The 57,671-nt window shown below is 71.8% G+C and carries 45 protein-coding genes (1 of these 45 cut by a window edge); 29 read left to right on the top strand and 16 right to left on the bottom strand.

Annotated features, from left to right (window positions below; all coding sequences use genetic code 11):
• On the bottom strand, positions 1-1,287 hold the 5' portion of the coding sequence (locus tag OG867_RS23560; protein WP_406288193.1) for an MFS transporter. It extends 24 nt beyond the left edge of the window; only the first 1,287 of its 1,311 coding nucleotides appear in the window; the start codon lies at positions 1,285-1,287; its stop codon lies off the left edge, out of view.
• A 100-nt stretch (positions 1,288-1,387) separates the two neighbouring features.
• On the bottom strand, positions 1,388-1,993 hold the full coding sequence (locus tag OG867_RS23565; protein ID WP_330311793.1) for a hypothetical protein: 606 nt from the start codon (positions 1,991-1,993) through the stop codon (positions 1,388-1,390).
• Between the two features lie 120 nt (positions 1,994-2,113).
• Between OG867_RS23565 and npdG the strand changes: the two genes are divergently transcribed.
• The gene (gene npdG, locus OG867_RS23570; RefSeq protein ID WP_406288196.1) at positions 2,114-2,824 is read left to right on the top strand and encodes an NADPH-dependent F420 reductase; all 711 of its coding nucleotides are present in this window, start codon (positions 2,114-2,116) and stop codon (positions 2,822-2,824) included.
• Positions 2,825-2,898: 74 nt separating this feature from the next.
• Positions 2,899-3,081, top strand: coding sequence for a hypothetical protein (locus OG867_RS23575; protein WP_406288198.1), 183 nt, complete (start codon positions 2,899-2,901; stop codon positions 3,079-3,081).
• 15 nt (positions 3,082-3,096) lie between these two features.
• On the opposite strand, the gene OG867_RS23580 is transcribed toward OG867_RS23575, so the two are convergent.
• Together OG867_RS23580 and OG867_RS23585 are read right to left on the bottom strand one after the other, a co-directional pair.
• The gene (locus OG867_RS23580; RefSeq protein ID WP_406288200.1) at positions 3,097-3,681 is read right to left on the bottom strand and encodes a GNAT family N-acetyltransferase; all 585 of its coding nucleotides are present in this window, start codon (positions 3,679-3,681) and stop codon (positions 3,097-3,099) included.
• A gap of 58 nt (positions 3,682-3,739) precedes the next feature.
• Entirely contained in the window at positions 3,740-4,528 is a 789-nt protein-coding gene (locus OG867_RS23585) for a site-2 protease family protein (RefSeq protein ID WP_328899912.1), read from the bottom strand.
• A 57-nt stretch (positions 4,529-4,585) separates the two neighbouring features.
• On the opposite strand from OG867_RS23585, the gene OG867_RS23590 reads away from it, so the two are divergent.
• Together OG867_RS23590 and OG867_RS23595 are read left to right on the top strand one after the other, a co-directional pair.
• Entirely contained in the window at positions 4,586-4,975 is a 390-nt protein-coding gene (locus OG867_RS23590; RefSeq protein WP_328899911.1) for a signal peptidase I, read from the top strand.
• 116 nt (positions 4,976-5,091) lie between these two features.
• Positions 5,092-8,412 carry a BTAD domain-containing putative transcriptional regulator gene (locus tag OG867_RS23595; protein ID WP_406288203.1) on the top strand — a complete coding sequence of 1,107 codons (3,321 nt, stop codon included), beginning with the start codon at positions 5,092-5,094 and terminating at the stop codon, positions 8,410-8,412.
• A gap of 2 nt (positions 8,413-8,414) precedes the next feature.
• On the opposite strand, the gene OG867_RS23600 is transcribed toward OG867_RS23595, so the two are convergent.
• From OG867_RS23600 to panB, 3 genes are all read right to left on the bottom strand, one after another.
• A complete protein-coding gene (locus OG867_RS23600) occupies positions 8,415-9,272 on the bottom strand; it encodes an ABC transporter permease (RefSeq protein ID WP_406288205.1) in 858 nt (285 codons plus the stop codon).
• Positions 9,269-10,279 (bottom strand): ATP-binding cassette domain-containing protein, encoded by a 1,011-nt coding sequence (locus OG867_RS23605; protein ID WP_406288207.1) that lies wholly within the window; start codon positions 10,277-10,279, stop codon positions 9,269-9,271. Before OG867_RS23605 ends, OG867_RS23600 begins: the two co-directional genes overlap by 4 nt.
• Positions 10,280-10,596: 317 nt before the next feature.
• Positions 10,597-11,481 (bottom strand): 3-methyl-2-oxobutanoate hydroxymethyltransferase, encoded by an 885-nt coding sequence (gene panB, locus OG867_RS23610; protein WP_328899907.1) that lies wholly within the window; start codon positions 11,479-11,481, stop codon positions 10,597-10,599.
• Positions 11,482-11,649: 168 nt separating this feature from the next.
• On the opposite strand from panB, the gene OG867_RS23615 reads away from it, so the two are divergent.
• The 4 genes from OG867_RS23615 (at position 11,650) to OG867_RS23630 (ending at position 16,704) form a co-directional block, all read left to right on the top strand.
• Positions 11,650-13,254, top strand: coding sequence for an MFS transporter (locus tag OG867_RS23615; RefSeq protein WP_406288209.1), 1,605 nt, complete (start codon positions 11,650-11,652; stop codon positions 13,252-13,254).
• A 114-nt stretch (positions 13,255-13,368) separates the two neighbouring features.
• Positions 13,369-14,031: a TetR/AcrR family transcriptional regulator gene (locus OG867_RS23620; protein ID WP_328899905.1), complete on the top strand. Its 663-nt coding sequence runs from the start codon at positions 13,369-13,371 to the stop codon at positions 14,029-14,031.
• 166 nt (positions 14,032-14,197) lie between these two features.
• Positions 14,198-15,226 (top strand): endonuclease/exonuclease/phosphatase family protein, encoded by a 1,029-nt coding sequence (locus OG867_RS23625; RefSeq protein WP_406288211.1) that lies wholly within the window; start codon positions 14,198-14,200, stop codon positions 15,224-15,226.
• 230 nt (positions 15,227-15,456) lie between these two features.
• On the top strand, positions 15,457-16,704 hold the full coding sequence (locus OG867_RS23630; protein ID WP_406288213.1) for an MFS transporter: 1,248 nt from the start codon (positions 15,457-15,459) through the stop codon (positions 16,702-16,704).
• Between the two features lie 165 nt (positions 16,705-16,869).
• On the opposite strand, the gene OG867_RS23635 is transcribed toward OG867_RS23630, so the two are convergent.
• Positions 16,870-18,624, bottom strand: coding sequence for an NAD+ synthase (locus OG867_RS23635; protein ID WP_406288215.1), 1,755 nt, complete (start codon positions 18,622-18,624; stop codon positions 16,870-16,872).
• A 130-nt stretch (positions 18,625-18,754) separates the two neighbouring features.
• Between OG867_RS23635 and OG867_RS23640 the strand changes: the two genes are divergently transcribed.
• The 3 genes from OG867_RS23640 (at position 18,755) to OG867_RS23650 (ending at position 21,710) form a co-directional block, all read left to right on the top strand.
• Entirely contained in the window at positions 18,755-19,198 is a 444-nt protein-coding gene (locus OG867_RS23640) for an ATP-binding protein (protein WP_406288217.1), read from the top strand.
• Between the two features lie 135 nt (positions 19,199-19,333).
• Positions 19,334-19,687 (top strand): PRC-barrel domain-containing protein, encoded by a 354-nt coding sequence (locus OG867_RS23645; RefSeq protein ID WP_406288219.1) that lies wholly within the window; start codon positions 19,334-19,336, stop codon positions 19,685-19,687.
• Between the two features lie 127 nt (positions 19,688-19,814).
• Entirely contained in the window at positions 19,815-21,710 is a 1,896-nt protein-coding gene (locus OG867_RS23650) for a hypothetical protein (RefSeq protein ID WP_406288221.1), read from the top strand.
• Positions 21,711-21,713: 3 nt separating this feature from the next.
• Here OG867_RS23650 and OG867_RS23655 read toward each other — a convergent pair whose 3' ends face one another.
• Both OG867_RS23655 and OG867_RS23660 read right to left on the bottom strand, forming a co-directional pair.
• Entirely contained in the window at positions 21,714-22,142 is a 429-nt protein-coding gene (locus OG867_RS23655) for an ATP-binding protein (RefSeq protein ID WP_328899898.1), read from the bottom strand.
• A 133-nt stretch (positions 22,143-22,275) separates the two neighbouring features.
• On the bottom strand, positions 22,276-22,959 hold the full coding sequence (locus OG867_RS23660) for a DUF3105 domain-containing protein (protein ID WP_406288224.1): 684 nt from the start codon (positions 22,957-22,959) through the stop codon (positions 22,276-22,278).
• 226 nt (positions 22,960-23,185) lie between these two features.
• Between OG867_RS23660 and glnA the strand changes: the two genes are divergently transcribed.
• A complete protein-coding gene (gene glnA / locus OG867_RS23665) occupies positions 23,186-24,547 on the top strand; it encodes a type I glutamate--ammonia ligase (protein WP_328899896.1) in 1,362 nt (453 codons plus the stop codon).
• A 94-nt stretch (positions 24,548-24,641) separates the two neighbouring features.
• On the top strand, positions 24,642-25,631 hold the full coding sequence (locus OG867_RS23670) for a CehA/McbA family metallohydrolase (RefSeq protein WP_406288226.1): 990 nt from the start codon (positions 24,642-24,644) through the stop codon (positions 25,629-25,631).
• A gap of 21 nt (positions 25,632-25,652) precedes the next feature.
• On the opposite strand, the gene OG867_RS23675 is transcribed toward OG867_RS23670, so the two are convergent.
• Complete coding sequence (locus tag OG867_RS23675; RefSeq protein WP_406288228.1) at positions 25,653-26,018, bottom strand: contact-dependent growth inhibition system immunity protein; 366 nt, start codon at positions 26,016-26,018, stop codon at positions 25,653-25,655.
• A 642-nt stretch (positions 26,019-26,660) separates the two neighbouring features.
• Positions 26,661-27,440, bottom strand: coding sequence for a GntR family transcriptional regulator (locus tag OG867_RS23680; protein WP_406288230.1), 780 nt, complete (start codon positions 27,438-27,440; stop codon positions 26,661-26,663).
• Between the two features lie 18 nt (positions 27,441-27,458).
• Here OG867_RS23680 and OG867_RS23685 point away from each other — a divergent pair, with 18 nt between their 5' ends.
• From OG867_RS23685 to OG867_RS23695, 3 genes are all read left to right on the top strand, one after another.
• On the top strand, positions 27,459-27,947 hold the full coding sequence (locus OG867_RS23685) for an NUDIX domain-containing protein (protein ID WP_406291142.1): 489 nt from the start codon (positions 27,459-27,461) through the stop codon (positions 27,945-27,947).
• 2 nt (positions 27,948-27,949) lie between these two features.
• On the top strand, positions 27,950-28,312 hold the full coding sequence (locus tag OG867_RS23690; RefSeq protein ID WP_406288232.1) for a hypothetical protein: 363 nt from the start codon (positions 27,950-27,952) through the stop codon (positions 28,310-28,312).
• Positions 28,313-28,523: 211 nt separating this feature from the next.
• Complete coding sequence (locus OG867_RS23695; protein WP_406288234.1) at positions 28,524-29,267, top strand: alpha/beta hydrolase; 744 nt, start codon at positions 28,524-28,526, stop codon at positions 29,265-29,267.
• A 16-nt stretch (positions 29,268-29,283) separates the two neighbouring features.
• Here OG867_RS23695 and OG867_RS23700 read toward each other — a convergent pair whose 3' ends face one another.
• Positions 29,284-29,709, bottom strand: a complete 426-nt coding sequence (locus OG867_RS23700; protein WP_406288236.1) for a contact-dependent growth inhibition system immunity protein — start codon at positions 29,707-29,709, stop codon at positions 29,284-29,286.
• Between the two features lie 170 nt (positions 29,710-29,879).
• On the opposite strand from OG867_RS23700, the gene OG867_RS23705 reads away from it, so the two are divergent.
• From OG867_RS23705 to OG867_RS23725, 5 genes are all read left to right on the top strand, one after another.
• Positions 29,880-33,422 carry a protein kinase domain-containing protein gene (locus OG867_RS23705; protein WP_406288238.1) on the top strand — a complete coding sequence of 1,181 codons (3,543 nt, stop codon included), beginning with the start codon at positions 29,880-29,882 and terminating at the stop codon, positions 33,420-33,422.
• Positions 33,423-33,432: 10 nt separating this feature from the next.
• Complete coding sequence (locus OG867_RS23710; protein WP_406288240.1) at positions 33,433-33,786, top strand: hypothetical protein; 354 nt, start codon at positions 33,433-33,435, stop codon at positions 33,784-33,786.
• Positions 33,787-33,839: 53 nt separating this feature from the next.
• Entirely contained in the window at positions 33,840-34,076 is a 237-nt protein-coding gene (locus OG867_RS23715; RefSeq protein WP_406288242.1) for a hypothetical protein, read from the top strand.
• A 153-nt stretch (positions 34,077-34,229) separates the two neighbouring features.
• Entirely contained in the window at positions 34,230-35,015 is a 786-nt protein-coding gene (locus OG867_RS23720) for a putative protein N(5)-glutamine methyltransferase (RefSeq protein WP_406288244.1), read from the top strand.
• A gap of 100 nt (positions 35,016-35,115) precedes the next feature.
• Complete coding sequence (locus OG867_RS23725) at positions 35,116-38,106, top strand: bifunctional [glutamine synthetase] adenylyltransferase/[glutamine synthetase]-adenylyl-L-tyrosine phosphorylase (RefSeq protein WP_406288247.1); 2,991 nt, start codon at positions 35,116-35,118, stop codon at positions 38,104-38,106.
• A 91-nt stretch (positions 38,107-38,197) separates the two neighbouring features.
• On the opposite strand, the gene OG867_RS23730 is transcribed toward OG867_RS23725, so the two are convergent.
• Entirely contained in the window at positions 38,198-39,106 is a 909-nt protein-coding gene (locus OG867_RS23730; RefSeq protein WP_406291144.1) for a phosphatase PAP2 family protein, read from the bottom strand.
• Between the two features lie 163 nt (positions 39,107-39,269).
• Positions 39,270-40,340, bottom strand: coding sequence for a LacI family DNA-binding transcriptional regulator (locus OG867_RS23735; protein WP_406288250.1), 1,071 nt, complete (start codon positions 40,338-40,340; stop codon positions 39,270-39,272).
• A 371-nt stretch (positions 40,341-40,711) separates the two neighbouring features.
• On the opposite strand from OG867_RS23735, the gene OG867_RS23740 reads away from it, so the two are divergent.
• From OG867_RS23740 to OG867_RS23760, 5 genes are all read left to right on the top strand, one after another.
• The gene (locus OG867_RS23740; protein ID WP_328899882.1) at positions 40,712-41,986 is read left to right on the top strand and encodes an extracellular solute-binding protein; all 1,275 of its coding nucleotides are present in this window, start codon (positions 40,712-40,714) and stop codon (positions 41,984-41,986) included.
• A 21-nt stretch (positions 41,987-42,007) separates the two neighbouring features.
• Positions 42,008-43,024, top strand: coding sequence for a sugar ABC transporter permease (locus OG867_RS23745; RefSeq protein WP_328899881.1), 1,017 nt, complete (start codon positions 42,008-42,010; stop codon positions 43,022-43,024).
• Positions 43,018-43,908 carry a sugar ABC transporter permease gene (locus OG867_RS23750; RefSeq protein WP_406291146.1) on the top strand — a complete coding sequence of 297 codons (891 nt, stop codon included), beginning with the start codon at positions 43,018-43,020 and terminating at the stop codon, positions 43,906-43,908. Before OG867_RS23745 ends, OG867_RS23750 begins: the two co-directional genes overlap by 7 nt.
• Positions 43,909-44,008: 100 nt before the next feature.
• Positions 44,009-45,736: a glycoside hydrolase family 13 protein gene (locus tag OG867_RS23755; RefSeq protein ID WP_328899879.1), complete on the top strand. Its 1,728-nt coding sequence runs from the start codon at positions 44,009-44,011 to the stop codon at positions 45,734-45,736.
• Positions 45,721-46,791, top strand: coding sequence for a LacI family DNA-binding transcriptional regulator (locus OG867_RS23760; RefSeq protein ID WP_020207440.1), 1,071 nt, complete (start codon positions 45,721-45,723; stop codon positions 46,789-46,791). Before OG867_RS23755 ends, OG867_RS23760 begins: the two co-directional genes overlap by 16 nt.
• 64 nt (positions 46,792-46,855) lie before the next feature.
• On the opposite strand, the gene OG867_RS23765 is transcribed toward OG867_RS23760, so the two are convergent.
• On the bottom strand, positions 46,856-47,680 hold the full coding sequence (locus tag OG867_RS23765; protein WP_406291148.1) for a hypothetical protein: 825 nt from the start codon (positions 47,678-47,680) through the stop codon (positions 46,856-46,858).
• Between the two features lie 544 nt (positions 47,681-48,224).
• Here OG867_RS23765 and OG867_RS23770 point away from each other — a divergent pair.
• From OG867_RS23770 to OG867_RS23780, 3 genes are all read left to right on the top strand, one after another.
• Positions 48,225-49,940, top strand: a complete 1,716-nt coding sequence (locus OG867_RS23770; RefSeq protein ID WP_406288254.1) for a carbohydrate-binding module family 20 domain-containing protein — start codon at positions 48,225-48,227, stop codon at positions 49,938-49,940.
• 85 nt (positions 49,941-50,025) lie between these two features.
• Positions 50,026-55,350, top strand: a complete 5,325-nt coding sequence (pulA, locus tag OG867_RS23775) for a pullulanase-type alpha-1,6-glucosidase (RefSeq protein WP_406288257.1) — start codon at positions 50,026-50,028, stop codon at positions 55,348-55,350.
• Positions 55,351-55,607: 257 nt separating this feature from the next.
• The gene (locus OG867_RS23780) at positions 55,608-57,644 is read left to right on the top strand and encodes an ATP-binding protein (protein WP_406288259.1); all 2,037 of its coding nucleotides are present in this window, start codon (positions 55,608-55,610) and stop codon (positions 57,642-57,644) included.
• Positions 57,645-57,671: the final 27 nt, after the last annotated feature.

The following is a 57,671-nucleotide window of genomic DNA, read 5'->3' on the forward strand; positions in this document are numbered from 1 at the left end:
CCCCTCCGCGCGCCGGGCACGCCTGAGCAGCGCGTCCTCGTCCGTCTCCGAGTCGTACGTGAGGAGCTTCGGGAGCGCCGCCGCGAGTAGCGCCACCGACGCGACGCAGGCCACGCCGCCGGTCCAGATCGCCGGCCGGGTCCCGGTCCACCCCGCCATGCCGCCCGCCCGGACCTGGCCGAGCTGCGGTCCGACGCTGTACGAGAGCACCTCGATGCCCGCGAGCCGGCCGCGCAGCTCCTCCGGGATCGTCTGGTTCCAGATGGTCGACCGGCCGAGCCCGCTGAGCATGTCGCCCGCCCCGGCGAACCCGAGGCACACCAGCACCAGCCACACGTTGCCGAACCAGCCGGCCGCCGCGATCGAGAGCCCCCAGACGGCGGCACCGCACACGACGAACAGCCCGTGCCGGCGCACCCGCGAGGTCCACCCGCTGGTCAGCCCGAGCACCAGCGAGCCGACTGAGCCCGCCGCGTACATCAGGCCCAGCGACCAGTCGGCGTCCAGCTCGTCCGCGAGGAACGGGAAGATCGTGTTGGGGAACGCGAAGAACATCGCGGCCATGTCGATCGCGTACGTCCCGAGCAGCACGGGCCGGCTCCAGGCGTACCGGGCGCCCTCCACGATGCCGCCCAGCGACGGCTTCCGCCCCTTCTCGGCGGGCGGCGCGGGGGAGAGCCTGCGGCACATCAGCACGGAGACGGCGAAGGTGACCACGGTGATGGAATAGGCGGTGGCGTGCCCCGCGTAGGCCACCACCAGACCGGCCAGCGACGGGCCCATGATCGCCCCGGCCTGCCAGCGCAGCGAGTTCAGCGCGGCGGCCGCCGGGAGCTGGTCGTGCGGCACGATCCGGGCCATCAGCGAGTCCAGCGCGGGCCGCTGGAGCCCGGCGAGCGCGGAGACCCCGCCCGCCACCACATAGAGCGGCCACAGCATCGGGTCGGGCAGCGCCGCGTTCACCAGCAGGATCACCGCGAGCAGCCCGAGCCCGGCCTCGGTGGCCAGGATGATCTTCCGCCGGTCGGCGGCGTCGGCGAGGGCGCCCCCGTACAGCCCGCATATGACGAGCGGCACCAGCTCCACCGCGCCCATCGCGCCGACGGCGAGCGGGGAGCCGGTGAGGTCCTTGATCTGGAGCGGCAGCGCGATGAGCGCCATGGAGCTGCCGAAGAAGGTGACGATGCCCTGAACCCACAGCAACCGGAAGTCGGCCGATGACCGCCAGGGCGAGAGGTCGGGAAGCAGTGCGGCCAGCCTGGCGGCGGGGGAGGTGCGAGAGGTCACGAGGAGACATGGTCTGTCGTGATACGTGGGGGATGCAAATGGATTACGCGGGGCCAGGGCCCGGTCGTGGGCGACGCCCCGGACCCGCGCGTGCGCGCCGTTACCAGCGCGGCGGCGGGGGAGCCGTCAACTGGTCGGCCAGCCGGGACAGGCGGTCCCGGAACGTCCGCCGACCGCCGCGCGGCACCGGCGCGCCGTTCTCCCCGGCGGCGGCGCTGACCAGGTGCTGGACGGTGTCCAGGTCCACGTCGTCGCCGTCCGTCACGGACAGCGCCTCATGGGCGAGCCCGCGCACCTGGGGGTCGCCGTTGTCCAGCGAGAGCACCGTCGCCCCGGCCCGCCGGGCGTCGTGCACCCGCTCCAGCAGCCCCTCGCCGGGCCGGTCCGGTGTCACCACGAGCAGCGTCTCGCCGCGCCCGGCCGCCTCGATCCGGCCGAGGCCGACCGCGAGGTGCGCCGGGTCGCCGGGCTCCACCCGGTGGCGCACCAGGGTGGGGCGGAGTTCGGGCAGCCCGGACCAGGTGGACTCGTCCACCAGATGGGCGGCGAGGTGCCAGGGCTCGTACACCTCGGTCCCCACCAGCAGCAGCCCGCCGCCGTGCGGGACCACGGAGGAGCGGAGCGCGCCGGCGAACCGCCGGGCGGCGGCGGGCCACTGGGTCCTGGCGAGCACTTCACGCAGCAGCGCCACTCGTACGGCATCCATGGCCCGGCATCCTGCACCATGTGGGGGCCCGGGCACCGGCGAAAGGCCGGAGCGCCATCCGTACGGGTGGCGGCCCGGACCCGCGGGCTCCGCCCGGTACCTGGCAGTAGTGTCGGGGCCATGACTACGAATGACAGCGGCAGCGCGCCCAAGCCCCCCGCCAAGGACCCCTGGGACCTGCCGGACGTGTCCGGCCTGACCGTCGGCGTGCTCGGCGGCACCGGACCGCAGGGACGCGGCCTCGCGTACCGCTTCGCGCGTGCGGGCCAGAAGGTGGTCATCGGCTCCCGCGCCGCGGACCGCGCGGAGGCGGCGGCCGTGGAGCTGGGGAACGGTGTGCGGGGCGCGGACAACGCGACGTGCGCGCGGGAGAGCGACGTGGTGATCGTGGCGGTGCCGTGGGACGGGCACGCCAAGACGCTGGAGTCGCTGCGCGAGGAGCTGGCCGGGAAGATCGTCATCGACTGCGTCAACCCGCTCGGCTTCGACAAGAAGGGCGCCTACGCGCTGAAGCCGGAGGAGGGCAGCGCCGCCGAACAGGCCGCCGCCCTGCTGCCGGACTCCCGCGTCACGGCCGCCTTCCACCACCTCTCGGCGGTCCTCCTCCAGGACGAGTCCATCGAGGAGATCGACACCGACGTCCTCGTGCTGGGCGAGGCGCGCGCCGACACGGACATCGTCCAGGCGCTGGCCGGCCGCATCGCGGGCATGCGCGGCATCTTCGCGGGCCGCCTGCGCAACGCCCACCAGGTCGAGTCGCTGGTCGCCAACCTGATCTCGGTCAACCGCCGCTACAAGGCGCACGCCGGACTCCGTACGACGGACGTCTGAGCCGGGCCCGGGACGGCCGGGGGGATGAGGGACACTGGACGGGACCGCGCATCACCCCCGACAGGAGCCACCCCATGCCCCGCCTCGCCCTCTACGCCCTCGTCGTCTGCGTCCTGGCCCTCGCCGCGGCCGTGACGGCCTTCGTCAAGGGCAGCGTGCTCATCGGCGTCGTCTGGGTCCTGCTGGTCGGCCTCTCCTCGAACATGGCCTGGTACTACCTGCGCCGCCGCCGCGCGGAGGCCGCGTCCGCGGAGTAGCCCGACGCGCCGGGCTCACCGGTCCCGGACCAGGGCGTGCAGATGCATGTCGTGGCGTCCGTCGTCGTGCACGGCGGCGCTGCGCTTGACGCCCTCCAGGGCGTAGCCGCACTTCGTGGCGACCGCGCAGGAGGCGGCGTTCCGCGTCGAATGGTCCAGCTCAAGGCGCCAGAAGCCGACTACCTCCAGCGCCCAGGCGCTGAGCCGCGCGAGCGCCCCGGAGGCCACCCCGGCCCCGCGTGCGGCGGGCAGCACCCAGTAGGCGGCCTCGGCGGTTCCCTCGTCCAGGTCCATGCCGCGCAGGGCGATCCGCCCGAGCACCTCACCGCCGCCCCCGGCGACGGCCCAGTGACCGCCCCTCTCCCGCCGCCAGTCCTCCCCGTAGGCGTCGAACCACTCCAGGACCTGATCCTCGGACGCGGGCCGGCGCGTGTGCCAGCGCCGGATCTCACCGTCCCGGTAGGCGTCGAAGAACACCGAAGCGTCGGCGCGCTCCCAGGGCCGCAGCGACAGCCCGCCGGGGGCGCGCAGCACCGGCTGCGCCGACCCGGCGAGCGAACCGGGGACGATGGTGGGAGGCGTCGACAGGGCACGATGCATGCCCCATGGTCGCCCGCGGACGACGCCCCGCGTCAAGGCCGCCGGAAGCCCCGCCGCCTCACCCGACCACCGCGCACCGCGGGTCCGCCTCCTGCCAGAACCGGTACGCGTCCAGACCGCAGTCGCTCCACCAGCCGTGGACGCCGAGGCCGCGCAGCAGCGCGTACACCGCGTCGAAGAAGGCCCGGTTCAGCTCGGGGACCCACAGCAGTGCGAAGACCGCGATCAGACCGAAGGGGGCGAACGGCTCGACCGCGCGACGGGCCGAGGGGGAGAGCCACGGCTCGATCACCCCGTAGCCGTCGAGGCCCGGCACGGGCAGGAAGTTCAGGATGGCGGCCGTCACCTGGAGCAGCGCCAGGAACGCCAGCGCGTTGCGGAAGGCGGGCGGCACCCCGTCCAGGGCGTCCAGCCAGAACGGCGCGGTGCACACGACCGCGAACAGGACGTTGGTCAACGGCCCGGCCGCCGAGATCAGGCTGTGCCGCCACCGGCCGCGAATCCGGCCCCGCTCGATGAACACCGCACCGCCGGGCAGCCCGATCCCGCCCATGATCACGAACAGCACCGGCAGCACGATGCTCAGCAGCGCGTGCGTGTACTTCAGCGGGTTCAGCGTCAGATACCCCTTGGACCCGATCGAGATGTCCCCGCTGTGCAGCGCCGTCCTCGCGTGCGCGTACTCGTGCAGACACAGCGACACGACCCACGCCCCGGTCACGAACAGGAACGTCGCGAACCCCGGCTGCGCCGCGAAGTCCGCCCACACCCCCCACCCGGCCACGGCCGTCACGGCGGCGATCCCGAGGAAGACCGGACTGATCCGCTGCTGCGCTGCGCTTGCCATGGGACCCGAGCGTAGCCGTCCCCGTCGGGCCGGAACCCCCTGCTAGCGTCCCCCCACGTGAACGACAACGTATACGTGGGCAACGCCGGCAAGGATGCCGCGCTCGACCGGGGATGGATCCTCGGGCACTTCAAGGACGCGGGCGATCCCCGGCACAGCGAGGACGTCGAGATCAAGTGGGGCGTCCACCCGGTGGGCGACGAGCGGGCGCAGTGGGTGCGGGGGGAGCACCGGACCGCGTTGCTCGTGCTCATCAGCGGGCGGTTCCGGGTGGAGCTGCCCGGGCGCAGCGTGCTCCTGGAGGAGCAGGGCGACTACGTGGTGTGGGGCGTCGGCGTCGACCACTCCTGGATCGCCGAGGAGGAGTCCGTGGTGCTCACCGTCCGCTGGCCGTCCGTACCGGGTTACGCGGTCGAGCCGAAGGCATCCGCGACGCCGGAGGGCTGACGGCGACACGGCGGAAACGGTTCGCTTCCCGTCCCCGGACCGGAAAGGGTGGGGCCATGACGAGCAGGGGCGGGGCGGCTGTGCGGACACCGGGGCGGGTCGCGGAGAATGGGCGCGTGCGCTACGGCATCCTCGGTACGACCCAGGCACTCCGCGACGACGGCACGGCCCTCTCCGTCGGCGGGGCGCGGCTGCGCGCGCTGCTCACCGTGCTGGCGCTGCGGCCCGGCCGGACGGTCCCGGTCGCCGTGCTCGTGGACGAGGTGTGGGACGGCGAACCGCCCGCCGACGCGGCCGGCGCCCTCCAGGCCCTGGTCGGCCGGCTGCGGCGGGCCATCGGGCACGACGCCGTCACCTCGGCGGAGAGCGGCTACCGGCTGGCCGTCGAGCCGGAGGCCGTCGACCTCTTCCGCTTCGAACGGCTCGCCGGCGAAGGCGCGCGGGCCCTCGCGGAGGGCGACCCGGCCCGGGCCGCGGCCCTCCTGGGCGACGCCCTCGCCCTCTGGCGGGGCCCCGCCCTCGCCGACCTCCCCGACCGGCACGCCGCCGCCGCGCGCTGGACCGCCCGCCGGCTCGACGCCCGCCGGGACCGGCTCGCCGCGGAGCTGGCGCTCGGCCGGGCCACCGAGGTGCTGCCGGAGCTGACCGCGCTCTGCGGCGAACACCCCCTGGACGAACCCCTCCAGGCGCTCCGCCTGCGCGCCCTGCGCGACGCCGGGCGCACCGCCCAGGCCCTGGCCGCGTACGACGAGGTCCGCACCCTCCTCGCCGACCGCCTCGGCACCGACCCGGGTCCCGAGCTGACCGGCCTGTACGGGGAGTTGCTGCGGCAGGAGCCCCCGGCCCCCGCGAAGGCCCCCGCCCCCCTGGGCAACCTCCGGGCCCGGCTCACCAGCTTCGTCGGCCGGGAGCACGAGATGGAGGCCCTGCGCGGCGACCTCTCCCGGGGCCGGCTCGTCACCCTGCTCGGCCCCGGCGGCGCCGGCAAGACCCGGCTCTCGCAGGAGGTCGCGGACACCGTCGACGCCGGCACCTGGCCGGACGGCATCTGGCTCGCCGAACTGGCCCCCGTGGACGACCCGGAGGCCGTGCCGGAGGCGGTGCTCGCCGCGCTCGGGGCCCGGGAGACCGTGCTGAGCGGGGCCGGCTCCGGGGAGCTCCGGGCCGCCGAACGGGCCTCCGGCGACGAGCGCGCGGCCGGTGAGTCGCTGGCCCGGCTCACCGAGTACTGCTCCCGCCGCCGCATGCTGCTCCTCCTCGACAACTGCGAGCACGTCATCGAGGCCGCCGCCGCCCTCGCCGACCATCTGCTGGCCCGCTGCCCCCGGCTCACCGTCCTCGCGACCAGCCGGGAACCCCTCGGCGTGCCCGGCGAGGCGGTCCGGCCGGTCGACCCGCTGCCGGACCCGACCGCGCTGCGGCTGCTGGCGGAGCGCGGCGCCGCCGCCCGCCCCGGCTTCCGGGTGGACGCGGACGAGGCGACGGCGGCGGCCACCGCCGAGATCTGCCGCCGCCTGGACGGCCTGCCGCTCGCCATCGAGCTCGCCGCGGCCCGGCTGCGGATGCTCACGCCGCAGCAGATCGCGGACCGGCTGGACGACCGCTTCCGCCTGCTGACCAGCGGCAGCCGGACCGTGCTGCCCCGCCAGCAGACCCTCCGCGCCGTCGTGGACTGGTCCTGGGAGCTGCTGGACGACGACGAGCGCGTCGCCCTGCGCCGCCTGTCCGTCTTCGCCGGCGGCTGCACCCTGGAGGCCGCCGAGGCCGTCTGCGCGGACGGGACCGGCGGGGCGGACGACGCCGCCCGCCTCCTGGGCTCCCTCGTCGACAAGTCCCTCGTGGTGGCCGCCCCCGCGGAGGACGGCCAGATGCGCTACCGGCTCCTGGAGACCGTCGGCGAGTACGCGGCGGAGCGGCTTGAGGAGTCGGGCGAGCGGGATGCCGTCGAACACCGGCACCTCGTGTTCTACCGCGAGCTGGCCCGTACGACCGACCCCTTGCTGCGCGGCTCCGGACAGCTCGCCGCCATCCGGCTCCTCCAGCGCGAGTACGAGAACCTGCGCACCGCCCTGCGCCACGCCGTCGCCGCCCGCGACGAGCAGGAGGCGCTGTGCATGGTGCTGTCGCTCTCCTGGTACTGGCAGATCCGCAATCTGCGCGGCGACGCCCTGCACTGGGCCGACGCGGCCGCGTCCCTCGGCCCCGACCCGTTCGCGGAGCCCGTACAGCCCGCTCCGTCCATCCACGACCGCTGCACCGACGCGCCCCCGCCCATGCGCCAGGAGCTGCTGGAGGAGGCGCGGCGGCAGGTCACCCTGGTGCAGCTGGTCAGCATGGACCACGCCATGGACGAGTGGACGAACGAGGCCAGCATGGCCCGGCTGCGCGCCATCGTCGCCACCTACCGGGCCGGCCAGCCGCAGACCTGCCGCAGCCCCGCCTCGCTCTGGTTCTACGCCGTGATGCTCACCGGCGGCGTCTCCGACCTGCGCCACCTGCTGGACGAAACGGTGCGCGGCGCGCGGGAGTTCGGTTACGAGTGGGAGCTGGCCGCCGCCCTCCAGATGCGGGCCAATGTGCTGGCCAACCGCCCGGACTGGGCCGGTGAGGCCCATCGGGACGCGGACGAGAGCCTGGCGGTCTTCAGCCGGCTCGGCGACGACTGGGGGATGGCCGAGGCGCTCTCCTCGCGCGGCGAGGCCAACGAGAAGCAGGGCGACTACGTGCGAGCGGCCGAGGACTTCCAGGCCGCCATCCGCTCGGCCGAGAGGCTGGGCGCCCTGGCCCAGGTCGCCGTGCTCCGCATCCGCCACGCCTCCGTGCTCACCGAGCTCGGCCGGGGCGAGGAGGGCGAGGCGGTCATGCGCGAGGTGCTGGCCGACGAGCAGCAGACCGGCCACGAGGCCAGGCCGGCGGCCCGGCTCTTCCTCGCGATGTGGCTGGGCCGGGACGGCCGGACCGCCGAGGCGCGCGAGCAGTTCACCCGCCTCCAGGAGGAGTTCGCGTCCGAGACCATGGCGGTGTTCGAGGGCTTCGTCCTCGGCGGCCTGGCCTGGCTGGACAACCAGGACGGCGAGTACGCCCGCGCCCTGGAGCGGAGCCGGCGGTCCCTCAAGGGCGTACGGGACCCGCTGACGCAGATGGTCGCGCCGCAGATGGCGGTGATCAATCTGGTCATCGTGGCCTGGGCGCTCGGCGGGCTCGGGGGCGAGGAGCGGGCCGGAATCGCGGCCCGGCTGCTGGGCGCCGGCCGGGCGCACCTGCCCAAGGGCCACTTCATGAACGCGATGGAACGCGAGAACGTCGCCCGCGCCGAGGCGCTGGTCCGGGGCCGGCTCGGGGACGCCGCCTACGAGGCCGCGTACGCCGAGGGCGGCGGCCTCTCCCTGGAGGAGGCCGCCGCCCTAGTGGACGCGGATCTCGGGCAGAACCCGTAACGTCAGGACTTCTTGCGGAACTTGGAGACCGCGAGCGGAGCCACGGCCCCCGTGATGACCACGGCCCAGCCGAGCGTCAGCCAGACCGAGTGGCCGAGCGGGGTGCCCGCCATGAGGCCGCGCGCCGCGTCCGCCAGATTCGACAGCGGGTTGTAGTCGGTGAAGGTCTGGAGCCAGCCCGGCATCGTCGTCGGCGGGGCGAAGATCGAGGAACCGAACTGGAGCGGCATCATGACCAGCATCCCCATTCCCTGAACCGCCTGGGACGTCTTCATGGACAGGCCGAGCAGGATGAAGATCCACATGATCGCGGCGCCGAACGCGGCCGACAGGGCGATCGCCGCGATCAGGCCGAGCACGGAGCCGTGGAGCTGCATGCCGAGGGCGAAGCCCATGGCCAGCAGGATGAGCGTGGCGACCATCATCCGGCCGAGCTCGACCACGATCTTGGCGACGAGCACCGAGGAGCGCGCGATCGGCATCGTACGGAAGCGGTCCATGACCCCCTTGCGGAAGTCGTCGTTGACACCCATGCCCACGGCCATGGCGATGTTCATGCCCATCATCGCCATCAGGCCCGGGATCAGGTAGTTCAGGTACTCCTGCCGGCCGCCGCCCATGCTGCCGCCGACCGAGCCGCCGAAGACGTACACGAACAGCAGCACGAAGATGACGGGCATCAGCAGCGCGTCGAACATCGACTCCGGATCCTTCTTGATCTGGAGCAGGTTGCGCCGCACCAGGGCCCCGATGTGGCGCAGGTTGTTCCGCAGTCCGATGCCGCCCTCGTCGTGGAGCTTGGCGGTCGGCGCGGAGACGGGCGTGTCGGTGGGGGTGGGCGTCAGAGTCGTCGTGCTCATGCCGCGACCTCCTCGGGAGTCGTGTCGGTGACGGTGGCCTTGTCGCCGGTGATGGCGAGGAACACCTCGTCCAGGCTGGGCAGCGCGGTGGCGACGTGGGCCAGCGAGAAGCCCCGGGTGCCGAGCAGCCCGATGACGGCGGTCAGCTGCTCGTCGCTGAGGATCGGTACGTAGAGCAGGCCCTCGTCCGGGACCGCCTGCGCGCCCGCGACACCGTCGAGACCGGTCTCCCGCAGCGCCTGGGCCATCGGGGCCAGCTCGGCCGGGTCCGAGGGGCGGATCTGCAGGGTGCGGCCGCCGACCTTGGCCTTGAGCTCGTTCACACCGCCGCGGGCGATGATCCGCCCCTTGTCGATGACCGTCAGCTCGTTGGCCAGCTGCTCGGCCTCTTCCATGTACTGGGTGGTGAGGAGCACGGTCGCCCCCTCCGCGACCATGCGCTGCACCTCGTCCCAGACCTCGTTGCGGGTCCGGGGGTCGAGCCCCGTCGTGGGCTCGTCCAGGTAGAGGACGGCCGGGCTGCCGATCATGGAGGCGGCCAGGTCGAGCCGGCGGCGCATCCCGCCGGAGTACTCCATCGCGGCCTTCTTCGCCGCGTCGGTGAGCGAGAAGCGCTCCAGCAGCTCGTCGGCCCGGTCCCGCGCCTTCTTGCGGGGCAGGTCGAGCAGCCGCCCGATCATGTAGAGGTTCTCCCAGCCGGAGAGTTTCTCGTCGACCGAGGCGTACTGGCCGGTGAGGCCGATGGTGCGGCGCAGTGCGCGGGGCTGCTTCACCACGTCGAAGCCGGCGACGACCGCGGTCCCGGCGTCGGGCGTGATGAGCGTGGAGAGGCAGCGTACGAGGGTGGTCTTGCCGGCGCCGTTGGGGCCGAGCACGCCGAGGACGGTGCCCTCGCGCACATCGAGGTCCACGCCGTCCAGGGCCTTGGTCTCGCCGTAGTGCTTGACCAGTCCCCGCACCTCTACGGCGTTCCCGCCGTGCTGGGGGTTCTTGTCGATTCGCGTCATGCCGACTATCAGACCAGCCGCCACCGACAGGCCGCCGACAGCCTGCCGACAGCCCGCTCGCACCCACCGACAACGGCCGACAGCCCGCCGATGGGGGAAGTCGGCGGGCTGTCGTCGTTACCGGTGGTGGTCGTTGGGGGCTTAGGGCCTTTCCTTTGGATCATGCCGGGCTCGCGGGCTCTGGCACCGCACCTCGCGGCGTTGTCGTCAATCACCAACGCTCCGCGTTGCCTCAATCCTCCGCCTTGCGATGCACGGCACCAGAGCCCGCTCCCTGATCCGACCTGACCCAAAGGACTGGCCCTACCCCCGCGGTCTCAGTGGAAGGTGTGCTCCGGGGCCGGGAACGTGCCGCCGACGACCTCCTCCGCGTACGCCTTTGCGGCGTCGCCGAGGATCTGCCGCAGGTCGGCGTACTGCTTGGTGAAGCGCGGGACCTTGCCGCCGGTCAGCCCGACCATGTCGGTGTAGACCAGCACCTGCGCGTCGGTCTCCGGACCGGCGCCGATCCCGATGGTCGGGATGTGCAGGGTGCGGGTGACCTCGGCGGCCAGCTCGGCCGGTACGAGTTCCAGGACGACGGCGAAGGCGCCCGCGTCCTGCACGGCCTTGGCGTCGCGCAGCATCTGCTGGGCGGCCTCCTCGCCCCGGCCCTGGACCCGGTAGCCCATCGCGTTGACGGACTGCGGGGTCAGGCCGATGTGGGCCATGACCGGGATTCCGGCGTCGACCAGCAGCTTGATCTGCTCGTGGCTGCGCTCGCCGCCCTCCAGCTTGACCGCGCCGACACCGGACTCCTTGATGAGCCGGGTGGCGTTGCGCAGGGCCTGGACCGGGCTCTCCTGGTACGCCCCGAAGGGGAGGTCGGCGACGATCAGGGCGCGCTTGGTGCCCCGGACGACGGCGGCGGACAGGATGGCGATCTCGTCCATCGTGACGGGCACGGTGGTCTCGTAGCCGAGGTGGCAGTTGCCCATGGAGTCGCCGACGAGCATGACCGGGATGCCGGCCTCGTCGAAGACGGACGCGGTCATCGCGTCGTAGGCGGTGAGCATGGGCCACTTCTCGCCGCGCGCGGTGGCGGCGGCGATGTCGTGGACGGTGACCCGGCGGTTGCTCTTGCCCCCGTACAGCGCCTTGCTGCTGTCGGAGGGGTTGCCCGCGGGGGTGGCGGACTGGTTCTGCGCAGCCTGAAGCGACATGGCAGGTGGCTCCTTCGTCATCTCGAGGCGCCCTGACGGCGTCCCCGGACCGCTTCCATGGTGGCATCCCGGAGCCGGTCGCGGGAAGTGGGCCGCGCGGCTGGGCCCTCGGTAAAGAATTTACAATACGAGACGGTCTCGTATCGCAATGCGTCTAGGCTGCTCCTCATGTCCACACCCTCCGGCGCTCCCGCCGTGTCCCGCATACCGGAGGCGGTCCACCGCCGCCGCTGGGCGATTCTCGTGGTCCTGATGTTCAGCCTGCTCATCGTGGTGCTGGACAACTCGATCCTGAACGTCGCCGTCAAGACGATCGCCTCCCCTTCGCCCACGGGTATCGGCGCCACCCAGAGCGAGCTGGAGTGGGCGATCAACTCCTACACGCTCGTCTTCGCCGGCCTGCTCTTCACCGCCGGCCTGCTGGGCGACCGCCTCGGCCGCAAGAAGGTCCTGCTCTTCGGCATCACCCTCTTCGGCATCGGCTCCGCCCTCGCCGCCCTGTCCGACACGCCCGGCCAGCTCATCACCTGGCGCGCCCTGATGGGCTTCGGCGCCGCCTTCGTCATGCCGGCCACGCTCGCCGTCCTGATGAACGTCTTCGAGCGCGACGAGCAGCCCAAGGCGATCGGCATCTGGGCCGGCAGCGTCGGCCTCGGCATCGCGATCGGCCCGATCACCGGCGGCCTGCTCCTCGAACACTTCTGGTGGGGCTCGATCTTCCTGGTCAACGTCCCCGTGGTGATCATCGCCCTGGTCGCTATGGCCCTGCTGGTGCCGGACTCGAAGGACCCGCGCCCCGGCCGGCTCGACCCGGTCGGCGTGGCGCTCTCCATCATCGGCCTGGTGCTGCTCGTGTACGGCATCATCCGGGGCGGCGAGCTCGCCGACTTCACCGACGTCACCGTCCTCCTCCCGGTCATCGGGGGCCTCGCCGTCCTCGTGGTCTTCGTCCTCCACGAGAAGCGCAGCGCCAGCCCGGCGATCGACGTCTCGTACTTCAAGAAGCCCGCGTTCTCCGCCGCCGTCGCCGCGATCGCCCTGGTCTTCTTCGCGCTGATGGGCGTCACCTTCTTCTCCGCCTTCTACATGCAGAGCGTTCGCGGCTGGAGCGCCCTCCAGTCCGGGCTGCTGATCCTGCCGCTGGCCGTGGCCCAGATGCTCTTCGCGCCCCGCGCCCGGATCGTCGTCGCCCGCTTTGGCGCCCGCGCCGTCTGCACGGCGGGCATGCTGGCCGTCGCCCTCGGCCTGGCCGCCTTCGCCTTCTTCGACGCCGACACGCCCGTCTGGATCATGTGCGTGGTCTTCTTCGTCCAGGGCACCGGCATGGCCCACGTCATGCCGCCGGTCACCGTCGCCGTGATGCAGGCCCTGCCGCGCGAGAAGGCCGGCTCCGGCTCGGCCGTCAACAACACGTTCCGCCAGGTCGGCGGCGCGCTCGGGATCGCCGTGCTCGGCTCGGTGCTGTCCACCGTCTACCGGGGCGACATCGAGAACCACCTCGGCGCGCTGCCCGCCGGGGCCCGGGACGCGGCGGGGGAGTCCATCGAGGCGACCCTCGCCATCGCGGAGAAGCTGGGCCCCAAGGGCGCCCCGCTGGTCACCGCCGCGCACGACGCCTTCATGAGCGCCATGCACGTCACGGCCCTCGGCTCGGCCGCCGTCGCCCTCGTCGGCACGCTCGTCGTCGCGCTGTGGCTGCCGGGCCGCGAGCCGGCCGCGCCCCAGGCCGTACGCGAGGAGGAGCGCCCCGCCCCGGCGGGCGCCGAACGATGACGTCCGGTTGAACCTTCCGGGTGAACCGGGCCGTTTCACGCGGCCCGGTTCACCCGTAGGGACCGGCCCTCTTCCGCGTCGGCGAGAATCGGGGGCGGCGAAAGGTGGTTTCACGTGCAGGCTCAGGCACCGGACGAGCGGTCCGGCGAGGTTCCCGGCCCCCCGGGACCCGGGGACGACTCCGAGCCGCGCCGGGGACGGCCGCGCAGTGCCGCGGCCGAGGCGGCCATCCTGGACGCCGTCGTGGAACTGCTGGAGGCCGGTGAACCCCTCGCCGCGCTCTCCATCGAGCGCATCGCCCGCACCGCCGGGGTCGGCAAGGCCACCATCTACCGGCGCTGGGCCGGCAAGGAGGAGCTCTTCGTCGACGTGCTCCGCGCCATCGAGCCCCCGGAACCCGAGGTCTCCGGCACCGGCGGCCTGGGCGACCTGCGCGTCCTGCTGGAGTCGATGCGCAAACGCGGCCTCGCCCAGCGCTCCTCCGTACTGCTGCACAACGTGTTCGCGCAGATGAAGAGCCACCCCAAGCTCTGGCACGAGTACCAGTGCACCGTGATCGCCCCCCGCCGCCTCGCCATGGTCGCCGCCGTCCGGCGCGCCGTCGAGGCGGGCGAGCTGCGGGACGACACGGACGTGGAGCTGATGGACGACCTGTTCCTGGGCCCCATGCTCGTACGCACCATCCACCGGCCCGACGCGCCGCTGCCGGCGGATCTCGCCGACCGCATCATCGCCCTGGCGATGGAGGGTCTGGCGCCCCGGCACGGACGGATGTGATCGTTACGTCACAGAGCACCGTGATTCCCCGCTCCTCCGGAACTGCCGGAGCCGCCTCCCACGTCCTCGTGGCAGTACGACCGCCACGGGCGGCATGAAAGGCATCGCGCATCCCCTAGGGTCGGGGGCGCGGCGATGTGTACGGCAAGGCAGTGAGGACAGCGCGATGGTGCAGGCGTACAGGGCGGACACCGGGAACGGCGTGGGACCGCAGCGCTCCGGCTCCCGCTTCCGGGACCTGCGCGACAGATTCGTCCGGCGGCTGAGGGACCGGGGCACCTGGCGGCGCGGGATCGTGCTGGCCTGCTGCTCGCTCCTGCTGACCTTCGTGATGGCCTTCCATGCCCAGATCCCGAACACCATCGGCAACCTGGGCAGCCTCTCCGAGACGTTCCTGCCGTGGATCGGCGTGTTCTTCCCGGTGCTGCTCGTGCTCGGCCTGGTGCGCCGCTCGGGCACCGCGCTGGTGGCGCTGGTGCTGCCGGTCGTGGTCTGGCTCAACATCTTCGGCGGCCTGTTCACGGACAAGTCCGGCACCGGCGGCGATCTCACGGTCGCCACGCACAACGTCAACGCGGACAACCCCGACCCGGCCGCCACGGCCGACCAGGTCGCGGGCTCCGGCGCGGACGTCGTCGCCCTCCAGGAGCTGCCGGCCGGCAAGGTGGCGGCGTACGAGAAGGCGCTCGCCGGGCGCTTCCGGTACCACTCGGTGCAGGGCACCGTGGGCCTCTGGAGCAAGTACCCGCTGAGCGACACCCGCCCGGTGGACCTCAAGATGGGCTGGGTCCGCGCGATGCGGACCACCGTCGCGACGCCCGAGGGCCCCCTCGCGGTCTACGTGGCGCACCTGCCGTCCGTACGCGTCAAGCTCCACGCCGGCTTCACCGCCAACCAGCGCGACCAGAGCGCCGACGCCCTCGGCAAGGCCATCTCCCGCGAACCGCTCACCCGCGTCGCCCTCCTCGGCGACCTCAACGGCACGATGAACGACCGCGCGCTCAAGGCCGTCACCTCGCAGATGCGCTCCACGCAGGGCGCGGCCGGTGACGGCTTCGGGTTCAGCTGGCCCGCGAAGTTCCCGATGGCCCGGATCGACCAGATCATGGTCAAGGGCGTCGAACCGATGTCCTCCTGGACGCTCCCGGCCACCGGCAGCGACCACCTCCCGATCGCCGCCCGCGTCAAACTCTGACGCAACGAGCCGTTTACCGGAAAGCACCCGTCCTCTGAGAGACTTTGTTCCGTACGGGAACAAGGTCACCGGCGACGAGGCCGGTCCGCCGCCGTGCGCCCCGCCGACCGGCGGACCGCGCGGGCGTGCGTACGACCACGTCCCCTCCCGCTCCCTCCGCGTGTCCGCGGACCCCGACCGGGTCCCGCCGGGCTGCGGCGGGGGGCCCTGAAGCGGAAAGGTCTCTCCTCATGCCCCTGGCCCTGCTCGCGCTGGCCGTGAGCGCCTTCGGCATCGGCACCACCGAGTTCGTGATGATGGGCCTGCTGCCCGATGTCGCGGACGACCTCGGCACCTCCGTCCCCACCGCCGGCTACCTCGTGTCGGCGTACGCGATCGGTGTGGTGATCGGCGCCCCGCTGCTCACCGCCGTCGGCTCCCGTATCCCGCGCAAGCGGATGCTGCTGCTCCTGATGGCCCTCTTCACCGTCGGCAACCTGGCCTCCGCGCTCGCCCCCGACTTCGGCTGGCTGATCGCGGGCCGCCTGCTGGCCGGTCTGCCGCACGGCGCGTTCTTCGGCGTCGGGGCCGTCGTCGCCTCCCGGCTCGTGCCCGAGGGGCGCCGGGCGCGGGCCGTCGCGACGATGTTCCTCGGCCTGACGGTCGCCAACATCGTCGGTGTACCGGCCGCGACCCTGCTCGGCCAGCACCTCGGCTGGCGGGCCACGTTCCTGGTCGTCGCGGCCATCGGAGTCTGCGCGATGGCCGCCCTCGCCCGGCTGGTCCCGCAGATCCCCGTCGAGGCGCGGCAGAACGTGCGCCACGAGCTGCGGGCGCTCGGCAACCGGCAGGTCCTGCTCGGACTCCTCACCGCCGTCTTCGGCTTCGCCGGCGTGTTCGCCGTCTACTCCTACCTCTCGGCGATGACCACGAAGGCCATGGGCTTCGGCGAGTCCGCGGTGACGCCGGTGCTCGCGCTCTTCGGCATCGGCATGACCCTGGGCGCGCTGGCCGCCGGCCCGCTCACGGACCGGGCCCTGCGCCCGACGCTGTACGGGTCCCTGGGCGCCCTCGCCGTCGTCCTGGCCGTCTTCCCGCTGGCGGCCCAGGTGAAGTGGGCGGCCCTGCTGATGGTGGTGCTGCTGGGCGCGGTGGGCTTCATGACGACCACGCCGCTCCAGATGCTGGTGATGAACAAGGCGAAGGACGCCCCCACCCTCGCCTCCGCCTCCAACCACTCCGCCTTCAACCTGGCCAACGCGGGCGGCGCGTGGCTCGGCGGCGCGGCGATCGCCGCGGGCTGGGGCTGGACGTCCCCGGCCGTCGTGGGCGCGGCCCTGGCCCTGGCGGGCCTGGCCATCGCGGTCATGGCGGGAGCGCTGGACCGGGAGCGCACCACGTCGAAGGTGGTGGCGCGCCAAAACCCGGCCCACGCCGCGCGCAACCCAGCCCGTCCGGCGCTTGAGGACAAGACATCAGCCACAACGAACCGCACCTGACCGCCGGAGCCCAGCCAAAATCAAGCCCGTCCGGCGTTTGAGGACGGACCTGGGCCGGGAACGGCCCGGGGCCGACCGGCGGCGGCCGGCCACATCCAGCCCGTCCGGCGCTTGAGGACAGACCCCCGGCCCCGGACGGGCTCGCGTATCAGAGACCCGCCGGCTTCAGCCGGCCTCGCGCCACCGATTCGTGATCGGCAACCGCCGGTCCTTCCCGAACCCCTTCGGCGAGATCTTCGTCCCCGGCGGATACTGCCGCCGCTTGTACTCCGCCGTATCCACCATCCGCAGCGTCTTCGCCACCAGCGCCCGGTCGAACCCGGCCGCGACGATCGCTTCGAGCCCCTGGTCCCGGTCCACGTACAGCTCAAGGATGCGGTCGAGCACGTCGTAGTCCGGCAGCGAGTCCGTGTCCACCTGACCCGGCCGCAGCTCCGCGCTCGGCGGCTTCGTGATGGACGCCTCCGGGATCGGCGGCGTCTGCCCGCGCTCCTCGGCGGCCCGGTTGCGCCACTTCGCCAGCCGGAACACCGACGTCTTGTACACGTCCTTGATCGGCCCGTACGCCCCGACGGAGTCCCCGTACAGCGTCGAGTACCCGACCGCCAGCTCCGACTTGTTGCCCGGGGCCAGGACGATCTGGCCCTCCTGGTTGGAGATGGCCATCAGCATCGTGCCGCGCAGCCGCGACTGGAGGTTCTCCTCCGCGAGCCCGGTGAGCCCCAGCGAACCCATGTACGCGTCGAACATCGGCTCGATCGGCACGGTCCGGAAGTTGAGCCCGGTACGCCGCGCCAGCTCGGCCGCGTCGCCCTTGGAGTGGTCCGAGGAGTACTTGGACGGCATCGAGACCCCGTACACCTGCTGCGCGCCCAGCGCGTCGCAGGCGATCGCGGCGACGAGCGCCGAGTCGATGCCGCCGGAGAGCCCGATGAGCACGCTGGTGAAGCCGTTCTTCGCGGCGTAGGCCCGCAGGCCCACCACGAGGGCCGTGTACAGCTCCTCGTCGTCGTCCAGCCGGTCCGCGTAACCGCCGGCGAGCTCCGCCTCGTACGGCGGCAGCGGCTCCCCGGAGAGGACCACGTGGTCGATCCGCAGTCCGTCGGCGACCACGCCGGACGGCGCCTCGGCCGGGGCGGCGGGCAGGTCCAGGTCCAGGATCACGCTGCCCTCGGCGAACTGCGGGGCGCGGGCGATGACCTCGCCCTCCCGGTCGACCACGATCGAGTCGCCGTCGAAGACCAGCTCGTCCTGGCCGCCGATCATCGCGAGGTAGGCGGTCGTGCAGCCGGCCTCACGGGCCCGCTTGCGGACCAGTTCCAGCCGGGTGTCGTCCTTGTCCCGCTCGTACGGCGAGGCGTTGACCGACAGCAGCAGCCCGGCCCCGGCGGCGCACGCGGCCGGGACGCGGCCGCCGTCCTGCCACAGGTCCTCGCAGATCGCGAGGGCGACATCGACGCCGTGCACCCGTACGACCGGCATCGAATCGCCCGGCACGAAGTACCGGAACTCGTCGAAGACGCCGTAGTTCGGCAGGTGGTGCTTGGCGAAGTTCAGCGCGATCCCGCCGCGGTGCAGCACCGCGGCGGCGTTGCGCGGGGACCCGGCCGGCTGGCCGTAGCGCTCCGCCGCGAACTCCGAGCGGTCGAGATAGCCGACGAGGACGGGGATCTCCCCGAAGCCCTCCGCGTCGAGGCGGGCGGCGAGCGCGCGCAGCGCCGCCCGCGACGCCTCGACGAAGGACGACCGCAGGGCCAGGTCCTCGACGGGGTAGCCGGTCAGCACCATCTCGGGGAACGCCACCAAGTGGGCGCCCTGTTCGGCGGAGTGCCGGGTCCAGTGGACGATCGCCTCGGCGTTGCCGGCGAGGTCGCCGACGGTCGAGTCGATCTGATTCAGTGCGAGGCGTAGTTGAGGCACGCGCCCCACTGTAATCGTCTGACTGACGCGATGTCTCGGCGGGCCGTGTACGGGCACGCCCCGGGCGGACGGCCGCCACCTCCGTACGGGGTGTGTGAAGGGCGACCCGGCCGGGCACGTGAGGGGAGCCATGCATGATGATCTGAGTGCCGCGGAATTCGGAGAAGGCTCGGACGGTATTCCGGACGGGTTCGGGATCTCCCTTGTGCCGGAGAGCGCAGCGGCGGCGCGCGACGCGGTCACTGAATTGCTGACGACGCAATTCTGCGCACTGGTCGGTGCGGAAATGACCGCCGATGTCGTCGTCGCCGACGCGCTGCTGGTCACGTCGGAGCTGGTGACCAATGCCGTTCTGCACGGAGGGGGCGTCACCGGATTCGCGGCCGAACTCACCGGTGACGGCCTTCGGATCACCGTGTCGGATGCGAGCTCCGACCTGCCCGCCGTCGAGGCGGGTGCCGTCGGCTGGGCGGGCGGCTACGGCTGGACCCTGGTCTGCCGGCTCGCCGAGCGGGTGGCGATCGACGTGGGTCCCCGTGGCAAGTCCATCACGGCGCTGGTCGCCATGGCCTGATCGCCGGCCCGGGCTTTCCGCTGTCCGGGAGGAAGGGCTCGTGAATTTCCCGAGGGGCGATGTGTGAGCGCCGAATGGCCGGGCACGCGGTGGGCCGAGAGGGAATGACGGAAATTCTTATGGGGAGGTTTTTTCATGAATGACAACATGTGGGGTTACGAGCCGACTTCCGGTTACATCGCCGGTGCCGACCTGACCGGATACAAGGTCGAGGCCACGGACGGGAGCATCGGCAAGGTCGACAAGCACTCGGACGAAGTGGGCTCCGCCTACCTAGTCGTCGACACCGGGGTGTGGATCTTCGGCAAGCACGTCCTGCTGCCCGCCGGAACGGTGAGCGGTATCGACGCCGATGAGAAGAAGATCTTCGTCGACCTCACCAAGGACCAGATCAAGGACTCCCCGGAGTTCGACAAGGACAAGCACATCGGCGACTCCGGCTACCACGAGCAGATCGGCGGCTACTACCAGAGCCACCGGCGCCCGTGACCCGGTGCCGTAGCGCGGTGGAAGGGCCCCAGGAGGAGATCCTGGGGCCCTTCGCGCATAGGATGCTCACCCGTTCGATCCCGTTCGGTGCGCGTGTCCGGCGGCGGCCGGGCTCGTTCAGTGAGGTATGAGCGAGCGAGATGAGCCGGTTCTGCCGCGTGCCTCCGACCGACGCGGACCGACGCCTTCGGAGGACCGCATACCCCTTGAACGGGTCGAAGCGGTGCTCGTCGAGCACTATGCGCGGCTGGTACGCCTCGCCTATCTCACCCTCCCGGGCGACCGGGGCCGCCACCGCCGCGTCCTGGACGCGCACCGCGTCGTGCAACGAGCGCTGCCCCGCCTGGCCCGGACGGTCCGCGTGGAGCCCGACGGGGACGTCTACACCTGGCTGCGCACCCGTATCGTCCGCGCGGCACTCGCAGCCGGCACCCTGCACGGCGTGCCGGCCGTCGTCGGTCTCCGCCTCTTCCCGCGCGCCGGCGGGGTGGCCGAACTCGAACTGGACCGCAGCCTGTCGGCGATGACCCCGCCCGCGCGGGCGGCCTACGCACTGCTCGTCCTGGAAGGGCTGCCCGAGGCCGAGGCCGCCCGGGTGACGGACGATCCGGAGGCCGTGCGCAGCGCGTCCGCGCTGCGCGAGCGGCTGGGAGGCGCCGGCGAGCGCGCGCTCACCTCGACCGAGTTCGACCCCTGCGTGGTGCAGACGACCCCGGACGATCTTCTGCGCCGGCGCCGCAACCACCGCCTGGCGGCAGCCGCGGGCACCCTCGCCGCGCTTGCCGGATGCGTCGCGCTGACGGCGCAGCTGATGCGCCCGGCCACCGCCCCCGCCGGCCCGGTGGCCGGGCCGCAGGCCGCTTCCACCGCACTCGATCCCCGTCATCTGGTCCGTACCGACCCGGAGACCTGGGCGGACACCTCCCGCGTCGATCTCACGGCATGGCCCGCCCGGGGAAACCTGGCAGGCGACGAGGGGCTGCTCTCACGGGCCCTGCGGGTGTGGAACCACCCCTCCCCGTCCGTGCGTCGCTCGGTCGCTCCGGGCACGACGGATGAAGGGCCGGCCCGCTCGCCCCAGCTGCTCTACGCGGGGGAGCTGGAGGGACACCGGGTCGTCCTGTTCCACGACGGCCGGCGCACCGTCCGCTACACCGAGCCCGCACGGGGCGGTGCCGGCGGAGCGGCACTGGACATCGCTCGCGCGGACGACTCCGGCGTCACCGACGCCTCGGCGCTCGTACTCGTACGAGGGCCCTCCTCGGCACGCTATCTGCTCGCTCCGTGGATCTCCGAGTCCGGCCTCCGCGATCTGCGCGCGCCCGATCGCTTCCCCGAGCCGCTGCGGGTGGACGGGGGAGTGACCCGGTCCGTCCCCCTCCCCCCGGACAAGGGCTGCGGCGCATGGCCCGCCCTGCAGCTCCGCTCGTCGTCCAGGATCGTGGAGAACCACCGCTTCCTGCTCACCGACCTGGGCGGGATGTTCCCGGCGCATCTCACCTACCAGCCCCTGCCGGGGCACGGGAAGACGCCCCGTGCCGCCGCCCGCCCGGTCGAAGCCACCGGCCCGGACGCTCTTGTGGCGTGGTCCAGGACCTCCTGCACGCTGCCGGGGCTGGAGGCCGGGGTGCGCGCCGTGAACACCTGGGACTTCGCCGGCCAGCGACTGCCCGGTGGCGGCAGCGGCACATGGAGCTGCATGCGGGCCGACACCTGGCAGGGCCCGGGCCAGGTCGTCGTCGGGATGCGGCCCGATGCCGGCCGCGGGCTGCTCGCCGCGGGGGCCGAGCGCGACACCGCGGCCTGCTCCCGCTACGGACAGCACCTCGTGGCATCGGTGATCTACCGCGACAAGGACGGGAACCGCAATCTGCTCGCCGCCGGATCGCGCGGTGTCACGCGGCTGACCGCAGCGGGGAAGACCGCTTCCGGGACCACCCTCGCCGTGCGGAACCCCACGAGCACCGCCGTGGAGGCCCGCACGCGCACGGGCCAGGTGCTCAAGCCACCCGGAACGGCCTGAGGGCTACCAGGTGGTCCGGCCGTGCGGGCTCCGGTCGGGGGTGTCCTGAAGGGCGACCCCGACGCTCAGCCGCTTGCCGACCGGCTCGCGGCGCATCTCGAAGCTCTGGCAGACCAGGAGGACCAGTTCCAGGCCGTGGCTGCCGATGCGCGTGGGATCGGAGGGGGAGGCGGTGGGGAACGCGTCGCCGGAGTCCCACATGGCGATGTTCAGTGTCCCGCCGTCGGATTCGAGGTCCAGGAGGCAGGGCCCCGGCGCGTACTTGCAGACGTTGGTGGCCAGTTCGCTGGCCACCAGCTGGGCGACGTCGACGGCCCGGTCGGACACCTCCCAGGCGCGCAGCACCCGGCCCCGGTGAAGGAAGTCCCGCACGAATTCCCGGACGCGAGCGATCTCGCCGGACGTCATCTCGTACGCGGCGCTTCCGCGCATGAGGTCCGTCCCGCTCCGCGGGCGCGGTGCGACGTCGTTGTGAGCCACTTGCTGTTCCATGCTTCCCCCGTCCGGTCGGCCGCCTCTCGCAGCCTCTGGCCCACTACCCCGGCGCGCCGGTTCCAAGCAGCCGTCAGCCGGCGAGACCGCCCGTGCAGGCGGCGCCCGGCTCGGGGGTCTGCGGGCCCTGCACGTAATGCGCGAAGAACTGCGCCACGCGCGGGTCGTCCGCCCCGTCGACGGTGACCTGCTTGCCCCAGGCGCTCAGCATGATGGCCCCGGCCTGGTCCTTGTAGGGGCTCATGAGCGAGTACGGCGTCTTGGAGACCCGGCCGGCGAGCTTCTGGACGTCGGCGGCGGGGGCGTCGTCGGTGTACGTCACCCAGACCGAACCGTGCTCCAGGGCGTGCACGGCGTTCACGTCGGGAATGGCCTTCTCGTAGACCTCGCCGTCGCAGTTCATCCAGACCGGGTCGTGGTCCCCGCCGACCGGGGGCTTCATGGGGTAGTCGACGGCGTCGGTCACATGGTTGCGGCCGAGCTTCTTCGCGTCCCAGGACTTCTCGCCCTTGATCGGCCCGGTGGCCAGGTTCTCGTCGGTCTCCCCGGCGGAGGGCGTACCGCCCTTCCCGTCGGCGGTCATCGAACTGTCCGGACTGTCGGAGTCCGACTTGTTGAGGATCGTGTACGAACCGAAGGCGACGAGCCCCGCGACGACGACGGCGCTGAGGCTCACGGCCAGGATCCGGTTGCGCCGGTCCCGTGCACGGTCGGCGTCGCGCATCTGCTCTATGCGGGCCCTGCGGTCGTAGCTCATGTCGTGTGTGGTCCTTCTGCGAAGGGGGACGGGGACCGGGCGGCTCCGGGTGGGCGACGGGCGGTTCCCGCCCGTCCACACCACGGGCGCCGATCGTAGTGGGTGGCCGAGTGCTTCATGTCACGTCGGGTGCGTAATCTGGGGGAAATCCGGGGTCGTGATACTGGAGTCTCTCCCCAGCCCCGGGAGGTGGAGCACAGACCGTCTGAACTGCAAGGATGTGGCTATGGACAAGCAGCAGGAATTCGTCCTCAGGACCCTTGAGGAGCGCGACATCCGGTTCGTACGGCTGTGGTTCACCGATGTCCTCGGATATCTGAAGTCCGTGGCGGTCGCCCCGGCCGAGCTGGAGCAGGCGTTTGACGAGGGCATCGGCTTCGACGGCTCCGCGATCGAGGGCTTCGCGCGGGTCTACGAATCGGACATGATCGCCAAGCCGGACCCGGGGACGTTCCAGATCCTGCCGTGGCGCGCGGAGGCGCCGGGCACGGCCCGGATGTTCTGCGACATCCTCATGCCGGACGGCTCGCCGTCCTTCGCGGACCCGCGCTTCGTACTCAAGCGCATCCTGGCCAAGACCTCGGACCTGGGCTTCACCTTCTACACGCACCCGGAGATCGAGTTCTACCTCCTGAAGGACAAGCCGGTCGACGGCACCCGGCCCACCCCGGCCGACAGCTCCGGCTACTTCGACCACACCCCGCAGAACGTCGGCATGGACTTCCGCCGCCAGGCGATCACGATGCTCGAATCCATGGGCATCTCGGTCGAGTTCAGCCACCACGAGGGCGCGCCGGGCCAGCAGGAGATCGACCTGCGGTACGCGGACGCGCTGTCGACGGCCGACAACATCATGACGTTCCGCCTGGTCATGAAGCAGGTGGCGCTGGAGCAGGGCGTGCAGGCGACGTTCATGCCGAAGCCGTTCTCGGAGTACCCCGGCTCGGGCATGCACACCCACCTCTCCCTCTTCGAGGGCGACCGCAACGCGTTCTACGAGTCCGGCGCGGAGTACCAGCTGTCCAAGGTCGGCCGCTCCTTCATCGCGGGCCTGCTGCGCCACGCCGCGGAGATCTCCGCCGTCACCAACCAGTGGGTCAACTCCTACAAGCGCATCTGGGGCGGCTCCTCCCGCGCCGCGGGCGCCGGCGGCGAGGCCCCCTCGTACATCTGCTGGGGCCACAACAACCGCTCCGCGCTGATCCGCGTCCCGATGTACAAGCCCGGCAAGACCGGCTCGGCCCGCGTCGAGGTCCGCTCCATCGACTCCGGAGCCAACCCGTACCTGACGTACGCGGTCCTCCTCGCCGCCGGCCTCAAGGGCATCGAGGAGGGCTACGAACTCCCGGCCGGCGCCGACGACGACGTCTGGGCCCTCTCCGACGCGGAACGCCGCGCGATGGGCATCGAACCGCTCCCGCAGAACCTGGGCGAGGCGATCTCCCTGATGGAGAAGAGCGAACTGGTCGCGGAAACGCTCGGCGAACACGTCTTCGACTTCTTCCTCCGCAACAAGAAGCGCGAGTGGGAGGAATACCGCAGCGAGGTCACGGCCTTCGAGCTGAAGGCGCTGCTGCCGGTGTTGTAGGCGCGGTGGCTTGAAGAGCGCGACGCGGGCGGGGCAGTGGCACAACCGAGGTGCCCCGCCCGCGTGTGGGGTCGCCGACCGTCGGAGGAGACGCATGTCGAGTTCGGATTTTCCGCCGGCGCGGGCGGCGGGGCGTGGGGCGGCCTGGTACCGAGGCGACTGTCACGTCCACTCCGTCCATTCGGACGGTGAGCTCACCCCGAAAGAGCTGGCCGCCCGGGCGCGCGCCATGAGGCTCGACTTCATCGCGACGACGGAGCACAACGCGGCTGCGAAGCCGGGCGCCTGGGGACATCTGGCCGACGACGACTTCTTGATCCTGCTGGGCGAGGAGGTCACCACGAAGACCGGGCACTGGCTCGCCCTGGGTCTCGCCCCGGGCGAGGTCGTCGACTGGAACCACCAGGCGGGCGACGGACTACTGGGCCCGTGCCTGGACCAGGTCCATCGAGCAGGGGGCGTATGCGTGGTCGCGCACCCGCATGCGCCGTACCCGTCGGGCGACTTCATGTTCCCGTTCCCCGGCTTCGACGTGGTGGAGGTCTGGAACGGCCTGTGGACGTCGGACCGCCCCTGGAACGCCGACAACGAGGCGGCCCTGGCCGAGTGGGCGCGGTCCCTGGCAGCGGATGTCCGTACGGGTTCGTGGCGACCGGCGATGGGCAACAGCGACACCCACCTGGAGGGGCAGATCGGCATCCCTCACACCGTGGTCCTCGCCGAGGAACTGAGCACGGCGGCCGTCCTGGCCGGAATCCGCGCGGGCCGCAGCTGGATAGCCGAATCGGCTGACGTGGAAGGGTCGTTCACCGCCCACGCCGATGACCGCGTCGCCGGACTGGGAGAACGCCTCGCGACTGGTGGCGGGCAGACGGAGGTCCGCGCGGCCGTACGAGGCGTCCCGGCGGGGACCGTCGGCTTCCACACCGACCGGGGCAAGGTCCACCAGGCATCGCTGCCCGGTGACGGCGCGGGAACGGTGCGGTGGACCACGACAGCGGAGCAGTCGGCATTCGTCCGCATCGAGGTCCGCCACCCCGACGGACACGTCGCCGCACTCACCAATCCGATCATCCTGGACTGACGAGGCGCCACATCACGAGGGTCATAGCCGGCGGGCCCCGTCCAAGTCGTAACGTGGCGCCGACGGAGCATGTGACCGGTACGCCGCTCCGTGGCGCTGCGAATGGCCTCGGGCAGGTCGATAGCTTTGACGTTGAGTGGGCGGCAGCAGGTCGCCCTCGTAGAAGTAGGCGTCGAGCAGCGGTTCCTTCACCAACAGGCTCCATGCGAACGGGACGCCGTACGCCACCGCCTGCGGGACGAGCGTCCGCAGGTCCGCCACCCGCAGCGGTATCCGTCGCAGTGCGTGCACCATCCGCACCAGGTGGGTCGCGTCGGCGGCTGGCTTGGGGCAGCGCGTCGGATGCAGCTCATCGAGCGCGCGGTCGAGGTGCAGCAGAAGGGCCATGGCATTCATCGTCGGTCTCGGCCCACGTATGCCGCCCGTCGTGGCCGGTGAACAGGCAACAGGCGTCGCCGTCCTGCCCAGGGCTGGTGGACGGGCAGTCGGGGAGGACGCTGAGCTCGACCCCGGCGTCCTGCCACCGGAGCCAGAGGGCGGTAGCTGTGCCGGCCTCGTCAAGGAGCGCGTAGTGCGGGCCCACGGTGTGGTGGGGGAGTTGGCACTGTGCGGCCGCGTCAACGCACCCTGAGGCTGCGGTATGACGCGCCTCGTCTGCGAGGGGCAGCGGCAGCCGACGCCAGAGCGTGCACCGCATCACGACACCGCCCTGCTGGATGCGAGCGAGTGCCGCTCCGTGCATCGCGGGCAGCCGCACGGCGGGTATCCGCCCAGGTCGGGGAGCGCCGGGGCATCCGGCGCCTGCACCACCGTGGTGGGGCCCCACGTCCGGCCCGAGTCGCGTGACACCCGCAGCGTCATACACCTAGCAGCAACCTTGAACGACGACATGAGCACCTCATGCGTAAGAGTCAATCTCATGCACTCATGTACATGAGTTACGTCGATGAGATTGCCCGACTTCTGTAGAGGAGTCAAGCGGCCGCCTTCGCGGCAACGCACCCTGGCGGGGGTCGGGCTGACGTCCCCTCAGTCCTCTGCGGCAAAGCGGTACTCCAGGACGAACTGGTCGGCGGCCATGATCGTGTCGCACACCTCCACGACCCGGCCGGACGTCGTTCCGGCATTGCGTACAAGGTGGATGACCGGGGACCCCGGGCTGAGTGACAGTGCGGATGCCTCGGGCTTGGTGGCGAGGCGGGCGCGGACTGTTTCGCTGAACTCCGCGAGGGTGTGGCCGTGCTCTTCGAGGCGTGCGTAGATCCCGCCCCCACCCGGGTTCTCGGCGAACAGCTCTGGGATGTCCCTCGCGATGTCCCAGGGCAGGTAGGAGGTGGCCTCCTCGGTCGCAACGCCCTCGCGGAAGTACCGGCGCTTGCGTGCGAGGACTTGGGACCCGATGCTCAGGCCCAGGCGTTCTGCGATCTCCTCCGGCGCCTCGGTCGGGCCGATGAAGAGCACGGTCACAGAGGGCTTGCCGCCGGACTGTTCCGCTTCCGCCAGGTAAGCGGCCTTGCCGGCCGTCCGGTGTATGCGGCGGAACCGGTCGGAGGACTTGCGCTGCACGGGCGGCCGGGAGCGGACGAACGAGCCGCGCCCGTGGTGGGTCTCGATCAGTTGCGTGGCCCGCAGTTCCGCGACCGCTTTGCGTACGGTTCCCGAGGCGACTCCGTAGCGCTCCATGAGGGTTGTTTCGCTCGGCACAGGGTCCCCGGCCGCCAGTATGCCGGACCGGATCTGTGCCGTGAGGTCGTCGGCGATCTGGAGGTACTTCGCTTTGGCCGAAGAGGTTACGTCGCTGCCCGTCATGGTCCTTCTGAGTCTCCTATTCTCATGTACATGAGTAACATCCGTCAGGAGAAGCCGTCAACGCCGCTTCACTCCGTGTCCGTGGCCGGAGTCGTCGTCCGGGAGGACGGGCGCGTACTCGCGATCAGGCGGGCCGACAACGGGACCTGGGAGCCTCCCGGGGGTGTGCTCGAACTGGCCGAGGCGCCGGAGGACGGCGTCTGGCGGGAGGTCTACGAGGAGACCGGTCTCAAGGTGCGGGTCGAGCGGCTGACCGGGGTGTACAAGAACACGTCGCGAGGCATCGTCGCCCTGGTCTTCCGCTGCCGGACCGAGGGAGGCTGCGAGCAACTGTCCGCCGAATCAACCGCAGTCGAGTGGCTGACCCCGGCCGAGGTCGGGGCACGGATGGCCGAGGTCTACGCGGTCCGCGTCGCCGATGCCCTGCTCGACGGTGCGCCGCAGGTACGCACGCACGACGGCAGGGCGTTTGCTCAGCGTGCCGAACACATCGCGAAGAAGGGGTAGTCATGTCGCAGACCGAAGGTGCGCGGTTGTTTCGGGAGAGTTGGATCGCCGGTGTGCGGCGGCACTTTCCCGGGGAGCCGAAGGCCGGGTACGTCACGCCGTGGGAGGAGACTCCGCAGTGGGAGCGGGAGGCGGCCGGGGCGGTGTGCGCGCAGGTGCGGCAGTTCGTTGAGGTGAGTGGCGGGCACGCGGCGCGGCTTTCGCGGGAGCAGAAGGGGCGGTTCGTCGCCCTGTGCTGGACGGCCCAGATGTACAAGCACTTCGAGGAGCCGAAGCCCGGATACGTCGCGGACTGGGATGACTTGCCGGAGTGGCAGCGGGAGACCGATGCCGACATCTTCGAGGCCATTGAGGCCGTGCGGTGAGTGCTGGATGCCTTCGAGCGCGTGAGGGAAAAGAGATGGAGGGGCGATCAGGGGACTGATAGCTTTTCGGTCGACCGTGACACCAGGCCAGGAGGTGAGACCCGTGAACGTTGTACGTACGTGGGTGCTCCCCCTCTCCGTTGCGGCCGGCGGCTGATCCAGGTCTCGCCGGGAGCGCCTTCCTCGCAGGCACTCTCGAAGGGCAACCGCCATGAACACTCTTCTCTTCACCGCCGAGTCCACCACTGACGGCATCGTCGAGCGCGACTTCACCGTCAACGGTGTCCCCGGGGTCCTCTGGTCCCCGCAGTCCGGCGCTGACCGCGCGCCGCTGGTCCTCCAGGCCCACGGGGGCGGGAGCCACAAGAAGCACCCGGCGATGTCGGGCCGGGCCAGGTACCTGGTGCACGGCTGCGGGTATCACGTGGCCGTTCTCGACGCGCCCGGGCACGGCGACCGGGAGCGCACCGAGCACGACGAGCGGGAGGTCGCCGCGCTGTTCGCGGCCAGGGCGGCAGGCGAGCCGGAGGGGCCGATCGTCGTCCGCTACAACGACTACCTGGCCGAGCTCGCCGTGCCCGAGTACCGCGCGCTGCTGGACGCCCTCCAGCAGCTTCCGGAGATCGGCCCGGACGGCCCGGTCGGCTTCTGGGGCATCAACATGGGCACCGCGATCGGCGTGCCGTTCGTGGCCGCCGAGCCCCGGATCACAGCCGCGGTCTTCGGCCAGCACTGGCCCGACGCGCTGGCCGGTCACGCGGAGCGGGTCACCGTCCCGGTCGAGTTCGACCTGCAGTGGGACGACGAGCACATCTCCCGCGAGGAGGGCCTCGCCCTTTTCGACGCCTTCGCCTCGACGGAGAAGTCCCTGCACGTGAACTCGGGGAAGCACAAGGAACTGCCCCGCTTCGAGGCGGAGAGCGCGGTCCGCTTCTTCGCCCGGCACCTCGGCTGACGCGCATCCAGGTGGTTCAGGAGTTCCGCTGACGCCTGGCGATGAAGCGGCCGATCTCTCCTGCGGCACCGCGGGGGAGATCGGCGTGCGCCGACTTCGGCAGGGCCGAGACGACTGCACGCAGCTCCTCCGCGAGCTCCGGCAGCAGGGTCCACACCGTCGCGGGCACGTTCACGGTGGCGAGCAGCAGGTCGCCCTCGTAGAAGGAGGCGTCGAGCAAGGGCTCCTCCACCAACAGGCGCACGGCGAGCGGGACGACGTAGGGCAACGCCACCCCCTGCGAGACGAGTGTCCGCAGGTCAGCCGCCCTCAGTTCGCGCAGCGGTACGCGTCGCAGCGCATGCACCGTCCGCACCAGGCGAGTCGCGTCGGCGGGCGGATCCGGCCAACGGGGCGGGTCCAGCTCATCGAGCGTGCGGTCGAGGTGCAGCAGAGGGTTCATGGCGTTCATTGTCGGCCTCGCCGTATGCGTGCGGGCCGGTGACGGGCAGTCGGGAAGTGCCGGGGAGCCGACGCCCGGGTACGTCGCGGACCGGGGCGCGCCTTGCCGGAGTGGCGGCGGGAGGCCGATGCTGACGTGTGCAGCGGAGTGGCCGGACCCGGGGGGATCGGATGAGTACACCGGAAGCGTGGGATCTCGGTGCGACCGTCGACGGGCGGTACCGGGTGCTCGGGGAGCTGGGGCGCGGCGGCATGGGGGTCGTCCACCGGGTCCGGCACCTTGCGTGGGGCATCGACATGGCGGTGAAGAGCCCGCGGCCGGAGGTAGTCCGGGATCAGGGGGACGAGGAGCTGTTCGTCCGGGAGGCCGAGACCTGGGTGTCCCTCGGACTGCACCCGAACGTCTGCGCCTGCCACTACGTGCGCCTGATCGACGGGGTGCCACGGGTGTTCGCGGAGTACGTCGACGGGGGCAGCCTCGCCGCATGGATACGCGACGGCCGCCTCTACGCGGGAGGCGCCGACGAGGCCCTCGGCCGGGTGCTCGACATCGCCGTCCAGATGGCGCGGGGCCTCGACCACGCCCACCGCGCGGGTCTGGTCCACCAGGACGTGAAGCCGGCCAACGTCCTCCTCGACCGGACCGGCACCGCGAAGATCACCGATTTCGGTCTCGCCCGTTCCAAGCACGCCGTGCCCACGGGAGGCAGACCCGTGCTCGGCTGGGAGCCCGAGGGCAGCGTCCTGGTCCCGACCGGCGGGATGACCCTCGCGTACGCCTCCCCGGAACAGCTCTCCGGGCGGGCGGTGGGGCGGCGCAGCGATGTCCACAGCTTCGGGGTCTCGATCCTGGAGATGGTCACCGGCGGTGTGCGCTGGCAGTTCGGCTCGATCGCGGGCTTCGCCCTGGACGACTTCCTGACCGATGCCTCGAATCGCGTCGCCGCTCCGCCGGAACTCGCCCATCTCCTCCGGCACTGCCTGCGCCCGCACGCCTCGGGGCGGCCGCCGTCCATGGCGGACATCGCGGACGTGCTCAGCGACATCTACGAGTCGTGGACCGGCTCCCCGTACCCGCGTGCCCTGCCCGAGGCGGCGGAGCTGCGGGCCGACGAGCTGAACAACCGCGCGCTGTCACTGCTCGACCTGGGCCGCGAGGACGAGGCGGCCGAGGCGTTCGTGGCCGCCCTGGACGCCGACCCCCGGCATGTGCCCGCCCTCTACAACGACGAGCTGCTGCGCTGGCGGCGCGGCCGGCGCACCGACGAGGGCGTGCTCACCCGCATCGAACGCGTCCGGCAGGACGCCGAAGACCCGGCGGAGGCCCGCCGTCTCCTCGCCCAGGTCCAGCTGGAGCGCGGCGCCCTCCCCGAGGCCCGCGCGCTGCTGGAGGACCTGGTCCGGGAGCGGCCGGACGACCGGGAGGCCGCGTCCGCGCTCGACGCCGCCCGGTCCGGAGCCGTCGCGCACGCCGGACCGGGCGAGGTCCGGCACCTGCCTGTGCCGGTCCGCCTGCTGGACACACTCGCGGGCCTGCCCCCGAAGAGCTGGCGGCAGGAATCCCTGCCCACGGCACTCGCCCATGACGCCCGGCTCGCCCTCACCGGCTGCCCGGACGGTGCGCTGCGCCTCTGGGACGTACGGAACGAACGGTGCGTGAAGACGCTCAGGGGACACCGCCGCGAGGTGGAGGCCGTCGACCTCACCCCGGACGGCCGGCACGCCCTGTCGCAGGGCGCCGACGGGGCGGTCCGCTACTGGAACCTGTCCAAGGGCTTCCTGGCCCGCCCGGTCATCGGCACCCCGCTGCACCGGGGCGAGCCGAGGCCCCTGGACACGGCGCGGCCCCCACGGGTGCCGCGGGACCCCGAGCGGCACTCCGTCCGCCTCACCCCGGACGGACGCACCGCCGTCGCCGTGGACCGGCACGGCACGGTCCGGGTGTGGGAGACGCGCGGCGGCGGGTTGCGGGCGACCCTTCCCGGCCATCTGGAGGGCGTGGGAGTGGTGGTGACGCCGGACGGGAACCGGGTGATCGTCACTCCCCGGGAGAGGGACGCCTTCTCCGTACCCGAGGAGCGGAGAGACTTCGCCGCCCTCGTCCGGGACGTGCCCTCGGGAAGGCGACTGCACGCGCTGACCGGGCACGGAGTCATGCCGGGTGTGCTGTGTGTGTCGGCCGACGGCCGGCGGGCGGTGACGAGCACCTTCGACACGCTGATGCTGTGGGACCTGGACACCGGACGCCGTCTGCGGACGTTCACCGGCGCTCCGGGGACCACCGTCGCCGTCCTCTCGCCGGACGGCCGGCTCCTGGCCTCGTCCGGACACGCGTACACCGGTGTCCGGCTGTGGGAGACGGAGACGGGCCGCTGTCTGCGTACCTATCGGGGATACGAACGCGAGGTCGGCACGGTCGCCTTCACCGACGGCGGCCGGACCCTGGTGTCCGCCTCGGCCGACCGGACGGTCCGCGCCTGGTCGCTGCCGGGCGGCTACGTCAGCCCGCCCCGCTTGAGCGAGCCGCGCCGGCCCGTGGAGGTGAGCCGGCTCGGGACCCGGGCGGACACCCTGCTGACGGATGCCGAGGAGGCGCGGATGGCCGGCCGCTACCACCTCGCCCTCGCCCATCTCGAAGCGGTGCGGGCGACGACGGGGTACGAGCGGGCGCCCCGGGTGATGGCCGCCTGGGGGGAACTCGCCCGGCACACCCGCCGCACCCGCCTGCGGGCGGCCTGGCCCGTAAGGGAGTTCACCCATCCCGGCGCGAAGAGCGGGTCCGTGGCCCTGTCCGCCGACGGGCGGCTGGCCGCCACGGGCAGCTGGGACGAGACGGCTCGGCTGTGGGACGTCGAAACCGGTTCTCTGATACGGGAGTTCACCGGCCACACGCGACATGTGCTCGACGTTCGCCTCAGCGAGGACCGCAGTCGGCTGCTGACCGCCGACAGCGCGGGGACGGTGCGCCTGTGGCGGACGGAGACGGGGGAGTGCCTGCGCACGCTGACGTTCGGCGAGCGCGTTCCGTCCGGCGAGGAACGGCCCGTCTCCGTCTGCTTTCTGCCCGGCGGCCACCGCACGCTCGTCGGCACGCGGGACGCCGTGCTGTGGTGGAATCCGCACGACGACCGGATCGAGCGGACGACGGAGACACCGGGAGACCGGCGCGGGCGGAAGATCGTCGCCGCCGCGCCCGACGGCCGCACCCTCGCGGTCGCCGGCCGCGCCGGGGTCGACCTGCTCGCCGCGGACGGCACGGTCCTGCACAGAGTGACCGATCCACGGGCCCAGCGGTCCGTCCAGCACTGGCAGCCGGCTCAACTGTGCTTCACGGAAGGGGGGCGGCGCCTGCTCGTCGCAGGGGGCATGGGCGTGGATGTCGACACCGTGCGGGTCTGGGACGTCGACACCGGAACGGCGGTCCGGGAGTTCGGCGGGCCCAACGCCTGCCGGCGCCTCGCCGTCACCGACGACGGCGACTTCGCCCTCTCCGGCGGCTTCGCCTCGCAGGCGCTGGCCTGGGACGTGCGGACCGGCCGCCGGCTGCGGGCCTTGGACGCCCACGCCGGGACCTCGACCGTGGCGGATCTGGCGATGACCCCGGACGCCCGGCTCGCGGTGGTCCGCAGCATGGACGGTGTCCTGCGGGTGTGGCAGCTGGACTGGGAGCTGGAGGTCCCGGACGCCCCGGCCGACACTCCTCCCGGCCGGTAAGGTCCCGCCCATGACCGGCCGACGAGCGACAACCACCCTGTGGCGGCCCACAGGCCCCGAGGAACTGGACCTGGTACGCGACCTGAACTGGCGTGCCTGGCCCCCTCGTCTCCCCGAGCAGCCGATCTTCTACCCGGTCCTCAACGAGGACTACGCGATCCGGATCGCGAGGGACTGGAACGTCAAGCACAGCGGCGTCGGATACGTGACCCGCTTCGAGGTCGACACGGAGTTCCTGAGCCGGTACCCGGTGCAGCGGGCCGGTGGCCGGACGATCCTCGAACTGTGGGTCCCAGCGGAGGAGTTGGAAGAGTTCAACGCGCACATCGTGGGTGAGATCCAGGTGACCCACGAGTTCCGCTGAGGGCGCTCCTGCCCGACAATGGGCGGAACCAGGGGGAACGGGGGAGGTACACCATGTATGCGGTTCTCATTGTGTTCGGGCTGCTCCTGAGCGCCATCGTGTTTCTGATCGTGAAGGTGCACCTGCGGCACCGGCGGCGTACGCACACCTTCGAGGGCCAGGAGATCGAGCGGCACCACAGCGCGGAGATACGCAACATCCGCGCCGCCCACACCTCGGTGGCCGTCCACAACAGCTTCGTCAACGGGGGCAACGACTACCGGCCCAGGCAGGGCCGAAACCTGAGGTAGTCTTTCGCATTCCCGCACAGGGACATGACCAAGGAGGTGGGACCCATTACCGCTGTATCGACCCGGGTGCTCCCCTCCCGTGAACGCGTGGCCGACCGGACTTAGGGCCTGCCGCGGAGCACCCCTCGGCGTTCCTCCGAAAGGCTCCGCACCATGCCCGTTCCGCTGTCACCGTCCGACCTCTCCTCACTCACCGCCACCCTCCGCGCCGCCGGATGCGTCTTCGCCGAGGACGAGGCCGGGCTCATCGCCGCCACCGCCGCCGATCCCGCCGAAGTCGCCGCCATGGCCGCACGGCGCGCCGCCGGGCACCCCCTGGAACACGTCCTCGGCTGGGCCGAGTTCGCCGGGCTGCGGATCACCGTCGATCCCGGCGTCTTCGTCCCCCGCCGCCGCACCGAGTTCCTGATCGACCGGGCCGTCGCCCTGGCCCCGGACCCGGCCGTCGTGGTCGACCTGTGCTGCGGCTCCGGCGCGCTCGGCGCCGCGCTCGCCGCCGCCCTGGACCGGGTCGAGCTCCACGCCGCCGACGTCGAGCCCGCCGCCGTACGCTGCGCCCGGCGCAACATCGGGGACCGGGGGCGTGTCCACGAGGGCGACCTCTTCGCGCCCCTGCCCGGCGCCCTGCGCGGGCGCGTCGACGTACTCCTCGCCAACGTGCCGTACGTACCGACCGGCGACGTCGCCCTCCTCCCCGCCGAGGCCCGCGTCCACGAACCGCTCGTCGCGCTCGACGGCGGCGGCGACGGCCTCGACGTCCTGCGCCGGGTCGCCGCGGAGGCGCCCCGCTGGCTCGCCCCGGGCGGCAGCCTCCTGGTCGAGACCAGCGAGCGGCAGGCGGACACCGCCGCGGGGGTCCTGGCGGACAGCGGGCTCGTGACGCGCGTCGACTCCTGTGAGGAGCGGTACGCGACCGTCGTGACGGCGTCGCGGCCGTGACGCCGGGGGCCGTACCCCGGCCGCTTCCCGCGCCCCGCGCCCGTACCGCCTAAACTCCGAAGGCTGGGAGCTGATCGGGCGGCGAGCGGGAGAGCGTGGGATGACCATGGTGCCGGGGCGCAGAAGCAGTACGTTCACCCGACTGCTGCGGCACGGTTTCACCGACCCGTCCGCCGCCGAGCGGCTGCTCGACCTGCCGGACTTCTCGTCCGTACGCACCGACTCGGTGCTCCTCGACGCGCTCGGGGCCACCGCCGACCCCGACCTCGCGCTGCGCGGCCTCGTCCGGCTGGTCGAGGCGGAGGAGGCGGGGGAGCGGCAGATCCTGCTGGACACCCTCGTCACGGCCAAGCCCCTGCGGGACCGGCTGCTCGGGGTGCTCGGCGCGTCCGAGGCGCTCGGCGACCACCTGGGCAGGCACCCGCGCGACTGGCAGGCCCTCGTCACGTACGAGGCCGCCGACCTGCACCCCGGGATCGCCGAGTTCGAGCAGGAGCTCGCCGGGGCGGCCGGGCCGGACGCCCTGCGCGTCGGCTACCGGCGCTGCCTGCTGTCCATCGCCGCCCGGGACGTCTGCGGCACCACCGACGTCGCCGAGACCGCCGCCGAGCTGGCCGACCTCGCCACCGCGACCCTGCGCGCCGGCCTCCGTATCGCCTCGGCCGCCGCCCCCGGCGACGCCGCGCAGTGCAGGCTCGCGGTCATCGCGATGGGCAAGTGCGGCGGCCACGAGCTGAACTACGTGTCCGACGTGGACGTCATCTTCGTCGCCGAGCCCGCCGACGGCGCCGAGGAGAACAAGGCCATGCAGGCCGCGACCCGGCTCGCCTCGCACCTCATGCGGATCTGCTCCGACACCACCGTCGAGGGGACCATCTGGCCCGTCGACGCCAACCTCCGCCCGGAGGGCCGCAACGGCCCCCTCGTCCGCACGCTCTCCTCGCACCTCGCGTACTACCAGCGCTGGGCCAAGACCTGGGAGTTCCAGGCACTGCTGAAGGCCCGGCCCGTGGCCGGGGACCGGGCGCTCGGCGAGGAGTACGTCGAGGCCGTCTCGCCGCTCGTCTGGCAGGTCGCGGACCGGGAGAACTTCGTCCCCGACGTCCAGAAGATGCGCCGCCGCGTCGTGGACACCATCCCCGTCGACCGCGTCGACCGGGAGCTGAAGCTCGGCCCCGGCGGGCTGCGGGACGTCGAGTTCGCCGTCCAGCTCCTCCAGCTCGTGCACGGCCGCAGCGACCCCGCCCTGCGCAGCGGATCGACCCTGGAGGCGCTGGGGGCGCTCGCCGAGGGCGGTTACGTGGGGCGCGTCGACGCCGTACAGCTGGACGACGCCTACCGCTTCCTGCGCGCCATGGAACACCGCATCCAGCTCTACCGGCTGCGCCGCACCCACCTCGTCCCCGACGAGGAGCCCGACCTGCGGCGCCTCGGCCGCTCCCTCGGGCTGCGCACCGACCCCATCGCCGAGCTGAACCAGGCGTGGCGGCGGCACGCGTCCGTGGTGCGGCGGCTGCACGAGAAGCTGTTCTACCGGCCGCTGCTCGACGCCGTCGCGCAGCTCGCGCCCGGCGAGTCCCGGCTCAGCACCAAGGCCGCCACCGCGCGGCTCGTCGCCCTCGGTTACGAGGACCCGGCCGCCGCCCTCCGCCACCTGGAGGCGCTGTCGTCCGGGGTCTCCCGCAAGGCCGCCATCCAGCGCACCCTGCTGCCCGTGCTCCTCGGCTGGTTCGCGGACTCCGCCGACCCGGACGCCGGGCTCCTCGGCTTCCGCAAGGTGTCCGACGCGCTCGGCAAGACCCCCTGGTATCTGCGGCTCCTGCGCGACGAGGGGGCCGCCGCCGAGAACCTCGCCCGGGTCCTGTCGGCCGGACGGCTCGCCCCGGACCTGCTGCTGCGCGCCCCCGAGGCCGTCTCCATCCTCGGCGACCCGCACGGCCTCGCCCCGCGCAGCCGGGAGCACCTGGAGCAGGAGGTGCTGGCCGCCGTCGGCCGCGCGGACGACGCGGAGACGGCCGTCGCGGTGGTGCGCGGGGTGCGCAGGCGCGAGCTCTTCCGCACCACGGCCGCCGACCTCATCGGCTCGTACGGTACGGAGGACAGCCCCGCCGAGCCCGACCCCGGGGCCCTCGTGGACCGGGTCGGCAGCGCCGTCACGGACCTGAACGCCGTCACCATCGCCGGTGCGCTGCGCGCCGCCGTCCGCGCGGAGTGGGGCGACATCCTGCCGACCCGGTTCGCCGTCATCGGCATGGGGCGGTTCGGCGGGCACGAGCTGGGATACGGCTCCGACGCGGACGTCCTCTTCGTCCATGAGCCGCGCGCGGGTGTGGACGAGCAGGAGGCGGGCCGGGCGGCGAACCGCGTCGTCGCCGAGGTGCGGCGCCTCCTCCAGCTGCCCACCGCGGACCCGCCGCTCCTCATCGACCCGGACCTGCGCCCCGAGGGCAAGAACGGGCCCCTCGTGCGCACCCTGAAGTCGTACGACGCGTACTACCGGCGCTGGTCCCTGGGCTGGGAGAGCCAGGCCCTGCTGCGCGCCGAGCCGATGGCCGGGGACCTGGACCTGGGCGCGGAGTTCGTGAAGCTGATCGACCGCCTGCGGTATCCGGCGGACGGGCTCGGCGACGACGCGGTCCGCGAGATCCGGCGGCTCAAGGCCCGGATGGAGTCGGAGCGGCTGCCGCGCGGGGCGGACCCGACGCTGCATACGAAGCTGGGGCGCGGCGGGCTGAGCGACGTCGAGTGGACGGTCCAGCTGATGCAGATGCGCCACGGCCACGAGGTCCCCGGCCTGCGCACCACCCGCACCCGCGCCGCGCTGGCCGCGGCGCGCGCGGCGGACCTGATCTCCGAGGAGGACGCCCAGACCCTGGACGAGGCGTGGGTCCTCGCGACCCGGGTCCGCAACGCGGTGATGCTCGTACGGGGCCGCCCCGGCGACACCTTCCCCTCGGTCCCGCGCGAGCTCACCGCGGTGGGGCGGTACCTGGGGTACGAGGAGGGGCACGTCGGGGACATGCTGGACGACTACCGTCGGGTGACGCGGCGGGCGCGGGGGGTTGTCGAGGAGCGGTTCTACGGGGGCTGAGCGGGGCCCTCCGGGGGTCTCGTGGGGCGCCGCTCACACCCCGCTCCTCAATCGCCGGAGGGGCTTGATGTGGCCGCTGCCCGGCCCGGGGTCAGCGGCGGGTCGCCGCAGGCTCGCGGTGGGGCTGCGCCCCCAGCGCGCTGAGGCGAGGGCGGTCCGACTTGCGCGGGATGCACCTGGGCAGCCGGTGCGGTAGCGACCCGTACCACGCGTACGACACCGCGTAACCGAACGCCAGGCACGCCACACCCCCCACCGCGTCCAGCCAGAAGTGGTTCGCCGTGGAGACGATCACCATCAGGGTGACCGTGGGGTACAGCAGGCCCAGGATGCGGGCCCAGGGGGCCGAGGCCAGGGCGAAGACGGTGAGGCCGCACCAGAGGGACCAGCCGATGTGCATCGACGGCATCGCCGCGTACTGGTTCGACATGTTCTTGAAGTTGCCCGACGCCATCGAACCCCAGGTCTGGTGGACCAGGACCGTGTCGATGAAGTGGCTGCCGTTCATCAGGCGGGGCGGGGCCAACGGGTACAGGTAGTAGCCGAGCAGCGCGACCGCCGTGGTCGCGAACAGGGCCAGCCTGGCTGCCGCGTAACGGCCCGGATGCCGGCGGAACAACCATACGAGCACACTGATCGTGACGATGAAGTGCAGCGTCGCGTAGTAGTAGTTCATCGAGACGATGAGCCATGTCACCGAGTTGACCGCGTGGTTGACGGACTGCTCGACCGCGATGCCGAGGAAGCGTTCGACCGACCACAGCCAGTCCGCGTTGGCGAGCGCGGCGGCCTTCTGCTCCGGGACCGCGTTGCGCACCAGCGAGTACACCCAGTAACTCATCGCGACGAGCAGGATTTCGAACCAGAGCCGGGGCCGCCGGGGCGACCGTGGGGAACGCAGCCGGGACGCGACGTGATCGAGTGGTCTGTCGAGCGCTCTGCCGAGCCCGTGTGTGCGACCGGACTGCTTCGTGTTCGCCTCGGGAGCCGCCTCGTTCACGATGGGTGACGGGGTGGCCTCCGTGCGGCCTTCCTGTCGTTTCACGCTCAATTCACCCATAGGCACAGAGTCTGCCAGATTTGCCTTCTCTGCCCGATGATCCTCCGGCGGAGCGCGAGTTGCACGTCCGGCGCGGAGTGCCCAGGTGTGCGCGACGGGCTGGTTACGCCCCCGCGTGCGATCCTGGAAGAGCCGCCGGGGCAGGGGCGGCCGTGTCCTGGCCGGGGCCCGCCGCGGTGGAGCCGCGTACGACCAGCTCCGGCATGAAGACGAACTCGCTGTGCGGGGCGGGCGTGCCGCCGATCTCCTCCAGGAGCGTGCGCACCGCGGCCTGGCCCATCGCCGTCACCGGCTGGCGGATCGTGGTCAGCGGCGGATCGGTGAACGCTATGAGCGGCGAGTCGTCATAGCCCACGACCGACAGCTCGCGCGGGACCTCGCGGGAGAGCCGGCGGGCGGCCCTGATCGCGCCGAGCGCCATCATGTCGCTCGCGCACACCACCGCCGTGCAGCCCCGCTCCATCAGCGCGGACGCGGCGGCCTGGCCGCCCTCCAGCGTGTAGAGGGAGTGCTGGATCAGCTCCTCGACCCCGTCCGCCGTCAGGTTCAACTGCTCGCGCATCGTGGCGTGGAAGCCCTCGATCTTGCGGAGCACCGGCACGAAGCGCTTCGGGCCGACCGCGAGCCCGATCCGGGTGTGGCCGAGCGACACCAGATGCGTCACCGCCAGCCGCATCGCTGCCCGGTCGTCCGGCGAGATGAAAGGTGCCTGCACCTTGGGCGAGAAGCCGTTGACCAGGACGAAGGGGACGCCCTGGGCGCGCAGTTGCTCGTAGCGCCCCATGTCGGCGGAGGTGTCGGCGTGCAGCCCGGAGACGAAGATGATCCCGGAGACGCCCCGGTCGACCAGCATCTCGGTCAGCTCGTCCTCGGTGGAGCCGCCCGGGGTCTGGGTCGCGAGGACCGGGGTGTAGCCCTGCCGGGTCAGCGCCTGCCCGATGACCTGGGCGAGAGCCGGGAAGATCGGGTTCTCCAGCTCGGGCGTGATCAGGCCGACGAGCCCCGCGCTGCGCCTGCGCAGCCGTACGGGCCGTTCGTAGCCGAGTACGTCGAGCGCCGCGAGGACGGATTCGCGGGTGGCAGCGGCTACCCCGGGCTTGCCGTTCAGTACACGGCTGACCGTCGCTTCGCTGACCCCCGCCTGAATTGCGATATCGGCAAGCCGTGCGGTCATGGCATTGGACTGTACCGGGAGCGGGTCGGATTGCCCACCATGCACAGGAATCGGGCGGGACCGGCCGTCCCGGGGCGCCGGGAGCGGCGCCCCGCCACTCCCGGCGGCAACATCTTGCAAGGTCTTGCGATCCTGGTTTGCCGGCTGCGGTCAGATCGTCGCACTGCGGAATCGGGGCTGGTAGGCCCGCTGTGGCAGGGATCGGGGAGTTTCGTCAAGTGGCTTGACGGCAACCTTGAGGACACGCCAATGTAACGATCGCCGGGGCTTGCAGAAATCTTCCGCAAGGTCTTTCGGTCGTCTTTCATCCTTGTTACGTTCACGTCGACCCGGCGCCGCGACGGAGCGGTACGGCAGTTGAAGGAGTTCAGATGCGACGTGGCATAACGGCCACCGCCCTGGTCGCGGCCCTGGCGCTCGCGGCGACCGCCTGCGGCAGCGACGACAAGTCCGACGGCGGTTCCAAGAGCTCGGGCGAGCTCTCCGGCACCGTGACGTGGTGGGACACCTCCACCGCGGGCAGCGAGGACAAGGTCTTCAAGAAGATCGCCGAGGGCTTCGAGAAGCTGCACCCGAAGGTCGACGTCAAGTACGTCAACGTGCCCTTCGGTGACGCGCAGAACAAGTTCAAGAACGCGGCGCAGGCCGGCTCCGGCGCCCCCGACGTGATCCGCTCCGAGGTCGCCTGGACCCCCGAGTTCGCGGACCTCGGCTACCTGGCCCCGCTGGACGGCACTCCCGCCCTGCAGAAGCAGGACGACTTCCTGAAGCAGGCCGCCGCGTCCACCAAGTACAACGGCAAGACGTACGCGGTGCCGCAGGTGATCGACTCCATGGGCATCTTCTACAACAAGAAGATGTTCAAGGCGGCCGGCGTCGAGGTCCCCACCACCATCGACGAGCTGAAGACCGTCTCCAAGAAGATCAAGGCGAAGACCGGCAAGACCGGCTTCTACCTGCGCGGCGACGACGCCTACTGGTTCCTGTCCTTCCTGTACGGCGAGGGCGGCGACATGGTCAACGCCGCCGACAAGGCCGTCACCATCGACGACGCCGCCGGGGTCAAGGCCATGAAGGTCGTCAAGGACCTGGTCGACTCGGGTGCCGCCAAGACGGACGCCACGGACGGCTGGGAGAACATGCAGGCGTCGTTCAAGAACGGCGACGTCGCGATGATGATCAACGGCCCCTGGGCCGTCGCCGACACCTACACCGGCAAGGAGTTCAAGGACAAGGCCAACCTGGGCGTCGCCCCGGTCCCGTCCGGCTCCGCCGCGCAGGGCGCCCCGCAGGGCGGTCACAACCTGGCCGTCTACGCCGGTTCCAAGAACCTGGACGCCTCCTACGCCTTCGTCGACTACATGACCTCCGTCAAGACGCAGGCCCAGGTCACCAAGGAGCTGAACCTCCTGCCGACCCGTACCTCCGCCTACGCCGAGGAGCCGGTCGTCAACAACGAGATCGTCGGCTTCTTCAAGCCGGTGGTCGAGAGCGCCGTCGAGCGCCCGTGGATCCCGGAGACCGGCAGCCTCTTCGCGCCGCTCGTCACCGAGTACACCAAGGTCCTCACCGGTCAGACGACCCCGGAGAAGGCGGTCAAGACGACCGGTGACTCCTACCGCAAGCTCCTCAAGGGCTGGAAGTAACTCAGGAAGGCAGGCCGGCTGATGGCTGTCCACACCAGCCAGTCGGTGGTGAAGGCCGCGGGCGACGACGTCGCCCGCGGCCGGAGCCGCGGAACTGGTAACCCCCCGCCGCCGGGACGGATACGGCGGGCCCTGTCGACGCACTGGTACGCCTGGACGATGGTGGCCCCGGTCGTCGTCGTGATCGGCGTGATCATCGGTTACCCCCTGGTCCGCGGCATCTACCTGTCGCTGACCGACGCCAACGAGCGCAACGTCGCGCGGTCCATCGGTGTCAACCACCTGCCCGCCACGTACAAGTTCGTCGGCCTGGACAACTACACCGACGCGCTCACCGGCGACCAGTTCCTCGGCACGCTCGGGTGGACCCTGGTGTGGACGGTCTCCTGCGTGGCCATCACCTTCGGCCTCGGCATGGCCCTGGCGAACATCCTCAACCGGAGGATCGCCGGCCGCTCCGCCTACCGGATGGCGCTCATCCTGCCCTGGGCCATCCCCGGCTTCGTCTCCGTCTTCGCCTGGCGCTTCCTCTACAACCAGGACCGCGGGCTGCTCAACAAGGTCCTCGCCGGCGGCGGCATCGACGGCATCGACTGGCTGGGCGACCCGACCATCGCCAAGGTCTCCGTCATCGTCGTCAACGTGTGGCTCGGCGTGCCGTTCATGATGGTCGCCCTGCTCGGCGGCCTCCAGTCCATCCCCAGCGAGCAGTACGAGGCCGCGGAGATGGACGGCGCCACCGCCTGGCAGCGCTTCCGCCACGTCACGCTGCCCGGACTGCGGCCGGTCTCCACGACCGTCATCCTGCTCTCCACCATCTGGACCTTCAACATGTTCCCGGTGATCTTCCTGCTCACCCGCGGCGGACCCGGCGAAGCCACCCAGATCCTGGTCACCCAGGCGTACAAGTTCTCCTTCGAGATCAGCCCGCGCGACTTCGCGCAGTCCTCCACGTGGGGCGTGCTGATCCTCGTACTCCTGCTGATCTTCGCCGCGGTCTACCGGCGAGTCCTGCGCACCCAGGGAGACGACTGGTGACCACCGCACCCACCCCCACCGCGCGGCACTCCGCACAGCGCCCGGCCAAGGTCCGGCGGCGCGGCGAACGCTCGCCGCTGGCCTCCACCGCACTGCACCTGACGCTGATCGGCGCGTCCGTGATCGCCGTCTTCCCCGTGCTGTGGGTCCTGCTCACCTCGTTGAAGCCCGCCGAACTGGCCACCACCACGGACTTCTTCAAGGAAACGACGTTCGAGAACTACACGAACCTCATCCAGGACACGAAGTTCCTGACCTGGTTCGGCAACTCGCTGATCGTCGCCGGCCTCACGACGCTCATCGGCGTCATCGTCTCGGCCTCCACCGGCTACGCCGTCAGCCGCTTCCGGTTCCCCGGCAAGCGCGGGCTGATGTGGACGCTGCTGATCACCCAGATGTTCCCGGTCGCCGTCCTCATCGTGCCGATCTACAACATCATGGCCGGCATGGGGCTGCTCAATAAGCCCGCCGGTCTCGTCATCACGTACCTCACCATCTCGGTGCCGTTCTGTGCCTGGATGATGAAGGGCTTCTTCGACACCATCCCGCGCGAGATCGACGAGTCCGGGCAGGTCGACGGACTCACCCCGTTCGGCACGTTCTGGCGGCTCATCCTGCCGCTGGCCAAGCCGGGCCTCGCGGTCACCGCGTTCTACTCCTTCATCACCGCCTGGGGCGAGGTGGCGTACGCCTCCGCCTTCATGGTCGGCGAGGACAACCTCACCCTCGCGGGCGGCCTCCAGCTGTTCGTCAACCAGTACGGCGCCCAGTGGGGCCCGATGACCGCCGCGTCCGTACTGATCGCGATACCCGCGGCCCTGGTGTTCCTGTTCGCCCAGAAGCACCTGGTCACCGGCATGTCCGCCGGAGCCGTCAAGGGCTGAGCACGCCCGTACGACCCGCCCCACCCGCACCAGTCACGGTGGCGCCGGAATCCCGACCCGGTCCCGGCGCCACCCCCCACCCAGACACCTCAGGGACGACATGACCCAGCACCTCGCTGCCCCCTCCACCGGCACGTCCGACGACGCCGCCGGCCACCGCACCGGCTGGTGGCAGGACGCGGTGATCTACCAGGTCTATCCGCGCAGCTTCGCCGACGGCAACGGTGACGGCATGGGCGATCTCGCAGGCGTACGCGGCAGACTCCCGTACCTGAGGGAGCTCGGCGTCGACGCGGTCTGGCTCAGCCCCTTCTACGCGTCCCCGCAGGCCGACGCCGGGTACGACGTCGCCGACTACCGGGCCATCGACCCGATGTTCGGCAGCCTGCTGGACGCCGACGCGCTCATCCGCGACGCCCACGACCTGGGCCTGCGGATCATCGTCGACCTGGTGCCCAACCACTCCTCCGACCAGCACGAGTGGTTCAAGCGCGCGCTCACCGAGGGCCCCGGCTCCGCCCTGCGCGACCGCTACCATTTCCGCCCCGGCAAGGGCACCGACGGCGAACTCCCGCCCAACGACTGGGAGTCCATCTTCGGCGGCCCCGCCTGGACCCGCACGGCCAACCCGGACGGCACCCCCGGCGAGTGGTACCTCCACCTCTTCGCGCCCGAGCAGCCCGACTTCAACTGGGAGCACCCGGCCGTCGCCGACGAGTTCCGCTCGATCCTGCGCTTCTGGCTCGACATGGGCGTCGACGGCTTCCGCGTGGACGTCGCGCACGGCCTGGTCAAGGCCGAGGGGCTGCCGGACCTGGGCACCCACGACCAGCTGAAGCTGCTCGGAAACGATGTCATGCCGTTCTTCGACCAGGACGGGGTGCACGAGATCTACCGCAGCTGGCGCACCATCCTGGACGAGTACCCCGATACGATGGGGCCCGCAGGGCCTTCCTCAGAAGGGCGGGGGCGGGCGACGGGTGGGCGGATCGCGGTCGCCGAGGCGTGGACCCCCACCGTCGAGCGCACCGCCAACTACGTGCGCCCCGACGAGATGCACCAGGCGTTCAACTTCCAGTACCTGGCCACCGCCTGGGACGCCGCCGCGCTCCGCGAGGTCATCGACACCTCGCTCGACGCGATGCGGCCCGTCGGCGCCCCCACCACCTGGGTGCTCTCCAACCACGACGTCACCCGGCACGCCACCCGGTTCGCCAACCCCGCGGGCCTCGGCACCCAGATCCGCACTCCCGGCGACCGCGAGCTCGGCCTGCGCCGGGCCCGCGCGGCGAGCCTCCTGATGCTGGCGCTGCCCGGCTCCGCCTACGTCTACCAGGGCGAGGAGCTCGGCCTGCCCGACGTCACCGACCTGCCCGACGAGGCCCGCCAGGACCCCTCGTTCTTCCGGGCCGACGGCCAGGACGGCTTCCGCGACGGCTGCCGCGTCCCGATCCCGTGGACCCGCGAGGGCTCCTCGTACGGCTTCGGCGCGGGCGGCAGCTGGCTCCCGCAGCCCACCGGCTGGGGCGAGCTGAGCGTCGAGGCGCAGACCGGCGCGACCGGCTCCACCCTGGAGCTGTACCGGGCCGCCATCGCCGCCCGCCGGGCGCACCCCGGGCTCGGCGCGGGCACCGAGGTGCGCTGGCTGGACGCCCCGGAGGGGCTGCTCGCCTTCGCCCGCCCCGGGTTCGTCTGCACCGTCAACACCACGGGCACCCCGGTCCGCATCCCCGTACCGGGCGCGGCCCTGATGTCCAGCGCGCCGGTCCGGGCCGACGGCGACACGGTCGAGCTGCCCGCCGACACCACGGTGTGGTGGACGGTGTGACGACCGTCCCCCTGCCGCGGGGCCCCGGCGCGGGCGGTGCGCTGCGGCTGTCGGACATCGCCGGCCAGGCGTCCGTCAGCGAGGCGACCGTCAGCCGGGTGCTCAACGGCAAGCCGGGCGTCGCGGACACCACGCGTCAGCGGGTGCTCGCGGCGCTCGACATCCTGGGCTACGAACGGCCCGTGCGGCTGCGGCAGCGCAGCGCCGGGCTGATCGGCCTGGTCACCCCCGAGCTGACCAACCCGATCTTCCCGGCGTTCGCCCAGTCCGTGGAGCAGGTGCTCGCCGGGCACGGCTACACGCCGGTGCTCTGCACCCAGCTGCCCGGCGGCGCCACCGAGGACGAGCTGGTCGAACAGCTGGTCGAGCGCGGTGTCGGCGGCATCGTCTTCCTGTCCGGGCTGCACGCCGACACCTCGGCCGACCCGGCGCGCTATGCCGCGCTGACCGAGCGCGGGGTGCCGTTCGTCCTGATCAACGGGTACAACGAGCGGATCAGCGCCCCGTTCGTCTCGCCCGACGACACCGCGGCGGTGCGGATGGCCGTGAGCCATCTCGCCGAACTCGGCCACCGCCGGGTGGGCCTGGCCATAGGGCCGCAGCGCTATGTGCCCTCGCGCCGGAAGCGGGACGGCTTCGTGGACGCCGCGGTCTCCGTGCTCGGCCTGGACCGCGCGGACGCCGAACTCCTCGTCTGCTCGACGCTGTTCAGCGTCGAGGGCGGACAGGTCGCGGCGGGCGCGCTGCTCGACCGGGGGTGCACCGGGATCGTCTGCGGCAGCGACCTGATGGCGCTGGGCGTCGTCCGCGCGGCCCGGGACCGCGGGCTCGACGTGCCGCGGGACGTGTCCGTGGTGGGCTTCGACGACTCGCAGCTCATCGCGTTCACCGACCCGCCGCTGACCACGGTCCGCCAGCCGGTCCAGGCGATGGCGGCGGCCGCGGTGGGCGCGCTGCTCGAAGAGATCGGCGGCAGCCCCGTACAGCGTACGGAGTACGTGTTCCAGCCGGAGCTGGTGGTCCGGGGCTCGACGGCGGCGCTGCGCAGCGCCTGAGCGGGCACCCGCACACGAAGGGAGCCGGGTCCGGAGGGGGGGACCCGGCCCTCGACGGCCGGGGTCAGTCCTCGCCGTCGCCGTCCTTGAAGAGGCGTACGGTGCCGAGGATCTGGCGGATCGTGGCGTCGGAGACCTCATCCGGGACGCCGTGCGCGCCGACGTAGGTCCACGAGACGAACTTGCCCGCCGCGTTCTTGAAGGCGAACGTCACCGCCTTGCCGTCGGTGTCGCACTTGCCCTTCTTCGGCGACCCGGACGACGTGACCGTGACGAGGCTGCCCTCGACGCCGCTCTTCGTACGGAAGGACTCGGGCTCACCGACCGTCAGGCGCGAGCGGTCGGGCTGGGTGTAGAGGCCGTAGACCCAGGTCTTGGCGGTGTCCTCGGCGGCCTCGGCCGCGCTCGTGGAGCCCTGTTCCCCGGTGGTGCCGACCGAGGCGAGCGAGGACTCCTCGGGGGTGCCGTCCTTGTCGTCGTCGGACGTGCACCACTTCTCCTTGAGGACCGCCGGGGCCATCATCGCGACCAGCGGCTTCTCCTTGGGGTCGTCGTTCTCGGTCACGTAGCTCACCCAGTCCGCGGACTGGCGCTTCCACGAGGCGGGCACGTCGAAGGTGATGCCGCGCTTGGCGTTGACCACCGTGTTCCAGCCGGCGACGAGCGGGTCCGAGCCGCCGCCTCCGGCGTCCCGGTCCGTCTTGTCGGTGCTCGCGGACGCACTCGCGGTGGGCGTCGGCCGCGGACCGGCCTCGTCGTTCCCGTCGTCGCGGAGGGCCAGGTAGCCCACGGCCGCGCAGGCCACGACGACCGCGGCCGAGGCGGCCACCACGGCGACCGTGGTCCGGTTGCGGCGGGGGCCGGGCGGCTCGGGGGCGCTCATGCCCATCGTGGGCGCGGCGTGCCAGTCGGGGGTGCCGTGGCCGGGCTGCGCCGAGGGCGAACCGGGCTGCGCGCCCGGCGTGTTGGGCTGATCGGTGTGCGACTGCTCTCCTGGCCACATGGGGCGAGCCTAGTCGCGGCCCGGACACGCCTCAGGGGCGGGCTGACACAGGAGAGGCACCGGAAGTCGGCCCGGTCGGGCCGGCGGGGAGTGTGACTCCCGGCGCCCCTCTTGTTCTTCGACCGGCCCGGCCGCCCGGGCGCGTGGGGCCCGGGGTAACGGGGCCCCCGGCCGACCGGACCGGAGTCGGGAGAAACGTAACAGGGCTGCAATGTCTTGCGTAAGACCTTGCAGGAAGAAATCCGCGGTATTCCGTGGATGTGAGCGGGCGGTGTCCAAAGGGTTGACCGGGACCTGCCGGGCTCGTACGGTCTCGCTGCGGCAAGGTTTGCATTCTTGCAGCAAGAACATTCAGGAGCCTTGAGGGCAGGGCGCGTTGCCGTAAGGGCTGAACCGTCACCCGCAGTTTCCCCCACAGCAGGAGGAACACATGGCCAGCAGACCCCTGTCTGCCGCGCTCGCCCTCGTCGCGGGAGCCGCCGCCCTCGTGGTCCCCGCCACGACGGCCGAGGCGTCCGCCCCGGGCACCAAGGACGTCACCGCCGTCCTCTTCGAGTGGAAGTTCGACTCCGTCGCCCAGGCGTGCAAGGACACCCTCGGTCCGGCCGGCTACGGCTTCGTCCAGGTCTCGCCGCCCCAGGAGCACATCCAGGGCAGCCAGTGGTGGACCTCGTACCAGCCGGTCAGCTACAAGATCGCCGGGCGGCTCGGGGACCGTACGTCCTTCGCCCACATGGTGAACACCTGCCACAGCGCGGGCGTCAAGGTCGTCGCGGACTCGGTCATCAACCACATGACCAGCGGTTCGGGCACCGGCACCGGCGGCACCTCGTACACCAAGTACAACTACCCCGGCCTCTACTCCTCGGCCGACATGGACGACTGCACCGCCCAGATCAGCAACTACGGCGACCGCGCCAACGTCCAGAACTGCGAGCTGGTCGGGCTCGCCGACCTGGACACCGGCGAGGACTACGTACGCGGCAGGATCGCCGGTTACCTCAACGACCTGCTCTCACTCGGCGTCGACGGATTCCGCGTCGACGCGGCCAAGCACATGCCCGCCGGTGACCTCGCCAACATCAAGTCCCGGCTGAGCGACCCGGGCGTCTACTGGAAGCAGGAGGCGATCTACGGGGCCGGCGAGGCCGTCTCGCCCGACGAGTACGCGGGCACCGGCGACGTCCAGGAATTCCGCTACGCCCGCAGCCTCAAGCAGGTCTTCAACAACGAGAACCTCGCCAATCTGAAGAACTTCGGCGAGGGCTGGGGCTTCATGTCCTCATCGAAGGCCGCGGTGTTCGTGGACAACCACGACACCGAGCGGGGCGGCGACACGCTGAACTACAAGGACGGCGCCCGCTACACGCTCGCCAGCGTGTTCATGCTGGCCTGGCCCTACGGCTCGCCCGACGTCCACTCCGGCTACGAGTGGTCCGACAAGGACGCCGGCCCGCCCAACGGCGGCACGGTGAACGCCTGCTACAGCGACGGCTGGAAGTGCCAGCACGCCTGGCGCGAGATCTCCTCCATGGTCGGCTTCCGCAACACCGCGCGCGGTGAGGCCGTCACCAACTGGTGGGACGACGGCGGCGACCGGATCGCCTTCGGGCGCGGCTCCAAGGCGTACGTGGCGATCAACCATGAGGGCTCCTCGCTGACGCGCACGTTCCAGACCTCGCTGCCCGCCGGCGACTACTGCGACGTCCAGTCCGGCAAGGGAGTCACGGTCAACGGCTCCGGCCAGTTCACCGCGACCCTCGGCGCCGACACCGCGCTCGCCCTGCACACCGGCGCCCGCACCTGCGGCGGCTCCACCGGCACCACCGACCCGGGTACGGAGACCGGCACCGCCGGAGCCTCCTTCGGCGTCAACGCCACCACCCGGCTCGGCCAGAACATCTACGTCACCGGCAACCAGTCCGCCCTCGGCAACTGGAACACCGGCAGCGCGCCGAAGCTGGACCCGGCGACGTACCCGGTCTGGAAGCTCGACGTGAGCATGCCCGCGGGCACCACGTTCGAGTACAAGTACATCCGCAAGGACGCGAGCGGCAACGTGACCTGGGAGAGCGGTGCCAACCGCACGGCCACGGTGCCGTCCTCCGGCAAGGTCACCCTGACCGCGGACGTCTGGCGCGGCTGACCTCCACCCCCCACCGCCGGACGGGCCGTCCCCCAGCGGCCCGTCCGGCCCCGCACACCCCCGTACCCCTCCGAGGAGAGCCCGAGTGAAACGTCCGTACCCGCGCGTGCCCGCACGCAGAACGGCGACCGCCGTCGTCGCGGCCGCCCTGTGCGCGGCCCTGGTGCCCGCGCTGCCTGCCGCCGCGGCCCGGCCGCCCGCCGCGCCCTCGGACGCCAAGCTGGCCGCCCAGGCCACCCGGCACGACCTGACCCGCGAGCAGTTCTACTTCGTGATGCCCGACCGGTTCGCCAACGGGGACACCCGCAACGACCGCGGCGGGCTCACCGGTTCGCGCCTGGAGACCGGCTACGACCCCACCGACAAGGGGTTCTACCAGGGCGGAGACCTCAAGGGGCTGACCGACCGGCTCGACTACATCAAGGGGCTCGGCACCACCGCCATCTGGCTCGCGCCGATCTTCAAGAACCGGCCCGTCCAGGGCACCGGCAAGGTCGCGTCGGCCGGCTACCACGGCTACTGGATCACCGACTTCACCCAGGTCGACCCGCACTTCGGCACCAACGCCGACCTGACGAAGCTGATCGACAAGGCCCACCACAAGGGCATGAAGGTCTTCTTCGACGTCATCACCAACCACACCGCCGACACCGTCGACTACGCCGAGAAGACCTACGGCTACAAGTCCAAGGGCGCCTACCCCTACCTCGACCGCGACGGGCGCCCCTTCGACGACGCCGCCGGCATGGCGAAGGTCGACGCCGACTCCTTCCCGTACAAGCCGGTCAGCGGCGGCGGCAAGACGCCGTCCTGGCTCAACGACCCGACGATGTACCACAACCGGGGCGACTCGACGTATGCCGGCGAGTCCACCACGTACGGCGACTTCTCCGGTCTGGACGACCTGTGGACCGAGCGGCCCGAGGTCGTCTCCGGCATGGAGAGGATCTACGAGAAGTGGGTCCGGGACTTCGATATCGACGGGTTCCGGATCGACACCGTGAAACACGTCGACATGGACTTCTGGACCCAGTGGGCCACCGCGCTCGACGCGTACGCGGCCAAGCACGGGCGCAAGGACTTCTTCATGTTCGGCGAGGTCTACTCCTCGGACACCGCCGTCACCTCGCCGTACGTCACCCAGGGCCGGCTGGACGCCACGCTCGACTTCCCCTTCCAGGAGGCGGCCCGGCAGTACGCCTCGCAGGGCGCCCCGGCATCGAGGCTCGCCGCCGTCTTCGGCGACGACTACCGGTACACCACCGACGAGGCCAACGCCTACGAGCAGGTGACCTTCCTCGGCAACCACGACATGGGCCGCATCGGGACCTTCCTGAAGCAGGACAACCCGGAGGCCGGTGACGCGGAGCTGGTGCAGCGCGCGGAGCTCGCCGACGAGCTGATGTTCCTCGGCCGGGGCAACCCCGTCGTCTACTACGGCGACGAGCAGGGCTTCACGGGCGCGGGCGGCGACAAGGACGCCCGCCAGACCATGTTCGCCTCGAAGACCGCCGACTACCTGGACGACGACGAGCTGGGCACCGACCGCACGCACGCCTCCGACGCGTACGACGAGACCCACCCGCTCTACCGCACCATCGCCGCCCTCTCGAAGCTGACCCGGGACCACCCGGCGCTCCGCGACGGCGTCCAGACCGAGCGGTACGCCGAGGGCTCGGTGTACGCCTTCTCGCGCACCGACGCGAAGCGCGGCGACGAGTACGTGGTCGCCGTCAACAACGGCACCTCCGCGAAGACCGTCGCGCTGCCCACCGGATCCGCCCGCATGGATTTCCGTACGCTGTACGGCGGTAAGGGCACGGTCCGCAGCGGCGCCGACAGGACCGTCGAGGTCACCGTCCCGGCCCTGTCGAGCCTCGTGCTCCGCGCCGCCAAGCCCCTCGCGGCCCCCACCGCCAAGCCCTCCGTCACCCTGAAGGCGCCCGCCGCGGGCGCCACCGGCACCGTCGAGCTGACCGCCGACGTGGACGGCGGCTCGCTCAACCGGGTCGTCTTCGCCGCCCAGACCGGCAACGGCACGTGGACCACGCTCGGCACCGCCGACCACGCCCCGTACAAGGTCACCCAGACGCTGAGCGACAAGACCGCCGCCGGAACGCCCCTGCGCTACAAGGCCGTCGTGGTGGACCGCACCGGCCGCACCGCGAGCGCCACCGCCTCCTCCACGGCCGGACAGGCGCCCGCCCCCGCCAAGCCCGTCGCGGTCGAGCGGGACTACGCCGTCGTCCACTACCAGCGCGCCGACGACGACTACGACGGCTGGCAGGTCAAGTCCGGCGAGACCACCGCCGCGTTCGCCGGGCGCGACGCGTACGGCGCGTTCGCGTGGATCAAGGTGCCCGAGGGCGCCGCCACCGTCCCGTACACCGTCGCGAAGGGCTCCACCACCGACGGGCCCGAGCGCACCGTGGACCTCGCCAGGACCGGTGAGGTGTGGATCGCGCAGGGCGAGGACGGCCAGGCCGACACCGCGCCCGACGGGGCCTACCCGGACCAGGACACCACCAAGGCCGTCCTGCACTACTACCGGGCCGACGGCGACTACGACGGCTGGGGGCTGCACACCTGGACCGGCGCCAAGGAGCCCACGGACTGGGCCAAGCCGCTCCAGCCCGTGAAGAAGGACGCCTCAGGGCTCACCTTCGAGGTCCCGCTCACCGACGGGGCCACCGCGCTCAGCTACCTCCTGCACCGGGGCGACGAGAAGGACCTCCCCAGCGACCAGTCCCTCGACCTCGCCACGTACGGCCACGAGGTGTGGCTCCTCGGCGGCCAGACCGGTTACCTGCTCCCGCAGGCCGGCGGCGTGCCGACACCCGACCTCACCAAGGCCGAGGCGCAGTGGATCGACGCCGGCACCGTCGTCTGGAAGGTGAAGGCCACCGAGGCCACCAGCCAGCAGCTCGTGTACGCGGACAAGGGCGGCATCACCGTCAAGGACGGCGCCCTCAGCGACGAGGGGCAGTGGCTGCGCCTCACCCCGGCCGCGCTCACCGACGCCCAGAAGGCGAAGTACCCGCACCTCAAGGACTACCCCGCCTTCACCGTCGACGCCCGGGACCGCGACCGCGTCCGCGAGGCACTGCGCGGCCAGCTCGTCGCCACGCAGCGCGCCGCCAACGGGGCCCTGCTCGCCGCCACCGGGGTGCAGAGCGCCGGAGTGCTCGACGACCTCTACGGCGCGAGGGCGAGCGGCGCCGCCCTCGGCCCGGTCTTCCGCCACGGCACCCCCACCCTCTCGGTCTGGGCGCCCACCGCCCGTACCGTCGCGCTCGAACTCGACGGCAGGACCGTGCCCATGCGGCGCGACGACCGCACCGGCGTCTGGTCCGTCACCGGGAAGAAGAGCTGGACCGGCAAGCCGTACCGGTACGTCGTGAACGTCTGGGCGCCCACCGTCCAGAAGCTCGTCACCAACAAGGTCACCGACCCCTACTCCACCGCCCTCACCACCGACTCCGCCCGCAGCCTCGTCGTGGACCTGGAGGACCCGAAGCTCGCTCCCAAGGGCTGGAACACCCTGCGCAAGCCCGCCGCCGTGCCGCTGCGCGACGCGCAGATCCAGGAGCTCCAGATCCGCGACTTCTCCCTCGCGGACCCCACCTCCCAGCACCCCGGCGAGTACCTGGCCTTCACCGACACCCGCTCCGACGGCATGAAGCACCTGACGGAGCTCGCCGACGCCGGCGCCGGCTACGTCCACCTGCTGCCCGCCTTCGACATCGGCACCATCCCCGAGAGGAAGAAGGACCAGGCCAAGCCCGCCTGCGACCTGTCCGTCTACGCCCCCGACTCCGCCGAACAGCAGGAGTGCGTGACGAAGGCCGCCGCGAAGGACGCCTTCAACTGGGGCTACGACCCGCTGCACTACACCGTCCCCGAGGGCAGCTACGCCTCCGACCCGAACGGCACCCGGCGCACCGTCGAATTCCGGCAGATGGTCCAGGGCATCAACGGCGCCGGCCTGCGGACCGTCATGGACGTCGTCTACAACCACACCGTCGCCTCCGGCCAGGACAGCAAGTCCGTGCTCGACCGGATCGTGCCCGGCTACTACCAGCGGCTCCTGGAGGACGGCACCGTCGCCACCTCCACCTGCTGCGCCAACACCGCCCCCGAGAACACCATGATGGGCAAGCTCGTCGTGGACTCGGTCGTCACCTGGGCCAAGGAGTACAAGGTCGACGGCTTCCGCTTCGACCTGATGGGCCACCACCCCAAGGCCAACATCCTGGCCGTCCGCAAGGCCCTCGACGCGCTGACCGTCGCCAAGGACGGCGTGGACGGCAAGAAGATCATCCTGTACGGGGAGGGCTGGAACTTCGGTGAGATCGCCGACGACGCCCGCTTCGTCCAGGCCACCCAGAAGAACATGGCCGGCACCGGCATCGCCACCTTCTCCGACCGGGCCCGCGACGCCGTACGCGGCGGCTCCCCGTTCGATGAGGACCCCGGCGTCCAGGGCTTCGCCACCGGCCTCTACACCGACCCCAACACCTCCACCGCCAACGGCACGCAGGTCGAGCAGAAGGCCCGCCTGCTGCACTACCAGGACCTGATCAAGGTCGGCCTCACCGGCAACCTCGCCGACTACACCTTCACCGACACCTCCGGGAACACCGTCAAGGGCTCCGGCGTCGACTACAACGGCGCCCCGGCCGGCTACGCCGCCGCACCCGGTGACGCCCTCGCCTACGCCGACGCCCACGACAACGAGACCCTGTACGACGCGCTCGCGTTCAAGCTCCCGGCCGGCACCCCGGCCGCCGACCGGGCCCGCATGCAGGTCCTGGCCATGGCGACGGCGACCCTCTCGCAGGGCCCCGCGCTCTCCCAGGCCGGCACGGACCTGCTGCGCTCCAAGTCGCTGGACCGCAACTCCTTCGACAGCGGCGACTGGTTCAACGCCCTGCACTGGGACTGCCGGGCCGGCAACGGCTTCGGGCGCGGACTGCCGCCGGCCGCGGACAACGAGGCCAAGTGGTCCTACGCGAAACCCCTGCTGACCAACGCCACGGTCACCCCGGGCTGCGCACAGATCAACGGCACCTCGGCCGCGTACCGCGACCTGCTCACCATCCGCACCACGGAGAAGGACTTCGACCTGGCGAGCACCGCGCAGGTGCAGTCCCGGCTCGCCTTCCCGCTGTCCGGCAAGGACGAGACCCCCGGCGTGATCACCATGCGCCTCGGCAAGCTCGTCGTCGTCTTCAATGCGGCCCCCGGCACCATCACCCAGAAGGTGGCCGCGTCGGCCGGACAGGACTACGTCCTGCATCCCGTCCAGGCGAAGGGCGCGGATTCTACTGTCAAGAAGTCCTCTTACGAGCGGAGTTCGGGCAGCTTCACCGTTCCGGGACGCACGGTGGCGGTGTTCACCCTGCGCTGACCGCCACGGGACTACCGTATGGGCAGCCGCCCGGGGGTTCAGGGCCTTTCGTTTGGATCAGGCTGGGCTCGCGGGTCGTGGCACGCGTGTCTGCGGCGTTGTCGTCGGTTGCCAACGCTCCGCGTTGTCGCCCTCCTCCGCCTTGCAGCCACACGCACCACGACCCGCTCCCTGATCCAGCCTGATCCAAACGAAAGGCCCTAGCTTCACACACCCCCGGGCACGCCTTTCACTCCACCTGTGCAGCGACGGTGACGATGGCCAGCAACCTCCCCGAGGAGACCACCAGCTTTGTCGGACGAACGGCCGAGCTCACCGGGCTCGAACACGCCCTCGCCACCGGCCGACTGACCACCCTCACCGGCACCGGAGGCGTCGGCAAGACACGGCTCGCCCTCCGCGCCGCCCGCCGCGCCGCCCCCGGCTACCGCGACGGCGTCCGGTGGGCCGACCTCGCCCCGCTGCACGACGACGAACTCCTCCTCGCCACCGTCTCCGACGCGGTCGGCCTCAGCGACCACACCCTGCGCCCGCCCATCGACGTGCTGTGCGAATGGCTCGCCGACAAAAAGCTCCTGCTCGTCCTGGACTCCTGCGAGCACCTGCTCCCCGCCTGCGCCCACCTCCTCGGCGAGATCCTCACCACCTCGCCCGGGCTCACCGTCCTCGCCACCAGCCGCCAGCCCCTGAACCTGCGGGGCGAACAGCTCGTGGAGGTCGACCCGCTGCCCGTCGACGGCGCCGCCGACGCCCTCACCCTCTTCCGGGAACGGGCCACGGCCGCCGCCCCCGCCACCCCCTTCCGGGAACCGGGCACCGCCGAGGCGGCCGCCGACATCTGCCGCCGCCTCGACGGCATCCCGCTGGCCATCGAGCTCGCCGCCGCCGCGGTCGGCCGGCAGAGCGTCCAGGAGATCGCCCAGCGCCTCGGCTGCCGTCTCGACGTCTTCGCCGACACCTCGCTCCGCCCGGTCCGCCACCGCACCCTGCGCACCACCATCGGCTGGTCCCACGAGCTGTGCACCCCGCTGGAACGGCTCCTGTGGGCCCGGCTCACCGTGCTGCGCGGCGACTTCGAGGAGGACACCGCCGTCACCGTCTGCACCGGCGGCCCCCTCACCGAGGACGGCGTCCGCACCGCCCTGCGCGGCCTGGCCGCCAAGTCCGTCGTCAGCCGCGAGGGCACCCGCCACCGCATGCTCGACACCCTGCGCGAGTACGGCCGGATGTGGCTCGTGGAGCTCGGCGAGGAACGGGAGGCCGCGGACCGGCACGCCGCCTGCTTCCTGCGCCTCGCCCGCAACGCCCACGCCGGGTGGACCGGCGACGACCAGATCCTCTGGTACCACCGCATCGCCGACGCGCACGCCGACCTGTGCGCCGCGCTTGACCACCTCCTCGAACACGACCCCGCCGCCGCCCAGGAGATGGCCGGCCGCATCGGCTTCTTCTGGTGCTGCTGCGGTCACCTCCCGCAGACCCGGGGTTACGCCCAGCGCGCCCTGGACAACGGACCGGCCGGCGGCCCCCACCGCACCCGGGCGCTGTGGGTGCTCGGCATCTGCGTCCTGCTCCAGGGCGACTACCCGGCCGCCGAACGCATCGGCCGCGAGTGCGTCCGAGAGGCCGCCGCCGACGGCACCGACGAGGGCATCCTCGCCGCCGCCTATCTGCGCGGACTCACCTACCTGATGACCGGCGACCCCGAGAAGGGCCTGCGCGAGGCGCGACGGGTCCTGCGGACCACCGCGTCCGGGACCCGGCTCGAAGCGGCCTACCGGCTGCGCTGCCACCTCATCACCGTCTTCGCCCTCACCGGGCTCGGCCGGCTGGAGGAGGCCGCGTCGGCCGCCGTAGTGCTGCGGGCGGCCTGCGAGGCCCAGGACGAGTGCTGGACCCGGTCCTACGTCGACTACCAACTCGCCCTGATCGCGCTGCTCCAGGGCCGCGCCGCACCCGCCGCCGCGCACGCCCGGGCCATGCTCGCCGGCAAGCACCGGCTCCGCGACCGCTTCGGCATCGCGCTCGGCCTCGACATCCTGGCCGCCGCCATCGCCGCCCAGGGCGAGGGTGCCAGGGCCGCCCGCGTCTACGGCACCGGACAGGTCTACTGGCGCATGGTCGGCCACCCCCAGCGCGGCACCCCCGAGCTGGGCCCGGTCCGCGAGATCTGCGAGCGGCGCGCCCGCGAGGCGGTCGGCGACGCGGCGTACCGGCGGGCCTTCGAACAGGGCCGCGCCGACAGCGCGGAGGCGGGCCTCGCCCTGGCACTCCACGGCGAACTGCTCACATAGTGAATCCTTGTTGTGCGCCTTCGCCGG

Origin of the sequence: Streptomyces sp. NBC_00209, assembly GCF_045206345.1 — a bacterium.
GTDB lineage: Bacteria > Actinomycetota > Actinomycetes > Streptomycetales > Streptomycetaceae > Streptomyces.

Excerpts from the sequence above, each read along its gene's own strand:
- OG867_RS23690 (WP_406288232.1), top strand. The coding sequence starts at position 27,950 with ATGTCGCAGACCGAAGGTGCGCGGTTGTTTCGGGAGAGTTGGATCGCC.
- OG867_RS23745 (WP_328899881.1), top strand. The coding sequence starts at position 42,008 with ATGGCTGTCCACACCAGCCAGTCGGTGGTGAAGGCCGCGGGCGACGAC.
- glnA (WP_328899896.1), top strand. The coding sequence starts at position 23,186 with ATGGACAAGCAGCAGGAATTCGTCCTCAGGACCCTTGAGGAGCGCGAC.
- OG867_RS23650 (WP_406288221.1), top strand. The coding sequence starts at position 19,815 with ATGAGCGAGCGAGATGAGCCGGTTCTGCCGCGTGCCTCCGACCGACGC.
- panB (WP_328899907.1), bottom strand. The coding sequence starts at position 11,481 with ATGTCGCTTCAGGCTGCGCAGAACCAGTCCGCCACCCCCGCGGGCAAC.
- OG867_RS23660 (WP_406288224.1), bottom strand. The coding sequence starts at position 22,959 with ATGAGCTACGACCGCAGGGCCCGCATAGAGCAGATGCGCGACGCCGAC.
- OG867_RS23705 (WP_406288238.1), top strand. The coding sequence starts at position 29,880 with ATGAGTACACCGGAAGCGTGGGATCTCGGTGCGACCGTCGACGGGCGG.
- OG867_RS23715 (WP_406288242.1), top strand. The coding sequence starts at position 33,840 with ATGTATGCGGTTCTCATTGTGTTCGGGCTGCTCCTGAGCGCCATCGTG.
- OG867_RS23680 (WP_406288230.1), bottom strand. The coding sequence starts at position 27,440 with ATGACGGGCAGCGACGTAACCTCTTCGGCCAAAGCGAAGTACCTCCAG.
- OG867_RS23625 (WP_406288211.1), top strand. The coding sequence starts at position 14,198 with ATGGTGCAGGCGTACAGGGCGGACACCGGGAACGGCGTGGGACCGCAG.
- OG867_RS23655 (WP_328899898.1), bottom strand. The coding sequence starts at position 22,142 with ATGCGCGGAAGCGCCGCGTACGAGATGACGTCCGGCGAGATCGCTCGC.
- OG867_RS23695 (WP_406288234.1), top strand. The coding sequence starts at position 28,524 with ATGAACACTCTTCTCTTCACCGCCGAGTCCACCACTGACGGCATCGTC.
- OG867_RS23710 (WP_406288240.1), top strand. The coding sequence starts at position 33,433 with ATGACCGGCCGACGAGCGACAACCACCCTGTGGCGGCCCACAGGCCCC.
- OG867_RS23765 (WP_406291148.1), bottom strand. The coding sequence starts at position 47,680 with ATGGGCATGAGCGCCCCCGAGCCGCCCGGCCCCCGCCGCAACCGGACC.
- OG867_RS23740 (WP_328899882.1), top strand. The coding sequence starts at position 40,712 with ATGCGACGTGGCATAACGGCCACCGCCCTGGTCGCGGCCCTGGCGCTC.
- OG867_RS23575 (WP_406288198.1), top strand. The coding sequence starts at position 2,899 with ATGCCCCGCCTCGCCCTCTACGCCCTCGTCGTCTGCGTCCTGGCCCTC.
- OG867_RS23675 (WP_406288228.1), bottom strand. The coding sequence starts at position 26,018 with ATGGCCCTTCTGCTGCACCTCGACCGCGCGCTCGATGAGCTGCATCCG.
- OG867_RS23640 (WP_406288217.1), top strand. The coding sequence starts at position 18,755 with ATGCATGATGATCTGAGTGCCGCGGAATTCGGAGAAGGCTCGGACGGT.
- OG867_RS23720 (WP_406288244.1), top strand. The coding sequence starts at position 34,230 with ATGCCCGTTCCGCTGTCACCGTCCGACCTCTCCTCACTCACCGCCACC.
- OG867_RS23580 (WP_406288200.1), bottom strand. The coding sequence starts at position 3,681 with ATGCATCGTGCCCTGTCGACGCCTCCCACCATCGTCCCCGGTTCGCTC.
- OG867_RS23670 (WP_406288226.1), top strand. The coding sequence starts at position 24,642 with ATGTCGAGTTCGGATTTTCCGCCGGCGCGGGCGGCGGGGCGTGGGGCG.
- OG867_RS23600 (WP_406288205.1), bottom strand. The coding sequence starts at position 9,272 with ATGAGCACGACGACTCTGACGCCCACCCCCACCGACACGCCCGTCTCC.
- OG867_RS23755 (WP_328899879.1), top strand. The coding sequence starts at position 44,009 with ATGACCCAGCACCTCGCTGCCCCCTCCACCGGCACGTCCGACGACGCC.
- OG867_RS23725 (WP_406288247.1), top strand. The coding sequence starts at position 35,116 with ATGACCATGGTGCCGGGGCGCAGAAGCAGTACGTTCACCCGACTGCTG.
- OG867_RS23565 (WP_330311793.1), bottom strand. The coding sequence starts at position 1,993 with ATGGATGCCGTACGAGTGGCGCTGCTGCGTGAAGTGCTCGCCAGGACC.
- npdG (WP_406288196.1), top strand. The coding sequence starts at position 2,114 with ATGACTACGAATGACAGCGGCAGCGCGCCCAAGCCCCCCGCCAAGGAC.
- OG867_RS23700 (WP_406288236.1), bottom strand. The coding sequence starts at position 29,709 with ATGAACCCTCTGCTGCACCTCGACCGCACGCTCGATGAGCTGGACCCG.
- OG867_RS23605 (WP_406288207.1), bottom strand. The coding sequence starts at position 10,279 with ATGACGCGAATCGACAAGAACCCCCAGCACGGCGGGAACGCCGTAGAG.
- OG867_RS23585 (WP_328899912.1), bottom strand. The coding sequence starts at position 4,528 with ATGGCAAGCGCAGCGCAGCAGCGGATCAGTCCGGTCTTCCTCGGGATC.
- OG867_RS23630 (WP_406288213.1), top strand. The coding sequence starts at position 15,457 with ATGCCCCTGGCCCTGCTCGCGCTGGCCGTGAGCGCCTTCGGCATCGGC.
- OG867_RS23735 (WP_406288250.1), bottom strand. The coding sequence starts at position 40,340 with ATGACCGCACGGCTTGCCGATATCGCAATTCAGGCGGGGGTCAGCGAA.
- OG867_RS23615 (WP_406288209.1), top strand. The coding sequence starts at position 11,650 with ATGTCCACACCCTCCGGCGCTCCCGCCGTGTCCCGCATACCGGAGGCG.
- OG867_RS23645 (WP_406288219.1), top strand. The coding sequence starts at position 19,334 with ATGAATGACAACATGTGGGGTTACGAGCCGACTTCCGGTTACATCGCC.
- OG867_RS23770 (WP_406288254.1), top strand. The coding sequence starts at position 48,225 with ATGGCCAGCAGACCCCTGTCTGCCGCGCTCGCCCTCGTCGCGGGAGCC.
- OG867_RS23780 (WP_406288259.1), top strand. The coding sequence starts at position 55,608 with ATGGCCAGCAACCTCCCCGAGGAGACCACCAGCTTTGTCGGACGAACG.